Annotated in this window: 55 protein-coding genes, 1 tRNA gene and 2 pseudogenes (2 of these 58 only partly in view); 23 read left to right on the forward strand and 35 right to left on the reverse strand. The window is 64.2% G+C overall.

Annotated features, from left to right (window positions below):
* From AMYHA_RS22605 to AMYHA_RS22630, 6 genes are all read right to left on the reverse strand, one after another.
* Nucleotides 1-1,009: the 5' portion of a CpaF family protein gene (locus tag AMYHA_RS22605; protein ID WP_084037444.1), read on the reverse strand. The gene continues 452 nt to the left of window position 1, outside the view; the window shows 1,009 of its 1,461 coding nt (coding positions 1-1,009); the start codon lies at nucleotides 1,007-1,009; its stop codon lies off the left edge, out of view.
* Nucleotides 1,006-1,836, reverse strand: coding sequence for a hypothetical protein (locus AMYHA_RS22610; protein ID WP_051400201.1), 831 nt, complete (start codon nucleotides 1,834-1,836; stop codon nucleotides 1,006-1,008). Before AMYHA_RS22610 ends, AMYHA_RS22605 begins: the two co-directional genes overlap by 4 nt.
* 18 nt (nucleotides 1,837-1,854) lie before the next feature.
* Entirely contained in the window at nucleotides 1,855-2,526 is a 672-nt protein-coding gene (locus tag AMYHA_RS22615) for a CpaB family protein (protein ID WP_034274368.1), read from the reverse strand.
* 86 nt (nucleotides 2,527-2,612) lie between these two features.
* The gene (locus AMYHA_RS28070) at nucleotides 2,613-3,614 is read right to left on the reverse strand and encodes a hypothetical protein (protein ID WP_231104863.1); all 1,002 of its coding nucleotides are present in this window, start codon (nucleotides 3,612-3,614) and stop codon (nucleotides 2,613-2,615) included.
* On the reverse strand, nucleotides 3,614-4,078 hold the full coding sequence (locus tag AMYHA_RS22625; RefSeq protein ID WP_157362331.1) for a hypothetical protein: 465 nt from the start codon (nucleotides 4,076-4,078) through the stop codon (nucleotides 3,614-3,616). Before AMYHA_RS22625 ends, AMYHA_RS28070 begins: the two co-directional genes overlap by 1 nt.
* A gap of 650 nt (nucleotides 4,079-4,728) precedes the next feature.
* Nucleotides 4,729-5,289, reverse strand: coding sequence for a 2OG-Fe(II) oxygenase (locus tag AMYHA_RS22630; protein ID WP_034274373.1), 561 nt, complete (start codon nucleotides 5,287-5,289; stop codon nucleotides 4,729-4,731).
* 305 nt (nucleotides 5,290-5,594) lie between these two features.
* Here AMYHA_RS22630 and AMYHA_RS22635 point away from each other — a divergent pair, with 305 nt between their 5' ends.
* The gene (locus AMYHA_RS22635) at nucleotides 5,595-6,125 is read left to right on the forward strand and encodes a hypothetical protein (protein WP_157362333.1); all 531 of its coding nucleotides are present in this window, start codon (nucleotides 5,595-5,597) and stop codon (nucleotides 6,123-6,125) included.
* A gap of 31 nt (nucleotides 6,126-6,156) precedes the next feature.
* Here the strand turns inward: AMYHA_RS22635 and AMYHA_RS22640 are convergent, their stop codons facing one another.
* From AMYHA_RS22640 to AMYHA_RS22675, 8 genes are all read right to left on the reverse strand, one after another.
* Nucleotides 6,157-6,840, reverse strand: coding sequence for a hypothetical protein (locus AMYHA_RS22640; protein ID WP_034274378.1), 684 nt, complete (start codon nucleotides 6,838-6,840; stop codon nucleotides 6,157-6,159).
* Nucleotides 6,833-8,266 carry a methyltransferase gene (locus AMYHA_RS22645; RefSeq protein WP_034274381.1) on the reverse strand — a complete coding sequence of 478 codons (1,434 nt, stop codon included), beginning with the start codon at nucleotides 8,264-8,266 and terminating at the stop codon, nucleotides 6,833-6,835. The genes AMYHA_RS22640 and AMYHA_RS22645 overlap by 8 nt, the downstream gene beginning before the upstream one ends.
* Nucleotides 8,263-8,967 carry a hypothetical protein gene (locus tag AMYHA_RS22650; RefSeq protein WP_051400203.1) on the reverse strand — a complete coding sequence of 235 codons (705 nt, stop codon included), beginning with the start codon at nucleotides 8,965-8,967 and terminating at the stop codon, nucleotides 8,263-8,265. Before AMYHA_RS22650 ends, AMYHA_RS22645 begins: the two co-directional genes overlap by 4 nt.
* Before the next feature lie 5 nt (nucleotides 8,968-8,972).
* On the reverse strand, nucleotides 8,973-10,223 hold the full coding sequence (locus AMYHA_RS22655; protein WP_034274384.1) for a YcaO-like family protein: 1,251 nt from the start codon (nucleotides 10,221-10,223) through the stop codon (nucleotides 8,973-8,975).
* Nucleotides 10,220-10,867 carry a TfuA-like protein gene (locus tag AMYHA_RS26055; protein WP_157362335.1) on the reverse strand — a complete coding sequence of 216 codons (648 nt, stop codon included), beginning with the start codon at nucleotides 10,865-10,867 and terminating at the stop codon, nucleotides 10,220-10,222. The genes AMYHA_RS22655 and AMYHA_RS26055 overlap by 4 nt, the downstream gene beginning before the upstream one ends.
* 15 nt (nucleotides 10,868-10,882) lie before the next feature.
* Complete coding sequence (locus tag AMYHA_RS26060; protein WP_051400205.1) at nucleotides 10,883-11,620, reverse strand: phytanoyl-CoA dioxygenase family protein; 738 nt, start codon at nucleotides 11,618-11,620, stop codon at nucleotides 10,883-10,885.
* The gene (locus AMYHA_RS22670; protein ID WP_034274387.1) at nucleotides 11,601-12,332 is read right to left on the reverse strand and encodes an SAM-dependent methyltransferase; all 732 of its coding nucleotides are present in this window, start codon (nucleotides 12,330-12,332) and stop codon (nucleotides 11,601-11,603) included. Before AMYHA_RS22670 ends, AMYHA_RS26060 begins: the two co-directional genes overlap by 20 nt.
* An 87-nt stretch (nucleotides 12,333-12,419) precedes the next feature.
* On the reverse strand, nucleotides 12,420-12,701 hold the full coding sequence (locus tag AMYHA_RS22675; protein ID WP_051400206.1) for an Os1348 family NHLP clan protein: 282 nt from the start codon (nucleotides 12,699-12,701) through the stop codon (nucleotides 12,420-12,422).
* A gap of 253 nt (nucleotides 12,702-12,954) precedes the next feature.
* Here AMYHA_RS22675 and aspS point away from each other — a divergent pair, with 253 nt between their 5' ends.
* On the forward strand, nucleotides 12,955-14,730 hold the full coding sequence (aspS, locus tag AMYHA_RS22680) for an aspartate--tRNA ligase (protein WP_034274389.1): 1,776 nt from the start codon (nucleotides 12,955-12,957) through the stop codon (nucleotides 14,728-14,730).
* Between the two features lie 83 nt (nucleotides 14,731-14,813).
* Here the strand turns inward: aspS and AMYHA_RS22685 are convergent, their stop codons facing one another.
* Together AMYHA_RS22685 and AMYHA_RS22690 are read right to left on the reverse strand one after the other, a co-directional pair.
* Entirely contained in the window at nucleotides 14,814-15,470 is a 657-nt protein-coding gene (locus AMYHA_RS22685) for a prepilin peptidase (protein ID WP_051400207.1), read from the reverse strand.
* Between the two features lie 102 nt (nucleotides 15,471-15,572).
* Entirely contained in the window at nucleotides 15,573-16,121 is a 549-nt protein-coding gene (locus AMYHA_RS22690) for a winged helix-turn-helix transcriptional regulator (RefSeq protein WP_051400208.1), read from the reverse strand.
* Nucleotides 16,122-16,310: 189 nt separating this feature from the next.
* Here AMYHA_RS22690 and AMYHA_RS22695 point away from each other — a divergent pair, with 189 nt between their 5' ends.
* The 4 genes from AMYHA_RS22695 to AMYHA_RS22710 are packed head-to-tail and all read left to right on the forward strand — an operon-like array spanning nucleotide 16,311 to nucleotide 19,702.
* Nucleotides 16,311-16,778: a helix-turn-helix domain-containing protein gene (locus AMYHA_RS22695; protein ID WP_034274391.1), complete on the forward strand. Its 468-nt coding sequence runs from the start codon at nucleotides 16,311-16,313 to the stop codon at nucleotides 16,776-16,778.
* A 49-nt stretch (nucleotides 16,779-16,827) separates the two neighbouring features.
* The gene (locus AMYHA_RS22700) at nucleotides 16,828-17,367 is read left to right on the forward strand and encodes a hypothetical protein (protein ID WP_034274394.1); all 540 of its coding nucleotides are present in this window, start codon (nucleotides 16,828-16,830) and stop codon (nucleotides 17,365-17,367) included.
* A gap of 14 nt (nucleotides 17,368-17,381) precedes the next feature.
* On the forward strand, nucleotides 17,382-18,515 hold the full coding sequence (locus AMYHA_RS22705; protein WP_231104864.1) for an MAB_1171c family putative transporter: 1,134 nt from the start codon (nucleotides 17,382-17,384) through the stop codon (nucleotides 18,513-18,515).
* Nucleotides 18,512-19,702, forward strand: coding sequence for an FAD-dependent oxidoreductase (locus AMYHA_RS22710; RefSeq protein ID WP_034274400.1), 1,191 nt, complete (start codon nucleotides 18,512-18,514; stop codon nucleotides 19,700-19,702). Before AMYHA_RS22705 ends, AMYHA_RS22710 begins: the two co-directional genes overlap by 4 nt.
* A 423-nt stretch (nucleotides 19,703-20,125) precedes the next feature.
* On the opposite strand, the gene AMYHA_RS22720 is transcribed toward AMYHA_RS22710, so the two are convergent.
* Together AMYHA_RS22720 and AMYHA_RS22725 are read right to left on the reverse strand one after the other, a co-directional pair.
* Entirely contained in the window at nucleotides 20,126-20,566 is a 441-nt protein-coding gene (locus tag AMYHA_RS22720; RefSeq protein ID WP_034274406.1) for an NUDIX hydrolase, read from the reverse strand.
* Between the two features lie 121 nt (nucleotides 20,567-20,687).
* Nucleotides 20,688-21,269: a hypothetical protein gene (locus AMYHA_RS22725; RefSeq protein ID WP_034274408.1), complete on the reverse strand. Its 582-nt coding sequence runs from the start codon at nucleotides 21,267-21,269 to the stop codon at nucleotides 20,688-20,690.
* 816 nt (nucleotides 21,270-22,085) lie between these two features.
* Between AMYHA_RS22725 and AMYHA_RS22735 the strand changes: the two genes are divergently transcribed.
* A complete protein-coding gene (locus AMYHA_RS22735) occupies nucleotides 22,086-22,946 on the forward strand; it encodes a helix-turn-helix domain-containing protein (RefSeq protein WP_169732971.1) in 861 nt (286 codons plus the stop codon).
* Complete coding sequence (locus tag AMYHA_RS22740) at nucleotides 22,943-23,176, forward strand: DUF397 domain-containing protein (protein WP_034274415.1); 234 nt, start codon at nucleotides 22,943-22,945, stop codon at nucleotides 23,174-23,176. The genes AMYHA_RS22735 and AMYHA_RS22740 overlap by 4 nt, the downstream gene beginning before the upstream one ends.
* A gap of 302 nt (nucleotides 23,177-23,478) precedes the next feature.
* Here the strand turns inward: AMYHA_RS22740 and AMYHA_RS22745 are convergent, their stop codons facing one another.
* The 4 genes from AMYHA_RS22745 to AMYHA_RS27470 form a co-directional block, all read right to left on the reverse strand.
* Complete coding sequence (locus AMYHA_RS22745) at nucleotides 23,479-24,021, reverse strand: NUDIX domain-containing protein (protein WP_231104865.1); 543 nt, start codon at nucleotides 24,019-24,021, stop codon at nucleotides 23,479-23,481.
* Entirely contained in the window at nucleotides 23,993-24,259 is a 267-nt protein-coding gene (locus AMYHA_RS27225) for a hypothetical protein (RefSeq protein WP_157362339.1), read from the reverse strand. The genes AMYHA_RS22745 and AMYHA_RS27225 overlap by 29 nt, the downstream gene beginning before the upstream one ends.
* A 361-nt stretch (nucleotides 24,260-24,620) precedes the next feature.
* Nucleotides 24,621-26,348, reverse strand: coding sequence for an ATP-binding protein (locus AMYHA_RS22755; protein ID WP_034274421.1), 1,728 nt, complete (start codon nucleotides 26,346-26,348; stop codon nucleotides 24,621-24,623).
* Between the two features lie 82 nt (nucleotides 26,349-26,430).
* Nucleotides 26,431-26,955 carry a helix-turn-helix domain-containing protein gene (locus AMYHA_RS27470; RefSeq protein ID WP_169732972.1) on the reverse strand — a complete coding sequence of 175 codons (525 nt, stop codon included), beginning with the start codon at nucleotides 26,953-26,955 and terminating at the stop codon, nucleotides 26,431-26,433.
* A 766-nt stretch (nucleotides 26,956-27,721) separates the two neighbouring features.
* Between AMYHA_RS27470 and AMYHA_RS28245 the strand changes: the two genes are divergently transcribed.
* The 5 genes from AMYHA_RS28245 to AMYHA_RS22775 are packed head-to-tail and all read left to right on the forward strand — an operon-like array spanning nucleotide 27,722 to nucleotide 34,789.
* Nucleotides 27,722-29,932, forward strand: a complete 2,211-nt coding sequence (locus tag AMYHA_RS28245; RefSeq protein ID WP_034274424.1) for a sigma factor-like helix-turn-helix DNA-binding protein — start codon at nucleotides 27,722-27,724, stop codon at nucleotides 29,930-29,932.
* On the forward strand, nucleotides 29,929-32,061 hold the full coding sequence (locus tag AMYHA_RS22765; protein WP_034274426.1) for a DEAD/DEAH box helicase family protein: 2,133 nt from the start codon (nucleotides 29,929-29,931) through the stop codon (nucleotides 32,059-32,061). The genes AMYHA_RS28245 and AMYHA_RS22765 overlap by 4 nt, the downstream gene beginning before the upstream one ends.
* A gap of 42 nt (nucleotides 32,062-32,103) precedes the next feature.
* Nucleotides 32,104-32,268 carry a hypothetical protein gene (locus AMYHA_RS27230; protein ID WP_157362341.1) on the forward strand — a complete coding sequence of 55 codons (165 nt, stop codon included), beginning with the start codon at nucleotides 32,104-32,106 and terminating at the stop codon, nucleotides 32,266-32,268.
* Nucleotides 32,265-34,322 carry an AAA family ATPase gene (locus AMYHA_RS22770; RefSeq protein ID WP_034274428.1) on the forward strand — a complete coding sequence of 686 codons (2,058 nt, stop codon included), beginning with the start codon at nucleotides 32,265-32,267 and terminating at the stop codon, nucleotides 34,320-34,322. Before AMYHA_RS27230 ends, AMYHA_RS22770 begins: the two co-directional genes overlap by 4 nt.
* A complete protein-coding gene (locus AMYHA_RS22775; RefSeq protein WP_034274430.1) occupies nucleotides 34,319-34,789 on the forward strand; it encodes a hypothetical protein in 471 nt (156 codons plus the stop codon). The genes AMYHA_RS22770 and AMYHA_RS22775 overlap by 4 nt, the downstream gene beginning before the upstream one ends.
* A gap of 105 nt (nucleotides 34,790-34,894) precedes the next feature.
* Here the strand turns inward: AMYHA_RS22775 and AMYHA_RS22780 are convergent, their stop codons facing one another.
* From AMYHA_RS22780 to dndB, 5 genes are read right to left on the reverse strand one after another with little or no spacing between them, the layout of a single operon-like run.
* The gene (locus tag AMYHA_RS22780; protein WP_034274433.1) at nucleotides 34,895-36,310 is read right to left on the reverse strand and encodes a DNA phosphorothioation-associated putative methyltransferase; all 1,416 of its coding nucleotides are present in this window, start codon (nucleotides 36,308-36,310) and stop codon (nucleotides 34,895-34,897) included.
* Nucleotides 36,307-36,705 (reverse strand): DNA sulfur modification protein DndE, encoded by a 399-nt coding sequence (dndE, locus tag AMYHA_RS22785; protein WP_034274436.1) that lies wholly within the window; start codon nucleotides 36,703-36,705, stop codon nucleotides 36,307-36,309. The genes AMYHA_RS22780 and dndE overlap by 4 nt, the downstream gene beginning before the upstream one ends.
* 10 nt (nucleotides 36,706-36,715) lie before the next feature.
* Nucleotides 36,716-38,713, reverse strand: a complete 1,998-nt coding sequence (gene dndD / locus AMYHA_RS22790) for a DNA sulfur modification protein DndD (protein WP_034274438.1) — start codon at nucleotides 38,711-38,713, stop codon at nucleotides 36,716-36,718.
* On the reverse strand, nucleotides 38,710-40,233 hold the full coding sequence (gene dndC / locus AMYHA_RS22795) for a DNA phosphorothioation system sulfurtransferase DndC (protein ID WP_051400212.1): 1,524 nt from the start codon (nucleotides 40,231-40,233) through the stop codon (nucleotides 38,710-38,712). Before dndC ends, dndD begins: the two co-directional genes overlap by 4 nt.
* The gene (gene dndB, locus AMYHA_RS22800) at nucleotides 40,230-41,381 is read right to left on the reverse strand and encodes a DNA sulfur modification protein DndB (RefSeq protein WP_084037447.1); all 1,152 of its coding nucleotides are present in this window, start codon (nucleotides 41,379-41,381) and stop codon (nucleotides 40,230-40,232) included. The genes dndC and dndB overlap by 4 nt, the downstream gene beginning before the upstream one ends.
* Nucleotides 41,382-41,506: 125 nt before the next feature.
* On the opposite strand from dndB, the gene dndA reads away from it, so the two are divergent.
* Nucleotides 41,507-42,697, forward strand: a complete 1,191-nt coding sequence (gene dndA, locus AMYHA_RS22805) for a cysteine desulfurase DndA (protein WP_034274441.1) — start codon at nucleotides 41,507-41,509, stop codon at nucleotides 42,695-42,697.
* 21 nt (nucleotides 42,698-42,718) lie between these two features.
* Here the strand turns inward: dndA and AMYHA_RS26625 are convergent.
* Nucleotides 42,719-42,889: pseudogene (locus AMYHA_RS26625) on the reverse strand (transposase); the annotation flags it as partial.
* Between AMYHA_RS26625 and AMYHA_RS27665 the strand changes: the two are divergent.
* A complete protein-coding gene (locus tag AMYHA_RS27665; RefSeq protein ID WP_034274444.1) occupies nucleotides 42,837-43,064 on the forward strand; it encodes a hypothetical protein in 228 nt (75 codons plus the stop codon). The pseudogene AMYHA_RS26625 and the gene AMYHA_RS27665 overlap by 53 nt on opposite strands.
* A 625-nt stretch (nucleotides 43,065-43,689) precedes the next feature.
* On the opposite strand, the pseudogene AMYHA_RS28460 reads toward AMYHA_RS27665, so the two are convergent.
* The 3 genes and pseudogenes from AMYHA_RS28460 to AMYHA_RS22830 all read right to left on the reverse strand — a co-directional run bounded on the left by AMYHA_RS28460 (nucleotide 43,690) and on the right by AMYHA_RS22830 (nucleotide 45,726).
* Nucleotides 43,690-44,381 (reverse strand): annotated as a pseudogene (locus AMYHA_RS28460) (DUF6994 family protein).
* Between the two features lie 27 nt (nucleotides 44,382-44,408).
* Nucleotides 44,409-44,735 (reverse strand): hypothetical protein, encoded by a 327-nt coding sequence (locus AMYHA_RS22825; protein WP_034274446.1) that lies wholly within the window; start codon nucleotides 44,733-44,735, stop codon nucleotides 44,409-44,411.
* A 784-nt stretch (nucleotides 44,736-45,519) separates the two neighbouring features.
* Entirely contained in the window at nucleotides 45,520-45,726 is a 207-nt protein-coding gene (locus AMYHA_RS22830; protein ID WP_034274448.1) for a hypothetical protein, read from the reverse strand.
* A gap of 74 nt (nucleotides 45,727-45,800) precedes the next feature.
* Between AMYHA_RS22830 and AMYHA_RS22835 the strand changes: the two genes are divergently transcribed.
* Entirely contained in the window at nucleotides 45,801-46,910 is a 1,110-nt protein-coding gene (locus tag AMYHA_RS22835) for a hypothetical protein (protein WP_051400215.1), read from the forward strand.
* A 593-nt stretch (nucleotides 46,911-47,503) separates the two neighbouring features.
* Here AMYHA_RS22835 and AMYHA_RS22840 read toward each other — a convergent pair.
* On the reverse strand, nucleotides 47,504-48,238 hold the full coding sequence (locus AMYHA_RS22840; protein ID WP_034274451.1) for a hypothetical protein: 735 nt from the start codon (nucleotides 48,236-48,238) through the stop codon (nucleotides 47,504-47,506).
* A gap of 162 nt (nucleotides 48,239-48,400) precedes the next feature.
* Here AMYHA_RS22840 and AMYHA_RS22845 point away from each other — a divergent pair, with 162 nt between their 5' ends.
* Nucleotides 48,401-49,378, forward strand: coding sequence for a hypothetical protein (locus AMYHA_RS22845; RefSeq protein WP_196776950.1), 978 nt, complete (start codon nucleotides 48,401-48,403; stop codon nucleotides 49,376-49,378).
* A gap of 3 nt (nucleotides 49,379-49,381) precedes the next feature.
* On the opposite strand, the gene AMYHA_RS22850 is transcribed toward AMYHA_RS22845, so the two are convergent.
* Nucleotides 49,382-50,476 (reverse strand): hypothetical protein, encoded by a 1,095-nt coding sequence (locus AMYHA_RS22850; RefSeq protein WP_157362343.1) that lies wholly within the window; start codon nucleotides 50,474-50,476, stop codon nucleotides 49,382-49,384.
* A gap of 1,473 nt (nucleotides 50,477-51,949) precedes the next feature.
* Here AMYHA_RS22850 and AMYHA_RS27235 point away from each other — a divergent pair.
* The 4 genes from AMYHA_RS27235 to AMYHA_RS22870 all read left to right on the forward strand — a co-directional run bounded on the left by AMYHA_RS27235 (nucleotide 51,950) and on the right by AMYHA_RS22870 (nucleotide 53,498).
* Nucleotides 51,950-52,276: a hypothetical protein gene (locus AMYHA_RS27235; protein WP_157362345.1), complete on the forward strand. Its 327-nt coding sequence runs from the start codon at nucleotides 51,950-51,952 to the stop codon at nucleotides 52,274-52,276.
* Complete coding sequence (locus AMYHA_RS28085; RefSeq protein ID WP_231104866.1) at nucleotides 52,266-52,604, forward strand: hypothetical protein; 339 nt, start codon at nucleotides 52,266-52,268, stop codon at nucleotides 52,602-52,604. The genes AMYHA_RS27235 and AMYHA_RS28085 overlap by 11 nt, the downstream gene beginning before the upstream one ends.
* A 120-nt stretch (nucleotides 52,605-52,724) precedes the next feature.
* The gene (locus AMYHA_RS28090; protein ID WP_231104867.1) at nucleotides 52,725-53,105 is read left to right on the forward strand and encodes an SDR family NAD(P)-dependent oxidoreductase; all 381 of its coding nucleotides are present in this window, start codon (nucleotides 52,725-52,727) and stop codon (nucleotides 53,103-53,105) included.
* A gap of 326 nt (nucleotides 53,106-53,431) precedes the next feature.
* A tRNA-Ala gene (locus tag AMYHA_RS22870) sits at nucleotides 53,432-53,498 on the forward strand.
* A 365-nt stretch (nucleotides 53,499-53,863) separates the two neighbouring features.
* Here the strand turns inward: AMYHA_RS22870 and AMYHA_RS26075 are convergent.
* Nucleotides 53,864-54,484, reverse strand: a complete 621-nt coding sequence (locus tag AMYHA_RS26075) for a hypothetical protein (RefSeq protein ID WP_051400217.1) — start codon at nucleotides 54,482-54,484, stop codon at nucleotides 53,864-53,866.
* A 59-nt stretch (nucleotides 54,485-54,543) separates the two neighbouring features.
* A complete protein-coding gene (locus tag AMYHA_RS22880; RefSeq protein ID WP_051400218.1) occupies nucleotides 54,544-55,041 on the reverse strand; it encodes an SGNH/GDSL hydrolase family protein in 498 nt (165 codons plus the stop codon).
* A 250-nt stretch (nucleotides 55,042-55,291) separates the two neighbouring features.
* Between AMYHA_RS22880 and AMYHA_RS22885 the strand changes: the two genes are divergently transcribed.
* Together AMYHA_RS22885 and AMYHA_RS22890 are read left to right on the forward strand one after the other, a co-directional pair.
* Entirely contained in the window at nucleotides 55,292-56,200 is a 909-nt protein-coding gene (locus AMYHA_RS22885) for a bile acid:sodium symporter family protein (protein WP_034274460.1), read from the forward strand.
* Nucleotides 56,200-56,643, forward strand: partial view of a PucR family transcriptional regulator gene (locus AMYHA_RS22890; RefSeq protein WP_051400219.1) — the start only. It continues 825 nt past the right edge of the window; only the first 444 of its 1,269 coding nucleotides appear in the window; it begins with the start codon at nucleotides 56,200-56,202; its stop codon lies beyond the right edge, outside the window. The genes AMYHA_RS22885 and AMYHA_RS22890 overlap by 1 nt, the downstream gene beginning before the upstream one ends.

Consider the following 56,643-nt stretch of genomic DNA (forward strand, 5'->3'; position numbering starts at 1 on the left):
CGATCACGCGTTTCGGGGAGTGCCGCAGCGCCTGCTTCAGCTGGTCGTCCAGAGTGATCTCGCCGACTCCCTCGGCGTTGGCCAGCCGCGACTCCATCGCGGTCACCGGCTCCAACCCGGTGTTGAGGTGCAGGCCGAGTTCATACTCGTCTTCCACTGTGATCACATGTTCCCCGGCGGGGATCTCCAGGCACAGCACCCGCAGTAGGGTCGTCTTGCCCGCTCCCGGGCCACCGGTGACGAGGATGTTGCAGCCCGCCCGCACGGCGGCCGACAACAACTCGGCCAGCGTCTCATCGACCGTGTCCATCGCCACCAGATCGGCCAGCCGGATACCGCCAAGGCGGTGGCGGCGGATCGCGACCGTCGGCCACGGCACGATCTCGCACAACGCGGCCAGCCGCGACCCCAACGGGCCACCAGCCGGGAGCCGTAGGTTCCCGATCGGATGTGCCGGGGAGAACTCGCGAGCAGTCTGGCCCATCCGTGCGAAGATCCCCGCCAGCATCTCCACCAGAACGGCATCGGAGTCGGCGACCGGATATGGCCAGCGCTGCATGCTGCCATCAGCCAACTCGAGGAACACCCGGTCATGCCCGTGGACGTGGATGTTCTCCACGTCGTCGCGCTCCAACAGCTCCTCCAGGGCGCCCAGCCCTGCCAGCGACGCGGCCACCGCCCGCACCAGCGCCTGCTCCGCCTCGACTGACGGGGGCGGAACACCCGCCTCAGCCTGCCGACGGACCCAGTCGGCGACTTCCTGCGCGACGTAATGCTCGGTGCGGCGGCGTTCCTCCGTGGCGGACAGCGACGTACCCGCCTGTTCGTCGGCACGGGTCGCGCGCTCCACCCGCACCGCCACCGCACCTCGAATCTCGGCCACCACGCGCGGGTCCGGCATCCCCGCATCGGACCCGTTCTGACCGTTGCTGTTGCCGTTGCGGTGTGCGCCGTTGCCACCCGCAGGCTGGGTGGGCGCGAAGGCGCGGTCGCTCCATGGACGCGTCATCGAAGCATCTCCTTCGGCGTGGGCACGTCCGCGCGTGCGGGCGCCGCGTCCAGCGGCGCTGGTGGGGGCCGCAGATTCAGCGTGGTCTGTAGATGCGCAGCGGCGCTACGCGCCGCCACCACCAGCGGTGCGCGCGACAGCGGTTCACCGGCGCGGTCCCCGTCGGCGAACACCGCCGCGGTGCGCGCATCGTGCGGCAGCTCCACTGCCACGGGGAGACCCAGGGCGCGGCGGACGTCACGGGCACCCACCGTGCTGCTCGCCACCGCCGCCATGGCCAGCGTGCCCGGCTCGACACGACTCGACAGGACCGGCAGCAGCGGGCGGGTCGCCACTACCTGCCGCGGTACGGGCCGCACACCCACCAGCACCCGGTCAGCGATCGCGAACAAGGGTCGCGGTGTAGCCGGACTGTGCCTTCCGACATCGATCAGCACGTCCCACCCGCCAGTGGCCGAGGCGTCGCCCAACGCTTGGGCCACGCGCCGCCAGCCGCCGTCGCCGACCGAGGTGTGCTGGGCGGGTCCGGACAGCCCCGCGAGTAGGCGCGCGTGAGGCGCGACGGGAACCTGCTGCACATGCGGCGCAAGCAGCGCGGCCTCCCCGACCGAGGCGTGGCGGGTGTCGGTCGCGAAGCTCAGCACACCGCGGCCGGTGTCGAGGCGGTTGTCGAACAGCCAATGCCCCAACCAGCCCGCGGCGAGATCCCCACCGGCGGGGTCGCAGTCGGCCAGCAGCACGCGGCGCGGCCACGCGTACGCCAACGCCGCCAGCGACGCCGACACCCCGGGCGAGCATTTCGCCGACACCATCACGATCACCGCCACCGGTCTCGCACCTCCTGTTCAGCGGTCCGGACCACGCAGAACCAGCAGCACCCTGCCCGCCGCCGCCGAGGTGGCCCGCTGCCCCAACTCGCTCGGCACCACGACATCCACCACGACCACGCCCTGGGCATCCGGTGCTCCCGTGGCCAGCACCCGGGCGTCGAACCCCGCCCCCACGTCGGCTCCTTCCCCGGCACCAGCGGTGTGGCCGTCGGCCACGGGCACGACACGCACCACCTCGCCCGGTCGCACGCCCCGCGCCGGGACCCCGCCCGGCTCGACCCGCAGCCCGACCAGCAACTCCCCAGGTCCGGGAACACCCTGCTCGCGAACATGACCAGGAGCCAGCAGCCCACCCGCCGGGATCGGCTCGGCCGCCGTCCGTCCCACCACCGCGGCGTGCTCGCTCGCCGGGATGACATGCCCCGTGTTCTCGGTCGCGACCAGCGCGCGCCCCAAGTCGGCGTCGGTGATCACCGCGCCCCACGCGATGTCGCGAGCGGCGAGCAGCACTTCGACCCGCTCATCGGCCGCCGACACCAGTGCGTAGCTGCCCAGCCCGCCCCCGGCTACCAACACGACGGCGAGCAGGACCAGCCACCACCGGCGGTGCCGCGGCACCCGCGGGGCACGGACCCGACTGGCAGCTTCGTCACGCTCGGTCGGCGAAAAGGGCACAGCACTACCCACGAAAGACCACCGTCCTCATTGGTCTCACGACACAGAAGCCGTTACTGAAGCCCTCGTCAGGGGCGGTTATCCGGGAATCGAAAGGGTCAGCTCGAGCGCAGCGACTGCGCCTCGGCCACCACGAACGACTCGCTGGCGCGGGAGATCATGTCCGGCAGCTCACCCCCCTCACCGCTCGCGCCGGTCGAGCCTCGCCAGCTCACCGACCACCTGATCGCGTACTCGGCCGTGGTCTCACCGTCCGGCATCGACTCGCTGGAGCGCGTGAACCGGAGCCCGCAGTCCGGGCTGGCCGCGTGCATCCCGTACGAGCGGTCATACGGCGTTCCCGGACCGGCACAGGTCACCGATTGACCCATGCCCGAGGTGAACCGCATCGACGTCGGGCGGGCGGTCACCTCAGCCCACACCGGCCCCACCTGGACACGCTCAGTGCGTTCCTCCCACACGCCAGGATCGGTCCAGACCCACGTGTTCTCATTCACCAAGGTCGCATCGCGGCCGTCAGCCAGTTCGACCTTCGGCGACATCCCGGGCGACGGCAACGGCAGCACGAGCTGCCGACGCGCCCGCTCAGCCAGCTCCACAGGACTCGGCAGCGCCACCGCACTCGTGCCACCCGTGCCGCTGCCCGCGCCATCGCCCACGATCCAGCCAGTACTGCCATCCGAGCAGCGCATGATGAAGACCTCGGACTCGTCTCCGCCACGGCTGCCCATGAACAGGTCCGGGAAGTACTGACGCATCTCCTCCGGACTCGACGACACCTGCGCGAACCCCGCGCCACTCGCACGCTCCACCCGACACGTCGGACCAGAACCGCTCCCCGACCCGTTTCCCACTCGGGCGGCACCCGAACTCGGGCCACCCGTCACCACGTCGCCGACGCCGGTCGAGTGCTTGCCGTACTCCGCATCCAGATGGACTCGCGGTGGCTCGATCTCGCCGCTGTACGGGTCGCCAGGCATGACAGTGACTTGGCCGGATTCGTCCGGGTCATGCGGATCGGCTGAAACGGGCATCACGTTCCACGTCGTCGCCAAGACGAGGAACAGTCCGGTGATTCCTACTCGCGCGTCGTTCCGCATCAGCACTCACCACCTGGGTACGTGATCTCGGCGACCTTCCACTTACCGTCATCCGGATCGCGCTTCATCCGCGCCCGTGTGGGATTTCGCTCGATCCCTGCGGTTTCCTTCTCGCCGGTCTTCGCGTCCGCCAGACCGGTGTCGGACGTGTCTTGGCAGTCAATGATCGTGGCCTTGTCGCCATTGATGTCCACATCGGAAACCCGAGTGGTGACCTCGCCGTAGGTCGTCTTGCCGTCCGCGCGGTTGAACCGAGCGCCCTGCAGTGTTCTCGACAGCTGCGGGTCGACCGCCACTGCTGCCATCACGTCGTCCCACGTCGATTCCGGGCGTTCCCGCAGTGACGAGTGGTGCTGCCAGAACCGCTCGTACGCCTGTATAACCACGCCGCGTTCATCGTTCAGTGATGCGGTGGTACGCGGCGCGGTCGTGGCAGGGTTGCCTTGCCCATCGCTGTTGGCCACAGACTCACATGCAGCAGTCGTGACGGCCACACCGAACATCACGACCGTGAGCAACCCAGCCCTTGTGCCAACCCGCATAGGTCCGCCTCCCAACGCATGACCGCGCCCGTCGCGCCGAGCACTATGACGCTCCGACGCTGGTGTCACGGTCGCTGACCTGGCGTCTTCCCGCCGGTGGCGGTTGGACGATGTCCACACCAAGCCAACTAGTGACTGTGATCACATCTACTCCGGGTGGCCTACGGACTTCAAAGTGCGTACGAGCCAGCGATCGAGGAGTTCACCCGAACGGATGTCCCGACGGCACTGCCGCACACTTTGAGGTCTTGGCGACAAACTGCTGGCTACCAGGTCCCGCTTCGCACGACAGCGTCTCGTTCTTCAGGCTTTGCAAACTCGATCCGCCGCAGGAAGAGTTGGAGGCTCCGCTTCGGGAAGCTGCAGACGAGCTTGCTGGCCTCGAACCGACCTGCTGGCTCTGCGGGAGGAGTTGCGCGTATTCGCCAGACCCCACGACGCTCGTCTCGCTCCACTGCGACCTGTAGTGCACGGCAATCGCGTGGCATGGTCGCTCGTTGCCCTGCCCACGATGCGTAGACTGTGAACGGATGCTCGGGCGCTGACCATGATTAGCTGTATGGTGGCCAGTCTCACCCCGCGCGATAGAAGTTCGTGACGATGGTCGTTCTCCGCCCCGCGGTGAGTGGTTCGACAGAGTGGACTTGCCTGCCGCCGATCACGACGAGCTTGTCGCTCGCGGGCTGTATCCGTGCGCGGACGGTTCCCGAATCATCGTGAAGCACGAGTGCGCCGCCTACTGCGTTCTCGACCTGGGCGTAGTAGAGCGTTGTCACGATCGGGCTTGGTCCGCCTTCGCCGTCGCGGTGCGGCATCTGCGTGGGCGGCTCGTCGGGGTTGCCGTCCATGCGTACCGGGAACACCTGCGGGACGAGGTCCTCGGGCGGCGGGAGCGTGGCGGGCAGTGCGGCGGTGACCTCGTCGTAGACGACGCTCGCGACAAGTACCGAGAGCTGCCTCATGGCGGGTTGCCGATGCATGTCGGACTTGGCCAGCTGCCACATCCTGCCAGATGTCGTGCGGCCGAGCGCATCCGAGCGCTGCCATGCGAGGTCAGGCGATCCGAGCAGTTGCAGGACATCTCCTCGACGCTTCGCGCCCAGGAAGTCCGCAACTTGGTGCAGTGCCTTCATCAGTACTTCCGGTGGTCGAGGTGTGGCGCGATGTGATCGTGCGGTGCTCTAGGGTCGCGGCTGTGGGTCGTTACTTTCTGGTCGCCGACAGCCATGGCTGGCATCACCCGGTACACCGGACCGACATGAAGTTCGACTGTGAGCGGGCAGCCGCCGACGGTCAGCTCATGCGGTGGACCTCCTCGATGCGCACTGACCAGCATGCAGTCCTTGTGAGGCAATGGATGCTTTCCGAGGATGATCGTCCACGGTCTGACGAATGGGTTCCGGCCGAATGGCTCCTGCGGGTGTGGCAGAGCCCCGCGATGGCTGCAGTGGAGGCCAGCCGTGTCGGGTTGGGCATCCGCTTGTTCGAGCTGGACGCGAAGCCGGTGCTGTTGGCGCGGTCGATACCGGTCGTCATCCCGGAGCTGGGTCTCGCTGGCGTTGACGAGTTCCGCGTCGCCCGGGAGGTGCCTCAGTGGTGGCTGCTGGGTCCGTGTGGACGCGAGGTGCGTGCGCTGCTGAAGCAGTTTCAAGCTCTGGCCGCCGAGCACGGGCAAGAACCGGTGACCGTCGATGACGGCACTGACAGTCTGCGCAAGCAGGTGCTGGACGTTGTCGACGCGACCGCGCGCGTCGGTGCGTACGGCATCGTGAGAGCCGTCATCGGGGAGCTTGACGGCGCTGACGAGTCGTATCGCCAACTCGCGCTTGGTGCGGCGCTGGGATTCGTCGTAAAAGACGTGTGGCCGGAGGCGTCCCGGCTGTACCGGGCTTGGGTTGAGCAATTCGGCTTGCCCGACATCGCGGCCGTTGTTGACGAAGGTGGCCTTCCGTATCAGAGCGGGCCGTGAGCACTCGGCTGGCGAGCGCGCGAGATGCGGGTCAGCCATCGACTATGAGCCGCCCATCGCGGTGAGTGACGGTTACTCCGGAAAGCGCCGCAAGCAGTGCCGCATGTTCTTCGCGTAGTTCGGGTGCGCTGCGCCCGGATGTGCGTCGGAGCGCCGACACGAGCACCTCGGCGCCGAACATGCCGAGGCCCACCCGGAACGGCTTCGCCTGGTGATGGGCGACCCTGGCGACGCAGTCGAGAATCCGCTCGTGCTGCTCGCCGAGGAGGTTGGCCCGGATGGTGTTGTGCAAGGTATCCGCGCCGGTTCGTGCCTGACGTCCGTCGTCGGCCGGTAGGTGCGCGACCATCTCGGGTAGCGCCTCTCGCGCATCGGCCAGCACGTCCGACCAGATTGAAATGCCACTGTTCCAGAGCGTTTCGCTGGCGAGGGTGAGCGAGCGTAGCGCCGTAAAGGCCGCCATGAGGCTGGTCATCGCGGTGAGCCGCGCCATCGCGTCCCCCGGCTCGTTCTGCAGGACCGCGTGGATGACCGCGTGCGCCTGGGTCAGTCTGGACCGGGTCTGGTCATCGGCGGTGATGATGTTGCTGTCTGTCCAGGTGACCGTGATCGGCTGGCCACCAGGGTTCCAGAGCGCGTACAGGGCGTCGCGGATGCTAAGTGTCCGTTCGAAGTCGGCGTCGTCGGACAGCGGAGAGCCATGTCCGTCAGTCATCGGTTTCTGTCCTCCTGACGAGGAGCCCGAGTTCGTAGAGCCGTTTGGCCATCGTTGTCAGCACCTCCGCGCCCACCGCCGAAGACGGCGGCGGCACCTGGTTGGCGACGAGGTCCAGCAGGCGTGGGCCGACCTCCACCTCGAATTGAATGCCACGCGTCGAGCGCAAGACCTGTTCGCGAGTGACGACGCCATGTTCGCGAACCGCGCTGATGGACGCGATTTCATGGTCAGAATGAAGGCGGAGATCTTCAGCAGCCGGTTGTCCATGTCGGTCGGCGTCCAGCGCGCGCATTAGGTCGCGCAGCTGCCCCCGGTCGAGTTGCTGCCCAGCGAGGGACACGCGCTCAGACCGGAACACCGCCTGCGGCGCGTAGGCCGGAGTGAGCACCACGATGCCGTAGGCGAGTTCGCGCACGTCGTGGCGACGATAGAAGTCGAGCCATGTCCGTACCGTCCGCTCAAGCGCCGCTTCGTCGGCATAGTGGGCATTCCAACGCACGGCATTGTCCAGCGGCGTTCGCCGCGCGTAGATCAACGCCAGCCCGTCGCATCGCGCTCGGTGTGCGATGGCGCGCGGTTCCCGTGCAGGATCGGTCGGATCGCTAACTGCCCAGCTGGTCAGGCACACGAGGAGCCCACCTGTCGCCAGGAGTCTTGGGGCTTCAGCCAGGACGCGGGTGCCGACGTGATCCGATCCCGGTGGCCCGTCGCGGTAGAGTACCGACGTCTCGGGGGAGACCAGGTATGGCGGGTTGCTGACGATGAGGTCGAACGGCTTCTCCTCGTCGAGCCCGCTGGTGACGTCGGCGACGGTGAATTCGACGTTCGTCACGCCGTTGAGAGCGGCGTTGAACTCGGCGAACGTTACGGCACGGGGAGAGACGTCCACGCCGAGCGCGGTATCGGAGTGGGCAGCGAGTTGGAGAGCGTGTGCTCCCGCGCCGGTACCGATGTCGAGGCTCCTGCTCACAGCCGTTCGGGGGATGGCGCGTGCGAGCACATGGGTCGGGCCGTGCGGGCTCTCGACGACATCGCTGGTCACATGTTGGGAGTCTTCGTTGTGCAGGTCGCTTGCAAGAAACAGATCGTCGAAGGGCGTCAGTCTGACCAGTGGTGAGAGCCGGTCCGTCGACTGCGTGGCGAGGCTCGCGTCTACTAGCAAGCTCACCAGCTCTTCAGGGAAGGAACCATCGATGTCCGTCGGCTGGCCAAGTAGTAGCAGCTGAGCGAGGGACCGCAGCGAGCCGGGCGCGTTCGCTGAAATCCGCGCCGCACTCGGTGCATGACCAACGGGAGGCCATGCCGACGAGTCTGGAACCGCGAGGAGGTCACGCAGGTCGGCTTCTTTGTAGCCAGACTTCCGCAGTACGGCGGGCAGGCGCCCGATGTCCGTGGTTATCCGAGGCGTAGGGCGCGTCGTCATGCTGACTCGTCGCCCTCGCGCGGCAGGACGTCGAGGCTTTGGCTCTGTTGCGGGGAAACCAGATGGAACCAGCCAAGAATTTGACCTTTGTGGACCTCGACGGTGGACCCGTTGCGGGGTGCGCGTGCGATTACATTCAGCGCTGCCACGCCGTAGGTGGTTCCGTCGATATCCTTGCTCCGGGCGGGAACGAAGTACTCCAACCCGGACATGATGTCCAAGTCTGCAGGCGCCACGCCCGCGTCGTCCACGAGTTGCCGATTCGGGAGCGGCCCCTGGTAGAGGAAGTGCCCGCGCGGGAAGAACACAACGATGCCTGTGCTGATCTTCACGTATTCCGAGCCCGCGATCCAGCTCGCGACGAAACCGGATTCGGTGCCGTGCCAACTATCGCCTCCCACGCGGACCGCGCCGTAGGCGCTGGTGTCGTCGCGGAAGTCCCGCCACTTGCGGGCAGGGTCCTCGCGTTGCAGCGTGACTCGGCCGGGTGCCCTGACGACATGCCCGAATCGGGAGATCACCTGCACCGGGCCGCAGTCGGACGGGCGGACTTCACGACCGGAGACGGTGAATGCGCGTTGTAGTTCGGTGCCGGCCAGCCTCTGTTCGCCGGAAGCGCGTCGCCCGTATGCGACGTCGAGGGGTTCCGGTGGGTATGCACCGGCTTCCTTGGACTTGACGTTGTCGAAGGCCCAGTACATGAATGTCAGCCCCTCCCCACCTGTTCACGCAGGCGTGGCCCGAGGCTCGACCAGCCGCCGGTGACATGCCAGGTTTCTGCATCCGGGACAACGACCCGCACGACGGAGATGCCTGGCCAGGCGGGGAAGGCCACGTAAGCGACATCAGGTAGTCCTGCTTGCTCGCAGCGTGCGAGCAAGCCGTCCAAACCAGGCTCGACGTCCTGTTCGGAGTATGAGACTGCGCGGGCGCCCGGTGTGGCAAGCCAGTGGCCGGTTGGTGCCTCGTCCAGTCGTTGTTTCTCCACTTCGTGCCGGTCTTCACGCGCGCCCTGGAGGTCCGTGGCGCGAGTCTGCGCGAGTTCCAGGAGGGCGCTGTCGAGAGCGCTCGCGCTGCTCGTTCGGACGGCGTACCCGGCGCAGCCGAGATGCCGGGTCAGGTCGGCCTGTTGCACGGCGGCCACGCCGAAGGCAGGTAGCTCAAAGTCGTTGGGCAGCAGCTTCACGACCAGATCCAGCCCAGCTGCCTCGTACCGCTTCGCGATCTCCTGTGCCGAACCGGGCAGGCTGTCGTGCTGGATGGTCAGCGCGAGGTCGACGTTGTCCTCGTAGCCGCCGAGCACCGAGGTCGAGAGTCCGAACCGCTTCGCTATCGCGGTCAGGTAGCGGTAACCGAGGTGAGAGGCGCGGACCTCGGCGCATGAGACGACGTCGCGTTCGATGACTTCGGCCAGTCCGTGGATGAGGGCATCGTCGAGGTCGAAGGACGCGGCAAGGCCGTTCGATGTGGACAGCATGAAGGGGCTCGCCGGTGCCTCGGCAGGACGGCGTCCGTTGAAGCACAGATCCGCCGGCACCATGACTCTGCCCGGCGTGCCCGTGAGTTTCGTGGCCTCGACCCACGCCTGCGGATCGTCGGTGCGAACGCTGTCGCGGCGTCGATACGTGAACCGGTCCGGACTCCAGACCTCGTGGGTGCGTTCCAGCGACACGAGCGTGTCGGTTACCCACGGTGTGCCAGATGACCAGAGCGCTCCGCTGCGTTCCAGGCATTCCATGATCGCAGTGACACGAGCCTGTTCCTGGCTGCGGCCTTTACCGCTGTAGACCCAAATGACATCCGTGGTCGCGGGCTTGACTGCGCTGGCGGTCGGCACGCCTGGGGTGTCCAGGCCGGTGGTGTCTGCCAGACGGCTGATGCCGAAGTCGTCGAGCCTCGCCACGAGATCCTGCTCCCAGACGTGCCACTGCTCCTCGGTCGGTTGGGCGCCTGTCATCGCGCCCCCGGGGATGCGGTCAAGCGGCCAATGAGCGTTTCGGCATCGTGGCGCTTGACGTCGGTGGCCAGCAGCTGCTCCACGGCTACCGGCTTCAAGCCGACATCGATGGCCAGCTCGTGGCAGCGACGGCGTGTCCGTTGGGCGAAATGCAGGTCACGCAGCCGGGCCAGAAGCATCTTGGCCTGATGGTCAGTCGTGTAGCCCGAAACAACGAGTTGGTCGAGTCCGAATCGGATGTTGGCCATGAACAGCGCTGTGGCCTCGCCGGTGCGCGGGTCGAGTGGCGCGACCAGTTCGTCGTCGTAGGTGATCGTGCCGTCGACGATCCGTTCGTAGACCCAACCGTGGCCGCACATGCCGTGGTGACGCAGCTCGGCGGCGCGCAGCGCGCCGAGGCTGGAGCAGCCCCACACTTCGTATCCACGCTCGATCAGGTCGAACACCTCGGTTGGCGAGGGTGGATGCCGTTGGATCATGTAGCCGTCGACGAGCACGATCCGGGTGCCGGGCGGTTGGTCGAGCTCAGCCAGGTCACCGCGCCCGGCGGGTGGGCACCAGATGACATCGCCCTGAACCTGACGTCGCACCGACGCGGATAGCGACGGGCCGACGAAAATGACGGCCCGAGATTCCAAAGTCACTAGCTCGCGTCCGTTCTACAGCTCAAGCGGGTCGATCTTCTGCCGGTAGGGCGAGCGCCGGAAGTTCAGTGCGAACGCCGCGCGTGGTTTCGCGCTTTCCATCGGACCGGAGCGGTGCACGGCATACGAGTGGTGCACGACCGCTCCGCCAGCGGGGACCGGCGCGGAGACGAACGACAAGGCGGAGGCGTCCACCAGCTCAGCGCCGAAGTTCTGCACCTCGGAGGCACGGTGCTTAAGCAGGTCACCCGGTTCGGGCTGCGAGGTGGCGTATTGCAGGACCCCATCCTCCTCGGTGACGTCGGTCAGAGCGATCCAGAAGGTCACCGCGAGTTCGTCCCCGAAGTGGTCGCGGTAGAAGATCTGGTCCTGGTGCGGTGGCGTGGCCTCCGACCGCGCCTCGGGTTTGGCGAAGTACTCGGTCAGGAACGGGACGCACCGCGACTCCAGCAGGACCTCCGCCGCTCGCACCAGGCTGGGAACGCGGGTCAGATCGAAGAGTAGGTCGCTGTGGCGGTCCAGGTAGTGCATACTCAGCACCCGGCCATCTGTGTCTCGCGAGATCACCGTGCCCTCGGCGTGCTCGGACAAGTCCGCCGACAGGCGGTCAGCCTCGCCCCGCAGGGCCGTGAGGAGGGCGGGCTCGGCGAATCGGTCGAGCACTCTGTGGCCCGCCGCGAACACGGACTTGCGGATATCGCCAAGCTCGGCCGCGTTGGGCAGGTAGAGGTCGTCAGTCTTTGGCTGGAACATAGAGCGTCGGCCTCCTCCAGAGTTCCAGATCCGCCGTTGCCAGCTCGCTCAGCGCCACCTCGGTGATTGAACTTGCCTCCAAGACGTGGGCGGACGACCACACGACTTGTACCCGATGGTCGGCGCCGTACAGCGGAGCGAGCAGGTCAATCAGCGGGCGCAGGGCCTGACGGTCGGGATCGCGGTCGATGACCGCGCGATTCAATGTGGAGGCGAGCTGGAACAACAGCAGCGGTACCTGCGGGTTGGGCGACCATCCTGCCTTGAGCAGCGTCGTCGTGTCGAAGATCTGCACCCCGTAGCCGTAGTCGATCTGGAGATCGCACAGCAGCGTGTCGAACGAGCTTACGGCCGGTAGCACCGACACCCGCAGGCCGTGCTGCTCCGCCAGTTCCAGCGTGTACTCGGTCGCGCTGACCAGGAACAACGGGTGGCCGTGAACCAGGAACGCGACAGGCGCGTCTTCCAACGCGGCGTCTACCAGACGCTGAGAGATTTGACGATACACATCGTCGCGCACGCTCTGACCGTCGTAGAGCGGCGCGAGATCTTCGACCTCGGGGCAGTGCTCGCGAACGGCGTCCAGCACGCCGTCGTCCGCGTGGAGCACAAACACCCGCCGACACGCGCGTAGTGCCTGCGCTGTCTCGACCGTGAGGTGAAGCGCCCCTTTGATCCCGCTTCCCAGCAAGTAGATGGAGGTCGTACGCAAACCCGGTGGCCCCTAGTTCCAGAAGTTTGGACATGACGACCCGGTAGAGCGCGAACGGGTCGCACCCCACCGGGCCATAAGAGCAGGTCAGACGGCGGGCTCGACGTCCTCGCCAGTCCAGAACTTGTTGCCGTTGTCCATCAGGAAAGCCCGGAAACGACGAACGTCGACCCCCCACTCTTCCAACGCGACGCGCCGCATGGTGCTCAACGCCGTCTTCTCGTCGTCGGTCAAGTCCGAGTCCTCGAGCGCGGCCTCAGGGTCCGCGAGCAGCTGCTCACGGAACGCGATGTCATCAGCGGCGCGCGCCAGGATTGCCTCCACGCGCTGTTTGGCGTTGTCGTCGAGCTGTGGAACAGACGAAGTCACGGCATACCTCCGAGTGTGCGGGGTCTTCCCAGTACCAAGATCACCGTATCGAGGGCATCGCGACCGCTATAGGTGCAGATGGGTGGCATCGGCACTACAAACAGTGAGGTTAGCGACGGGTGACTCGCGACGAGCCTGGCCCGGCTGCATGGGCTCACGACGCGCGTCGGGCACCACGGTACCCTCAGGAAGCCCCTATAACGGTTCTGGCCGTCGCTGACGGCTGCGCTCAACCCAACGATCTGGATGGACGATGCACCGGTACCGGTCTCACACCTGCGGCGAGCTACGCGCAACGGACGTCAACACAGACGTCCGCCTGTCGGGATGGCTGCACAATCGGCGAGATCTCGGTGGCGTTCTGTTCATCGACCTACGCGACAACTCCGGCGTCGTGCAGCTCGTCGTGCGGTCCGACTCGCCGGCCTACGAGGCCCTGGGCAGTCTGCCGAAGGAGACAGTGCTGCGCGCCGACGGGCGAGTCCTGCGCCGTCTCGCGGAAAACGTCAATCCGGAGATTCCCACGGGCGAGATCGAGGTCCAGGTCGGCGAGATCGAGGTCCTGGGCAGCGCGGATCCGCTCCCGTTCAGCGTCTTCCCGGAGGAACACGTCGGTGAGGAGACCCGGCTCACCTACCGCTTCCTCGACCTGCGTCGTCAGCGGATGCACAACAACATCCTGTTGCGCTCTGCGGTAATCCGGAGTATTCGCGACAAGATGAACGCTCGGGGGTTCCTGGAGCTTCAGACGCCGATCCTGTCCGCGACCAGCCCCGAAGGCGCACGTGACTTCCTCGTGCCCTCCCGGTTGCACCCGGGCAAGTTCTACGCGCTGCCGCAGGCGCCACAGCAGTTCAAGCAACTGCTCATGGTCTCGGGCTTCGACCGCTACTTCCAGATCGCCCCGTGCTTCCGCGACGAAGACAGCCGCGCTGACCGCTCGCCCGGCGAGTTCTACCAGCTCGATGTCGAGATGAGCTTCGCCGAGCAGGAAGACGTCTTCCAGACCATCGAACAGGTCTTCGCCGAGCTGTTCGCCGAGTTCGCACCCAACAGCGAGACCACCTCGCCGTTCCCGCGCATCAGCTACCGCGACGCCATGCTGCGCTACGGCACGGACAAGCCGGACCTGCGAGCCAAGCTCGAACTCGTCGATGTCTCCGGCATCTTTGCCGACAGCGAATTCCGTGCATTCGCGGGCAAGCACGTCCGCGCGTTGCCCATACCGAACTGTGGCGACCAGCCGCGATCCTTCTTCGACCAGATGGGCGACTTCGCCGTCGAACACGGCGCCAAGGGCTTGGCATGGGTACGGATCGATGAACAGGGCAAGTTCACCGGCCCTATCGCGAAGTTCCTGACCGAGAACGACACTCAGCAGCTCGTCGCCGAGGTCAAGGGCGAGCCCGGGACCGCGATCTTCTTCGGCGCAGGGGACGAAGACGACGTCGCCAAGATCATGAGCGAAGTGCGCGTCGAAGCAGCCAAGCGCGCTGGCCTGTTCGAGGACAACGCCTTCCGCTTCTGCTGGATCGTCGACTTCCCCATGTACGAGAAGGCTGACGACGGCACCGTCGACTTCAGCCACAATCCCTTCTCGATGCCGCAAGGCGGACTCGACGCACTCCGCACCCAAACACCTCTCGACATCCTCGCCTGGCAGTACGACATCGTCTGCAACGGTATCGAGCTGTCGTCAGGTGCCGTCCGGAACCACAGTCCCGAGATCATGTACGAAGCGTTCAGGATCGCCGGGTACAACAAGGAACAGGTCGACGCACAGTTCGGCGGCATGATCCGGGCATTCCACTACGGCGCGCCGCCGCACGCAGGTATCGCACCCGGCGTCGACCGCATCGTCATGCTCCTCGCCGACGAGCCGAACATCCGCGAGACGATCGCGTTCCCGCTCAACGGCAACGCCCAGGATCTCCTCATGGGCGCTCCATCAGTCGTCGAAGAAGCGCGGTTGAAGGAGCTGAACCTCAGCCTTCGCAAGCCACCAGCCAAGGACGGCCCCGCAAGCTGACCGGAAGCGGTTGGTGGTGTGGCACTACTGCTCCACCACCAACCGATCGTCCACCGGATCACGCGCTCGATCTCACCGGCTTCTCAGCCGGACAGCAGAATGCCCGCCAGAGCTCCCGCGATCAGAGTGGGACCAGCCGGGTAGCTCGCTGCAACGCTCTTTCGTGCGATCAGCACCGCGAGACCTGCCAGCGCGGTCAGCCCCGTTGCCAATGCGAGCCCGAGTACCAGGCTTGTCCAGCCGAACCAGCCGAGGTGCATGGCGAGCGCGCCGTACAGGGCGGTGTCGCCGCCACCGGTGTGTGACGGGGCAAGGAGCTGCACAACGAGCATCACCAGGAAGACCGCAGCACCGGCCAGCAGTGCGTGCCCGAGGCTTGCCCAGCTGCCCTCGACCGCCGCGACCGTCGCGAACACGAGTGCGCCGCCCATGGTCGTCAGCGCCGTGATGCGGTGCGGCAGTCGTCGGCATCGCAGGTCCACGACGGCGAGCACGATGCACGTCGCCGACAGCCAACACCACGCCGCCAGCGTCGGGCTTTCACCGAACCGGTAGGCGAACGTTCCGAACAACCCGCCGGTCACGAGTGACACGACGGCGGCTTGGCTGGCTGAGGACTCGCCGCCGTGCCACCACCCCGCTGCCAGCACGGGTGCCTCACGCACTGTGCGTTCGGCCCACGCGGCGAGTGCCGGTCCGAGTGCTACGCCGATCGCTGCGGCCAGCAACGTCACGGCCACGGCTCTGCTCCGGACGCCAAGGTCGGTCCCGACCGGGACGTTTCGATCGAGTTCGCCTTCCTGGCTCTCGGAGCGCGCACGGCGACTGCCTACGTCAACGGATCAGGCAGCGGTGCCACCGTGGTGGCGCCGGTGGGCCTTGGCTCGTGCGATGAGGTCGGAGTTCCTTCGTGCCCAGTCGACGAGCGGGAGCCCGACTTCGTAGGACTCGGCGAAGCTGGGATTGAGCGCGTACCACACGGACGGTGGTACGCCGCCGGACGACTCTGATCGCGTGATCAGGCCTTCGCCGACCATTCGCTTGAGGGTGCGGGTGAGGATGCTCTCGTGAAGCACTGGCGTCTTGTCGGTCCAGCCTGCCGCGATCGAATAGGAACGGACCTTCTCCAGGATGTCGTTGTACCGCAGCGGGCCGTCCCAGAGCGCGGCGACGATGGCCGGTCCCCACTTGTCGCTCCACAGGTACTTGATGTCGTACAGCTCGCGTAGGCAGTCCTCCATCGTGCCGAGCGTCGTCGTGGCTGGCCCACTGCCGGCCGCACGGTCGGCGTCGGTGTCGAGATCTGCGTTGCTCTGCCTCTGCCCGTGGTGGGAGTTGTTCGACGTCATGGAGCCCCCCAAGCAGGTCGTGGCCGCGGCGGTGTCACCCATTCGCGGACCGTCCTTCACGTCGTCGTTCGCGTCGATGTGGACCGACCGGGTAGCGGCGGATTCACACCAGTTGATATCTGATCCGTCCGAGTTTAAACTCACACGTAGTCGATTTTCAACTGACGAGAAGCTCCTCATTCAACTTGGCGTTCCCATGGGTAACAGAGCCTGGGGCTGCGGGAGGTCGTGATGGCGCAACAGGCGCCGGATGGCCGGAGCTTGGCCGACAAGCTCAACCACTTGTTCGCGACAAGGCTGCGCGCGGACGGCAAGGAACACAGCAACGAGCAGGTAGCAGCGGCCATCCGGGACAGCGGGGTGGTGAAGACGATCTCGCAGAGCTACATCTGGCAGCTGCGCAAGGGCACCAAGGACAACCCGACCTATCGGCATCTGAAGGGTCTGGCCGACTTCTTCGACGTGCCCGTCAGCTACTTCTTCGATGACGAGGTCACCGATCGCATCGACGAGAAGCTTGCCGCGATGCAGGAGGAGCGTCGCCGCATGGTCGGCCTCGCCGACAGCGGCGAGGCCCAGGTGATGGCGATGCGCGCAGGCGAGTTGTCACCGCAGGGCAGGCGGCAGGTGATGGATCTGCTCGACGTGGTCTACCGGCTCGAGCAGGCCGAACGTGGTGCGGGATCGGACGAGTCGTGATTACTCTAGAGGGTCACTGCGATCGCATTCCGTAAGGAGGGCGAGTGAGTTGGAGGAACGGCAGCTCAGGCGACGATGCCGGCGCTTGCTCAACGACCTCGGCATCCAACCACCGCTTGATGTCACCGAACTGTGCCGCAGGGTGGGTGAGCTTCGGAGGCGACCGATCCGGTTGGTTCCGCACCCGATCCCGGTGCCAGGACCGTTCGGCGCCTGGATCGCCACCAAGACCGCCGACTACGTCCTCTACCAGCAGGAAACCACCAAATCCCACCAGGACCACATCATCCTGCACGAGCTGGGACACATCCTCGCGGGCCATCACGGCGACGACACCGACGACGGCCTGATGGACGCCCTCTACCCCGGCACCGAGCCGGCAGCTCTGCGCGAGCAGTACCCAGACGCCATCCGCAGGGCGTTGCGGCGTACGTCCTACGACACCGAGCAAGAGCGCGAAGCCGAGACCGTGGCCACCATCATCCTCGAATGGGCCTCCGTGCTCGACCGAGTGACCCCACCACGCTCACCCGACATCGCCGCCGACCGCATCGGTGTGGCACTCAACGATCGGCTCGGCTGGCTGTGACCACGCTTCAGATCGTGCAGGGCATCGCGGCGATCGCCGTGCTGGCGTGGCTGCTCCACCGCGTCCTGCGTAGACCCCGAGACGTGCGGCTACGCGCCATCAGCGTGCTCATCGCGGCGCTGGCGGGCGCCTACCCGTTCGGCGTCGCCGCCACCGAAGGCACCGACTTACTGGGGCTGGACCCGATGACCTCCCGTCTGATCCAGCACACCCTGCTGCTCATCGGGTCATACAGCCTGATTTGTTTCCTGCTGTACTCCGCGCACGAGAAACCGCACGCACGGACCCGCGCTTACCAGCACGCCCTGCCGCTCGTCTCCGCCCTGACGATCATGGTGACAGCAACCGTGATCATGCCCGACAGCCTGCGGACGGTGGCCGCGATACTGCCGGCGGGCAACCACCCCGAACCCACCGGCGAGCTGAGCATCGGACTGTTCTACACCACGGCCAACACCTACATGCTGTTCGCGTTCGGATCAGCCCTGGTCGTCTGCCACCGCTACGCACGCCGAGCCGAACCGCGACTGCGGCGCGCGCTCCACATCGCCTCAGTGGGCTTGGCCATGATCGTGCTCGCCACCGCGAGTTTCGTCGCCGCCAACGTCGCCCGCTGGGCGGGCGGCGTCATGCCACGCCCGATCCTGCTCGCCGGGATCACGCTGCTACTGCCGGGTGTGCTGCTCTTCCTCATCGGCGTGCTCTACCCCGCCGCAGCCACCAGACTCGCCACGCTGCGCGTGTGGTGGCAACACCGCAACGCATACCGGGACCTCGAACCATTGTGGACGGCCCTGCACCGGGAGTTCCCCGAAGACGAACTCCCCCGCGTCCCCACCAAATCCTGGAAAGACGCGCTGAGCCTGCGCGGCGTCCACCGCCGCTACTACCGACGCAGCATCGAATGCCGCGACGGGCTGGTCCGCATCAGCCCGTACATCGCCCAGCTTCGCCAGAACGGGCACCAGAACGCCCCACTGGCCGCACTACTGCGAGAGGCGCTGCGCTCCCACGCCGGCGGCGACACGGCACCGGACCACGCGACACCGGTCGCCATTCCCACCGCGCCTGGATTGGACGCCGACGTCGACGAGCTGATCGCGCTGTCACGTGAGCTTCGCGAGACCGACAACCAGGGAGGATCATGACGCACGCGCTGATCATCGGCGGCGGAATCGCAGGACCGGCCACAGCGATGGCGCTACACAAGGCCGGAATCGACGCCACCATCTACGAGACGTACCCGACCGGCGCCGACGACGTAGGCGCGTTCCTCAACATCATGCCCAACGGCATCAACGCGCTACGCGCCATCGACGCCGACAAGCCGGTCATGGACAACTCATTCCCCGCCGACCGCGTCGAATTCGTCTCCGGCACCGGCAAACAACTCGGCACCGCCCCCATCACCGGCGACGCACGCACCATCAAACGCGCCGAGCTGTACCGGGTCCTGCACGACGAAGCCCAACGACGCGGCATCCGCATCGAGCACGGCAAACAACTCACCGACGCGACCAGCACCAGCGATGACGTCACCGCGACCTTCGCCGACAGCAGCCAGGCCACGGGCGACCTCCTGGTCGGCGCCGACGGCATCCACTCCACCACCCGACGCGTCATCAACCCGGCCGCACCCGCGCCCCGCTACCTCGGGATGGTCACCGTCTGCGGCTACACCCACGACAGCCCGGACACCACCCCGAGTGGCACCTACCGCATGGTCTACGGCCGGAAAGCCTTCTTCGGATACACCACCGCACCCGACGGAGAGACCTGGTGGTTCGCCACCATCCCCAGCGCCGAACCAACCCGCGCGGAACTCTCCGCCACGACCTCCGACCAGTGGCGCGAGCATGTCCTCAGCCTGCTCACCCGCGACCGCGCACCGGTTGTCGACGTCATCGACTCCACCAAAGACGGCATCATCGGCAGCGGGGCCTACGACATCCCCCACCTACCGACCTGGCATACCCAACGAGCGATCGTCATCGGCGATGCCGCCCACGCCGCCTCACCCAGCGCCGGTCACGGCGCCTCACTCGCCATCGAAGACAGCGTCATCCTCGCCCGATGCCTGCGCGACCTCCCCGACCCCAGCGAGGCGTTCCACACCTTCCAGCAGCTCCGCCGCGAACGAGTCGAACGACTCGTCACCACCAGCGCGAAAATGACCGGGCGCGCCATCCCCGGACCAGTACAACGCCGGATCCGAGACCTCATCCTCCCCATCCTGCTCCGCAAAGGACCCCGCAATACCTCCGCCTGGCTCACCCAGCACCACATCGACTGGAACTCGCGCATCACGTCGGGCGTGTCTGGGTCGGCGGGTTAGCGCGGTGCCGCCGCCGCGCTCACTATGGGGGACACACGGTAGTGCGGACACGTTCCGCGTCAGTGACCGTCAACGGCTGAGGTGAGCCGCCGGCCCGCGGCGGCTCGTACCAGCGATGTGGCGCGGACTCGGCGTGCGGAGGCGGGAGCTGCCGGAGCGCTTCGAGTGCCGGGATCACGTGCCCGAAGTAGTGCCACACCACCGATCGTGGCCACCAGATTGAGGCGCTTTCGTCGTAGGGTATCCGGGCAGCTTCGGTGCGATCGGCACCGCGCACATGGGCTACATCGATGTAGCGGCCGAGCCGGCGCGACAACACAATGACGTGCGGGTTGTCCGTCCCTCCGAGCACGAACGCGGTGAACCCGTCCTTCCTGGCCCACAGCAATAGCTCCGCCGCTTGGGGCGGGTCGAGGAGCGTTCTCACGGCTCCTCCAGCTGGGGCCACCATGGATTCTGGGGAGACAACCCACCCGTAGCCATGCCTCGTCTGAGGATGTTCGGCCGTAAGTCGAGCGTCGCGAGCGAGTTCTCCTCGACCCACCGGATCGCGCCTTGGCGTGGATGTATGGCGCTTGGGTCGGCGATAGTGACATCGAAAAGGAACGCGAGTTCGAGACCGTGCTCCCCGTTGACATCGGGCGTGGCGTACTCGATGACGGAGCAGAAGTCGGCGGCGGCCACCGTCGTATCGAGTTGGTCATAGACCGCCTGGCGCAGCGCGTGCTCGACGGGGTCGTGGACAACTCCGCCCGGCAGCGTGTAACCACTCATCCGGGAGTCCTCGACCACGAGGAGCTTGTTGTCGTGACTGATGATGGCGTACACATTCACCACATGGCGTGATCGTTCCAGTGTGGGCATCTACAGCCTCCGGTAGGCGGGTGGAAGGAAACTCGATGCGGCGTCCCATGACCCCGGGTCGTAGTCCGCCCGCCGACGTTGAGCGGTTTCTCGGATGCGCATGGAACGACAACCCCGCGGATCAGTCCGAAGTAGCTTGGTGTGTGCGCGTGTCTGCATCGAGTGCTACGGCTGCACGGCGGGCGAGCGAGATCACTACCGAGTGATCCGGTAACGACGGACGAGGACCGCCGGGCGCAAAGAGCCAACGCACCTGCGCATGTGGTCGACCCGGGATCGGCAACGCGACCGGAGTCCCGTGCGACAGCAGGCGCACGCGCGCTCGCTCCAGATTGGCGGGCAGGACCGCCGTAGCTGGGCGCGGCAAGGTGAGGATCGTCAGCCCCCTGGATGCGCCGGAAACGAGGACTGCGGCGGGTTGCATGATCGCTACCAGGCCATGTGCGACCGCGTTGCCGAGGTGCTCGGGCATGACAATCGCGTCCAGCACCTCGCCCGTGGTCACGACAACACGCTCGGCGCGGGTGTCGATGTGTGTTGGCCAGCCGAAGCGTTCCTCGTAGGCGGTGCGCGCGTTCGCCAACGCCTGCATGTCACGCCGCGAGTCTTGGTGCCGTGCGTTGAGATGCGGAGTCGTGGTCGTATGACGGCCAGATCGGACCTGCGCCGCAGGGCTGATCGCGGCAGTCGTGTGCTGTGTCATCGGGGGGCTCCAACCGAAAGATGGTCGCTGGATCAATGGGGCGGAATGTGGGCTTTGTCGACTCGGTCGATTCATCGAGGACAACACGTTCCCGTCGAGCCGGGACTCGTGGATGCGGTGACGGGCGTGGTCGTTCCGGGACTTGCAGATCGTCGGGCGCGGTGTCGTGGTCTTGCCGGTCGAGTCGCACCACAGCGTCCCGCAACGCCGCACGGAGTTGGCCCACCCGCAGCGGCGATAGCCACACGCCAGTCTGGCCGGGAACGCCCAGAAAGACAGCATCCTCATCCAGCTCGACACGAACGTCGACGCGACGCCCGTCGTCGCTCCGGCCACGGACCGACCGTCGCCACCTGCCAGCTCGGCGATTCCGGGTACCGAGCCACACCGCCCAGCTGGCGCGGCGGTTGTGCTTACCCACGGCGCCCACCTCGGGCGGGCCTGTGGACACCTGGTGGGCAGGGAATGGTCGGGGCAGCCCCCTGCCCACCAGGCAGATCATGTGTGACGACCGCTTGGCCGGATGTCGTCGGCGGCGAGCTTGTCAAGCGCGATCGATCGCCAGCGCTGCCGTCATGTCTCGCATCGTGGAAATGTTCTGCTTCGATGCGCATGAAGCCTCCCTAACGGCCGACGCAGGACGCGGTTTGCCGACCAGATGTTCGTGGTCTAGCGTCTTCATTCGTCACTATGTGACGCATCACTGTGACACGTTACATTGTGATATGTCACTTCACAAGTTCGCGCAGGAATTACCCCTGGCTTGGTGCGTGCTCGGCACGCAGGGCCGACGACAGGAACGGGAGGCACAAGATCGTGACGACGTCCAGCCCCACTGTGCTGAGGTGGTGGATCGCGCTCGAGCTGCGCAAGTTGCGCGAGCAAGCTGGGATCAGCAGGCAACAAGTCGCCGAACGGCTGGTCTGCGCGGTCAGCAAGGTGACCCACATCGAGATCGCGCGAAACCTGCCGAAGGCGTCGGAGCTGCGTGAGATGCTCGGCCTTTATGGCGCATCGGACCGCGAAGAGCGGTTCGTCGACCTACTCAAAGCCGCACGCAGTGGCTCGGACTGGTGGACGCCGTTCGCCGGGGCCGCGCCCAAGTGGTTCGACCTCTTCCTCGGGCTGGAATCGAGCGCGACCCAGATCGAGAGTTACGAAGCCCTCGTCGTACCGGGCCTGTTCCAAACAGCCGACTACGCCGAAGCGGTGATCCGCCAAGGCAGACCTGAGATCGCCGAGCACGAGATCAGCAGGCGTGTCGAGCTACGACTCGCTCGGCAAGAGCTGTTTCAACGCGAGACCGAGCCGCCGACGGTGTGGTCGGTCATCGACGAGTCAGTGCTGTATCGCACCGCCAAGAACAAGAAGGTCATGCGTGAACAGCTCGAGCACCTTGCCAAGCTTGCCGACCAGCCCACCGTAACGATCCAGGTTCTTCCGATGAACGTTGGCCCTCACGCCGGCATCAACGGTCCGTTCATCATGCTGCACTTCTCCGACCTGCTCGGCGACCCGACGGTCGCCTACACCGACGGCCTTATCCAGGGGACCTACTACGAGGAGGCTGACGACGTCCGCGAGTATCGCAACGCCCTCACCCATCTCCAGATCGCAGCCTGCAAGCCGGTAGAATCCAAACAGATGATCCTCCAGCGTGCCCAGGAGCTTACGTGACCGAACAGACTCCCTCTGCGGCCCTTCGCCAAGCGACAACGTGGCAGAAGTCGTCGTACTCGCAGGGAGCGAGCGACTGCGTCGAGATCACGACTGATGTGCCCGGTTGGGTGGGCGTGCGCGACTCCAAGCTCGGCGGCTCGAGCCCCGTGCTGGCCTTCTCCCAGGGCGAGTGGAATGCGTTCATCGCTGGCGCGAAGGCCGGAGAGTTCGACGGTCAGCATTCGTGAGAGCGGCTGGAGCCGCTGCTGACGCAACTCGTCGAAGAGTCGGACATCCCCGGTCTCGTCGGTGAGGCTCCGGACGGGCCGATCAACCTACTTGTGCCGCTGGTCGTGAGGTTGTGGATGACTACTGCGCCGCACATTCCGGCGTGGGGATGTTCTGGATGCCGATGGGCGGGCCATCGTCAGAGGTTGAAGTGCTTTCGGTGTTCGCACCGACGTCGCGCTGTCGTGTGACGATCAATGCTTGGTTGTACCCCGGGCCCCTGACCTTCGATCCCTGTGCTGGCGTTGATGGTGGTGTGTGATCACTGTGGCCTCCAAGGCACCCACACCGGTCCGGTTGCCGTGGGTGTTCGAATGACATGCCGCAAGTCCGCGGGGAGGAGCTTGGCGTCTTCGAGATCGGCGAGGGGGATCCAGGCGATTTCAATGTGGGTTTCGCGGCTGGCGAGAGTAGCGTCGGCGACGGTGACGTCGAAGACGAGGTTGACCTCGTGGCGGGCGACGGCGTCATCGTCGGTATAGGTGTGTTCGACGATGCCGAGCAGGGGGCCGAGCTCGGCGTCGACGCCGAGCTCTTCGCCGAGTTCGCGACGCAGAGCCTGTTCTACGGGCTCGCCGGGTTCGACGTGGCCGCCAGGCAGGAAGACCGAGTTGGTGCCGTGAGCATGTGCCACCAGCAGCATCTCGTCGACCCGGATGACGGCGCGGGCGATCACCTCGGTCAGGGCGGGTGCCATGATCGATCGGCTGGCCTGCCCGCCTGGTGGGATAGAAGGTGCCTGATCGCGAGAAGGGTGAGTTGGGCGATTGGACTCGCTATGGTCGCCGGGATTCAGGTAGCGCATCGCACCGTGGTAACCAGGTACGGGCGGCTTCAATGGTGGCGTCCTGGGCCATTCGCAGCAGCACTGTGGCTCTTTGCGTATGCGTGGACTGCTCGCTGTCGAGCCGGGGTGCGTTCTTGTTGAGGTCGTCTTCGATACTGGCAACTTCGGCCAAGACGCGCCCGAGGACCGCGATGACCTTGTCGAGACGGGTCGCCGAGTTGCTGCCCAGGGTGATCGTAGGCGGCAGCTCAGCCACCTCGGCTCCAACTTCCCAATCCGCTCAGCCTGGTCCCACGACGAGGGCAGCGAGCTCCTCATAGGACGGACCACGATCGGCAGGCACCACACCATGATCAACGACCAGAAGAGAAGATCAACTAGCCACGTCGACCGAGACCTGACCAGTTACCAAGCGGCGCCGTAGCAGCTGCCGATCCAGCCATATGGGGAGGTGCCGGTCGTGCGCCTTGTTCGCACCGCTCACACCCATAATCAAGGGCTTCTTCTGCGGTGACCTCGTGGGCATTGCCTCCTCCCGAGCATGTTCAAGGCGACTTTACGACACCTTCGGCGAATCTGGGTGGCAAGTCGCGTTAGGACTCGCCACCCAGCCGCTATCACACGACGTCCTTGACCTTGTTCATGAGGGAGTCCAGGAACATGCCCCAGAAGTCACGCAACTCGCCGTACTGGTCAGCGGGATGTTCGTGCATGGACTCGGCCTTACCATAGGCGATGAGCAACAGGGTCAACGTCTCGACGGTACGCCGGGCTGTCCGGACCGTCTGCTCGTTGTGTCGAGTTCCGGGTTCGCTCTCAGCGATCTCCTTGAGCGGCTCCCAAGTCTCACGGTAGAAGCGGTGTCGGGTGTTGAGACGGATGATCACCTTACCGTCGACATGTTGGATGTCAACGAATTGTTTTCCGGGGAAATTCACAGACTCGATGGCAAATGGAAGCTCCTTAAGTCGCGTCAAGTACTCGTCGCGTTCATCCTTTGGTGCGTCGTCACCAAGCACATCGTCGGCGAGGTCTGCGAAAGCACGCTCGGGCTCGACATCTGACCTGGCGCGGGACTTGGGCATGGTTCGATTCGCCTCGGCCGCGGCTTGCGTAACAGCACCGTGCTCACCAGTCTTCTGATTGGACTTCCGCCGGGCCTCTGCCCAGTTTGCCTCCAGCTTCGCGCGAGCTTCCGGAACCGCCTTGCCCAGAAGATTGCGGATCTTGTCGCGCAGCTGATCGTGTGGCTCCGCGCCGCGTTTCACGTTCCGTACACCGAAGTAGTCATCGAGCTCGGGGGTAAACGATACCTCAACTCCGATGAAGCGGTCGGGATCTTGAACTCCACGCGGAAAAATGCGCGGCACGTTGGTATAGCTAATCTCTCGGTCACGGCGTAGGAAGCTGATCGCACCCTGGTTTTCTGGGACGCGAAGCTTCTTTGCGAGCGCATCGCCGCCGATACCGCGCTTGCGTGTCACAGATGAGGGGTACAGCGTAACGGTTAGCCAGGCGGTGTGGCCTTCGACGTCGACAGCTTCGCGCATGATCGTTTCTGCCCTGAACTCCAGCGGCTGCGGCTTCCAAGGCGCTTCCTTCCCCTCACCGGAGGTGTAATATTCTCTCAGCGCTTCCTCCGACCAGGTGCCGCTCATCTGCATGAGTGGGTCGTGCGGAAGCAACGTACGGCCGTTGACTTCGATCACGATGCCGTCGTTGAGAAACACTCGGAAGGTGCGGGACAACTCCTTCTCGACCTCTAGTCGGAGCGTGTCAAAGTCTTTCGCCCGTCGACCGTGCTCAAGGCGATCGACCTTGGACCACACAACCAAGGTGCCCGATCCGTCCGGAAGCAGGTCACTTATGTCTCGCGGCACAGCCACTTCGCTGGGAGGAAAGATTTGAACCAACTCGCCGGCGGACTCGGCTTGAATCGCTTCGTCGAGGTCGAAATAGACGTGCAACCACGGATCGGCCCCATCCTGACGGGACCAAACGTCGACACGCCTGCCGTAGTTGAGCGCGGCCAGCTTCGCGCCGACCCCAAACTTGCCGATGGTGTCGGTGCGGCCATAACGTGTGGAAAACCCGATCTGAGGGTAGTGATGGAGGACATCCGGCGTCATACCTTCACCGTCGTCTGCGAAGGCAATCTGATGAACGTGTCGCTTCTTGCGCCGGTCCGTGCCCTCGTCCATGCGGATGCGGATAGAATTGCTCGCGGCTTCCAATGAATTGTCGATCACCTCCCCAAAAGCGGCAGGCACGCTGTAGCCGGACTCTCGAAGCGACTGGAGGGCCTGGCCGGTGAGAATGATAGGCACGTCAGAGGCGGTAGTCATGATCGGAGTTCCTTTCACTTTTGGATGCTTTGAAGGGGAATTGACCGTGTGATGGAGGAGATGGTCTCGGAGAGATACACCCTCACCCTGCGTCCGCAAGATTGCGGACATCGCAGAGTAGTGCGCGCAAGCGCCGAATTGCGCGGTAGCCCGACGCCCGTGAGATATTGACTGCTTTGCTCGCTTCGGCGACCGTGTCGCCGGCGAGGAGGCGTTGCACGAATCGCGGGCCAAATGGACCGAGAGTGCTTGCGCGCTGGATGGCCAGCGTGCAAAAGTCATTGCCGTCAATGGACGACGGTTCGCCGCTCAACTTCAGGTCAATCGCGTCCTGACCATCCGACGTTCCGACTACGCGCAGGTGGGTAGATGCGTAACGGCGCAAAGCGTTCCGTTCACGAACCCTACCGCGTGCAAGGACGTGTGCGCCGTTGCGCAAGGCGTTCCGCACAAGGTGCTGAGGTTCGGCGTCATCACGTGTCTCACTGAGGCAAAGGCTGATCGCGTGCTCGGTGGTCTTCTCCTCGTCTGAGCCGGGCTTACATCGCGTGATCCGCCGCTGCAAATCCTCGATCGCCGCCCAGCGGACAGACATTGTGGTGCCCATGGTGGCCTTTCCGGTGCCCGGCAACCCCTTTAGCTGCCAGACCCTTGTTGGTGTTGTTCACCAGGTCTCGTTTTCGCCGCACTAGCCCGAGGGTCCGGTGCGGCATGACCGCAGTGATCTGCTCGAAGGCTACCACCTAGTCGAGACAGAGTGACCTGTCTCGACCGGTCCGCGCCGCCTTCAACCTCTATGGCACCGCCGGCTACGAAGCCGTCTCAGCTAGCCGAAGCCGGGCAATGCGTCGTCCCCGCGGCCCTCTCGGATCTCGAGCACCCGACGGCGCCACCTCGGCAAAGGACGTAGACAACCTGGCGAGCTTGCACTAGGAATCCGCCAGGGCCCGAACGCTGTCAAACCCTACGGGCATCGATCTCAGCACGGCAGTGCCAGTTACGACTGGTAACTAACGCAGCGCACTCCGGATATGCCACCGGGTCCGCCGCTGCAACTTCGTGCGCATTGCTCTGCGGTATCGAACTGGTCGCTTTCCGTAACGGCCTGTCGGTGTCGGTCGATACCGTGAACGTATGGAAGGACTCGGAGCGCCGACTGCGGGCACCTTGGATGCCTGGCGGACATATCATCCTGCGGGATATCGGAAGCCCCGGCGTGCGGATGGTGGACAGATGCGCGTCGGCTGGTTCAAGTCGGTCGCCGTCCCTGTCGCGACGTTCGGCTGGGTCAACAGCCTGAGGACCGATACGAGGGACTTGTCGGAGGTCACTGCTAAAGGTGTTGCACCGTTGTCGAGTGAGGGGCCGCCCGCATGACTGACGATCTTGAATCCAACGACCAGCCTCCGCGCAGGTGGCTTGATGCCTTCCCGTGGCTGCGGGGTGCTTCGTCCAAGCAGGCTGAAACGCCGTGGTGGGAGGGCGCCATCGACGACGCCGGGCCCGACGAACGGAAGCGGCGGCTCGCACAGATCTCAGAGTTGGCAATGCGCCGGCTCACACGGTGGACGGTTGGGCAGATCTATCCTGGCTTACCAGCTGATCTCATACTCGCCACCCTCGATCTACCAACGCGTGCGTTGAACGCCCTAGAGAGAGGTGGCTACCTTACCGCAGGACAGCTGACCGGCCTCACCCTTGACGAGATCATCGACTGGCGGCAGGTCGGGGTCGGCACCGTCGACGCTATTCTGCGTGCACTGGCGGACGTCTCAACGACCCTCCCCATACCGGCTATCGCGCATGCGACTGTGCCTGAACGAGCCCACGCCGGGTTCTCAAGCGAGGAATCCCACCAGCCGGAGTGGCTGGTTTCCCTGATTGACGACCTCTCCCAGGTCGCCGCGTGGCAGACCGCTATTGGACGTCCTGAAGAGCCTCTCCTGGGCTCATCGTTGCCGCCCGGAACCCCCGACGACGTGCTGAAGGCGCGCATTCGCCTCGGGGACCTGGCCGCAAACGACATTCTCGACGAGCGTGAGATCGAGATGGATGCCGCAGGACTGCTCGATAACGCCCTTCAAGCGTTGGATGAGCGTGCACTGCAGGTCATGGAGCAGCGCCTGTTCGCCGACGAGCCCGCCACCCTCGACCAGCTCGGCAAGCAGTTCGACGTGTCCCGTGAGCGGATCCGACAGATTGAGGGCAAGGCGCGGGCGGCCATGCTGGATGCAATCTCTGACGGTTTGCTCAACAAGGTGGCGTCAACTGCTCGCAACCTAATCGGTACCGTTCGCGCTCTCTCGGATTTGCTGCATCTCATGCCGGCGCTATCCCAAACCGTGAAAACCGTGGGTCAGCCAGCCTGGCGGGTGATCGATCGTCTGGATGACGCGTACGAGATCGAGGAAGGTTGGGGAGTCGTACCTACACTCAGCGCCGCTCAGGACTGGACATCGACGCAGCTGCGCGAGCGCGCTGATCGCTACGGCGTGGTGCGCCTCGATGAGCTCAATCTGGTCGAGACGAGTTCGGTCGAGCAGGCGGCGGAACTAACCAAGAAGTGGTTGTTGACGTGTGGCTACATCGTCGACGGAGCCTACGTTCTTACCCGGACGCAGTCCGTCGGAGACTATGCAGCATCCATCCTGTCTATCACAGGGTCGCCGATGAGCTCGCAGGAAATCGTCGACCGCTTCGCCTTCGAGCGCAGCACTGGCTCGTTGAAGAACGCTATGGGGAATGACGACCGCTTCGAGCGCGTGGATCGCGACCGTTGGGCCCTCACCGAATGGGGCATGGACGCGTACGCAGGCGTACGCTCAGTAATCCGGCGGGAAGTGGCAACGGCCGGCGGCAGGATTACACTGGACGCCCTGGTAGAGCGGGTCACTGGCAAGTACAGCGTTTCCGCCAGCAGCGTCATCACCTACGCCAGCGCACCGCCGTTCGACACTAGAGAAGGCATCGTACGGGTCGCTGAAGGCTCGGGCGAGGTTCGGAAGGCTCCTGAACGCACCAGCCGCCTCTTCAGCTGGGCCGACGCGTGGGCATACCGTGTCCGCGTCACGCATGATCACCTCCGCGGCAGCGGCTCAATGGCTCCAATGGCCATCGCGAGCATCCTTGACCTTCAGTACGGCGACAAGCGTCAGCTCGATTCCGACCTCGGTCCACAGTCAGTCAACTGGAGCGGCACTCAGCCTGCGTTCGGGACGATCCGCCGCTTCCTGCTGAAGGATGACGTAGCTGCGGACACCGACGTGTTCTTGGTGATCAGAGACGACAACACCTTCTCTGTCGAGATCGCCGACGAGCCGAGCGGGGACCCACTGGCGGACGCTCTGGCCCTGATTGGGGCGCCACGAGAGCTGGGTGCTGAGCGCGCCCGTCTGGCTTTCGCTGCTGCCATTAAGATGCCGACCGACTCGCCAGCAATCAGCATCATCGGCAAGTACCGTGAACGTGGCGACAGCGACATCGCAGACCTCTTGGTCAGCGTCCGCCACCATCTGGAGACCAGTGAACCGACGGAACTGACCACTCCGACCGCCAACGTTGACGACATCCTGGACCTGTTGTGACATCAGAACCTAGCGGACTTCGCCACCTACCCTTCGCGGATCGCTACCGCAGCGACCGCGAGGATGTTGTGCAGAGCTTCTACATGCAGGCATTCTCGGTCGCGACAAGTTATAGCCGCGCGGTCGGCTACTTCACGTCAACCAGTTTGGCTCTGTTCGCCCGGGGCATTGAATCGTTCGCCGAGCGAGGCGGCACGATGCGCTTGATCGCCTCCCCGTACCTCAACGAAGACGACATCATTGACATCGAACGCGGTTACGACGTCCGAGCCGTTATCGCGCGGGCGACCGAGCGAGTTCTCGAAGCCGAAGAGCGCGAACCGGTGTTGGATGGGCTTGGCGTCGTGGGGCGCCTCATCGCCAAAGGGCGGCTGGACATCAAGCTCGCGTTTGTCGAACAAGGAGGTCGAGTCGGCGTCTATCACGAAAAGCTCGGGATCTTCCGAGATTCCTTAGGTGATCTCGTCGGGTTCACCGGCAGCAGTAACGAAACTCTAGGTGGGTTAGCTGCCAACTTCGAGTCAGTTGAGGTGTACCGCGGGTGGGTACCTGGAGACGGTGTGCGCGCACTTCGTTTGGAGCAGGACTTCGAGGAACTCTGGGCTAACCAAACCCCGAAGCTGAGTGTTGAGGAGTTCCCCGATGTTGCTCACGAGCGCCTCATCAAACTCGGAGAGGAACGCGAGGCTCCGTTGCCGCGTCAAGACGACGCCCTCGAACCGGCGCCGATAGTTACGAGTGAACCCACCCAACTTGTCATCCCGAGATGGCTGACTGTGCGCCGTTACCAGCGCGAAGCGGTGGAAGAGTGGCTACGCCAGCGAGGTCGCGGCATCCTTAAGATGGCCACAGGAACTGGCAAGACCAAGACCGCCATGATTGCCGCCGCACAGCTCGCGCGGGTGCTTCGGCAGCGAGAAGAGCCCCTCGTCCTCCTCATCCTTGCTCCGCTACAACACCTCGTGGACCAGTGGATAGTCGAGGTGGAAGACTTCGGCGTTCGCCCGATCCCTGTCTACGAGTCGAGCCAGAAATGGCTGCCGCTGGTTGAAGAGCAGCTCCACGAGGCGCGGCTCGGCCAACGCGCCATCGTCGCGATCGTCGCGACGAATGCATCCTTCGCCGGAGAAAAATTCCAGTCCATACTCTCGCGGATCTCGCAGCCGCTGATGGTGATCGCTGACGAGGCACACAACCTAGGGTCGTCTACGTTCCGATCCGCCCTGCCGTCAAACGCCACCTACCGACTGGCACTGTCAGCTACCCCGGAACGCTGGTTCGACGACGAGGGCACTGATGCCCTGGTCAGCTACTTCGGACCTACCGTCTTCGAACTCGCGCTCAGCGATGCCATCCAGCGGGGCGCGCTGTGCCGGTACACCTACACGCCACGGCTGGTCGAACTGAACGCCGCCGAGACGAGCTTCTACGTCGAGCTCTCAACACAGATCGCAGCCCGCATGGCCGCAGGCGACGACCTCACAAATGCCGATCCCACGTCGCCGCTCGGCTTCCTGCTCCGGCAACGCGCAGGCGTTCTTGGCCACGCCGACGGCAAACTGGCGATACTGCGTGACGACCTGGAAACACGCTCAGACTCGTGGTTCCAGCTTGTTTACTGCGCCGAAGGAACCCGTCCGTCGCCGCCCGGCGAACCGCGTGGACCGAACCAGCTCCGCGACGTCATGCACGTCGTCGGAAACGAACTGCACCTCGCCGCACACTCCTACGTCTCCGAGACTCCTCGTTCTCAGCGCAAGATGCTCCTACGCCGTTTCGGAACCGGCGATGATCTCCGCGTGCTCGTGGCGATGCGATGCCTCGATGAGGGCGTCGACATTCCCGATGCTCGCACTGGCTATCTCCTCGCAAGCAGCAGCAATCCACGCCAGTTCATCCAGCGCCGTGGACGACTACTGAGACAGGCTGAGGGCAAGGAGCGCGCAGAGATCCTCGACTACCTTGCCGTACCGCCTGCGGGGACCCCGATCAACTTTGAGATCGAGCGCAACCTACTGGCGCGGGAACTCGAAAGGGCAAACGAGTTTGGCAAGTTGTCAGAGAACTATGAGGCGACCCTTGAGGTATTGCGGCCGCTCAAGCAGAGGTTCCAACTGACCCACCTGTAGTGATAGCGGTGGAGATACGAACGCGATGGAAGGAAGCAGCAAGTGACTAGCACAGACCGCACCGAGGAGCAGGTGGTACAGGAGCTGAACGAGGCGGAACGCGCACTCCTCAAACGCGTGCTAGAGCTCGAACGCGCCAAACTCCACGTCAGCGCATACGACGCGACTGATGATCTGCTTGCAGCGGTGAAGGAGATTATCCCATGAAGCTGCACTCGATTACCCTGAACAACTTCCGCCAGTTTAAAGGCGAGCAACGGTTCAACCTGCGCTCGGACACGTTAAGGCCGGTCACTCTGCTCTTCGGCGCCAACGGTTCCGGCAAGACCACGTTTCTGAACGCCTTCACCTGGGCGCTATACGGAACGCTCTCCGACGACGTTGAGGAGCAGCAACGGCTAGTGACCGATAGCGTCTGGCGTTCAACACCCATCGGAGGTTCAGTCGAGGTCAGCGTCGAGGTGGTCTTCGACCACGACGGTCAGGACTACCGCGCCCTCCGACGGGCCAGCATGCACAAGGAGTCCGACCAGCAATCACCGGTCTCCCCCGACCTCCAACTGTGGACGACGAAGCCGGATGGGGAGTCAGAGACCGTGCATGCGCCCCAAGAGAAGATCCACACGATACTACCTCGGAGCATCAGTCGCCTGTTCTTCTTCAACGGTGAACGCATCGAAAACCTCGTCAAGAAAGGTGCCTATAGCGAGGTTCAGCAAGACATTAAGGTACTGCTCGACCTGGAGCAGGTCGAACGGGCGCTCGCCCATCTCCCCAAGGTGGACCGCAAGCTGACCGCGGACATACGCAAGCATGGCGGCCAGAAAGCGAGCGAGATCCAACACACCATCGACGAACTGCACGAGCGCGAAACCACGCTCAGGGACGAACTGAAAGTCTTGGAAGGTGACCTCGCAACGCTGCACGAAGAGCGCGAAATGGTAACCGAGGAGCTCCGCCAGCATGCGGCCGCGGCTCCGATACAGCGGCAACGGGACGACGTTGCCGAGCAGCTTGCCGAGACCCGTCGTTCGTTGGAGACCGACCTCAAGGAACGTGCCAACCTCATCGCTACACGGGGCTTCCTCGCGTTCACCGAGGAGCTTGGCGAATCCGCCGGCACCATGGCGGAGTCCTTGTATCAGAAGGGTGCGCTACCGGCACCACTCAAGCGCGAGTTCGTCGACCAACTTCTTGAAGATGGTGCTTGCATCTGCGGCACGCCACTCGTTGAACGCTCCGCTCAGTGGGACAACGTCACAAATTGGCGCCAGCGCGCAGGTCTGCAGGCAGTCGAGACCGCGTGGCAGAAACTGAACGGACAGATCGCTCCGATGGCCGCAGCGCGGACGGACCTACGAGACTCGCTAGGTCAGGTCATGAAACGCATCGGCGATCGGCGCAATCTTGTCGCGCACCTCGAAGAGACAATGTCCGAGCTTGACGGCAGGTTACGCGACAGCCGTCAGGGGGACGTCCAAGCGCTTGAATCCAAGCGCATCGACCTCGAAAATCGCCACGGCGAGAAGCAGCGCCGTATCGGAGTGGTGAGCACTGACCTGCAACAAATCACCAGGGACATCGAGCAGAAGAACAGGGAGCGCAAGAACGCAGAAGTTACCGACAGCCTAGCCGCTAAGGCACGCGAACGCTCCGACATGGTGCAAAACGTCCGGCGAGCGCTGGGAGAGATTCTGGATATTCGATCCGAGCGAATGCGACAGCGTCTCGACACCGAACTAAAGTCGATCTACAAAAGCATTACTTACAAGAACTACGTCCCGACGCTCAGCGAAGGATTTGAGCTCTCCCTCCACACTGAAATCGATGACGTGCAGCTCCCGGTAGGCAAGTCGACAGGCGAGAACCAGATACTCAGCCTCAGTTTCGTCGCCGCGGTTTCGAAACTCGCCCGCGAGATTCGAAAGGAGCGTCGGGCCGAGGGTGAAGCGTCCGAGGAGGCAGGCACGTACCCCATCGTGATGGACGCGGCGTTTGGCTCACTCGATCACAACTATCAAGAGGCAGTATCCCGGGCGCTAGCCCAGATGGCACCTCAACTCGTCGTGCTTGTCAGCAAGAGCCAGGGACTCGGCAGGGTCGTAACCGAACTCAACCCGTACGTCAGCCACCTCGGCGCGATCGAAGCCCACACAAGCCTGCCCAACACACCGAACGAAGACATCGAGCTGCGTGGTCAGGCATATCCCTACATCCGCCATTCCGAGACCGACTACTCCCTGCTAAAGGAGATTAAGTGACGACCGCGACAGCAGACGTTCGCATTCGCCGTCCACGACACCACGAGCAGCTCACGCTCGAGCTGCAAGAAGCCGGCTTCCCCTATTTCCGCGACATCCTGACCTTCGCCGCAGCAGTCGGGTTCCGGTTCTCTCGCCGCACCGGCTTCACTGAAGCGGCGGGCGACCCAATCCGCTACGAGACACTGACCGTTCCGCCGTTCAGCGAGACACTGATCAACGCAATCGCCGTCAACGTGATCAGCGACGATCCGGAAATCATGGACGCCGGGCGCATCGAAGAACGCGTGAAGATCTTCGAGGAATATGCAAATGGCGGGCTAGAGTACATCCAGGAGCAGGTCAACGTCCGACATCAACCAGCGGCACTCGTAGTGGTCGATATGGTCTCAGAGGCGCTCAGCGATTCCGGGGGCGCGCGTGCGGCATCCGTCGATGAACTGCTCGGCGGCGCAAGCTGGGCCTGAGCCTCAACACGCGTCAAACCCCTGAAAACCTCGACGCATCAGGAACTTCGCGGGGCGCACGGCGTGCGACCGCACGTTGCAGCGCTGATGACTTCCTCCTCCAGCCTAGGAACGACGGCGCGATTCGCACACGGAACGCCATCCCTCCAAGGTGCCGATGAGTTCCGGGTGCTCGTATAGACCGGCACGGACCTCTCGATCGGTGATAGCGGAAAGCCGGTCGCGGCGGGGGTCGTCGGGGGCGAGAAACTCTTCGGTTCGGTGGAGTATCGGCGGGTTGGGCGAGTGGCGATAGTCGCGGAGGTCGGCTTGCCGCGTGCGGAGGTTGACCGTGAGCGCGGTGGCGAGGGTGGGGTGTGGGCGGTCGCCGAAGCCGGGATAGCTGAGGTAGGAGACGATTGGTTTGTCCCGATGCAGCTTGATGACGTCAGTGTTGGGCACGGTTCCGACCAGTGTTCGCGCGCACCCGTCGAGAACGCGCAGCACTGGCGGCAAGTGTTGGAGAGCGTCAGTGTGTACGTACAGGGCGCTTGGGGTTTGCTTGCCGGCGGGGCTGGTGCAGGTGGCGAGGTCGACGGTGTCGGCGTCGCCAGCGGAGAGCAGGAGCTTGTCAGCAGCGGCGCAGCCTGCCTTGTACGAGCGGAAGAACTCGCGTACGTCGTACCGGAGGGACTCGGGGAGGTGGCTGAACCGGGGGCGGCCATCAAAGCGAGCGAGTGCGAGGTAGCCGAGCACATCTGCAGCGTGCCGTTTACGGAGACGTTCCCAGTGTTCGGTGCCAGTGACGGTGGAGATGATGCTGAACGCGCGGGCAAGGCTGCCGAACTTGCGCCGCAACGATTCGGCTGAAGGTAGTTCGGTGCCTCGTGGCAGGCGTCCGCGATTCGTGAGGAAGTCGACGAGAGGCTCGAGTGTGTGGTGATGCTGCTCGTAAAGCCGTTCGCAGATCCATGGCTCGGGAGGTGCGATGCTTCGCCGTACGCGGTTGGCGAGTAGTTCGTGTGCGTGGGCAGGGTCTCGGAATACGTAGATGATGCCGGGGGCAGCGGGGACCGTGGCCCCGTCGATGGTGGCTTCGATCCAGGTGCGTAGTTCATCCTGGGTATAGAACTTCTGGAAGGTGCCGGTACTCGTTATTATGCCGTCACCACGGGGCCGTCCTCGTAGTCCGCGAGCGTCCCACGTGAGCCGGGCGGACACGACAAGGAGTTCGCGCGTGACATGCCACGCTCGGCGGAGGGCCTCGACGCGTTCGCTGGCGTTCTCAATGACGTTCAGGACGTAGCCGAGGTTTACTACGTCGGAGGCGGCCGGTTCTTCGTCCGGACGGTGAGTCGGATCCCAGCCGGCGCAGGTGATGCCCAGGGCCTCGAGCCGGAGGAGGTCGTCGCCGCGACCACAACCGTAGTCGAACAGTGTGTTTTCCGAGGTGAGCAGACCGTCGTTGAGGACGGTCGCGATAGGTCGCGAGAGCGCTGCGCGGCTCAGAGCTGTCCGATGCCGCGGTATCGGGGAGATCACGCGGCGTCGGCGTCGCCCTGTTCCATGGTGGTGGCGACGAGGTCGGTGATGTCGCGGAGATTCGTGTCGCCGGCAAGGTAGCCGATGCCGCGATGGAGGTGCAGACGGAACTGCTGAGCAAGCGTGGTGTCGTCCAGCGAGAGGCCGTCGGCGTGGCATCGATGCCGAAGCAGCGCCCAGTACACGTGTCGATGCTCGCCGGCGAACGTGCGCCAGGTCATTTCGACCGTGCTGTCGGTAGGGATCCTCGCGGCGGGCGGCGGTGCAGGTTCGGCGAGTGAACGGCAGAACGCCCATCGGCAGAGCACGTTCCAGTGGGCGATTCCGGTGCGTCGCTTGAGGGTGACGAGTTGGTCGCGGGCTTGTTGGCTGAGTCGGATGGTCTCGAGCGCCATGGCTGATGTCCTAGTTCCGAGTGGTAGGTGCGGGCCAAAAGTAGCCGGCCTCAGCTGTGGTGCTGCCGCTGTCGGCATCGTATTCGAGGCAATAGGCGTGGCCGACGTACTGGTGAAGGGCTTCCCAGGCGTTGCGGTCGATTTCTTGGTCAGTAGACAGCAAGATCACTTGATGGCTTGCTTGCGGGAAGTATCGGCTGATGAGGTGTCGCCGATGGGCGCTATCAAGCCGGCCGAGCGGGGTGTCGATCACCACCGGCAACGGTTTCCCAGACGCTTGGCCAAGGCCCCAGAGCAGTGACACCGCCAGCAGTTGCCGTTCACCGGCCGATAGCTGTTGCGGAAGGATCGTGTCACCAGTTCGGCCGTGCAGGGAGACGTCAAACGTCTCGGGGTCGATCTGTAGGTCGGTGATTAGTCGGTCCTTGCGTAGAAGTCGCCCAAGCGACTCGGTGACGAGACCCTGGATGCGGCTGAGGTTGCGCCGGGTAGCCTCCGTGCGCAGTGCGCTGAGGGTGCCCCGGACACGTTCAGCGTGATCGATGATGCGGTTGGTGTCGTCATACTCCGCGATTTCTTCAGCTGCCTTCTCGAGCAGGTTGTGGACTCGCCGCTGCGCTTCGGCGGTGCTTCGTTCCGCATCAGCGACCGCAGCCTCGGCCCGCTCGGCGTTCATCCTTGCATCGGTGAGTTCGGTGATGGCGGCATCGCGGGCGTCCCGGAGATCTTCCAGCGCTCGCTCGTTCGGGACTGCTGCCAGGGTGCGGGTGACGTCCTCTAGTTCATTGATGCGTGCGGCGCGTTCGTCGATTGTGCGAGCGATGTGGTTGGCCGTGTTGTCCAGCTCGTGCTCTAGCAGCCGTCGGAGTTCGGCGGCTGCGTCGGCGTCGAGCTCGGTGATTTGCTCGACGTGGCTAGCTGTGGCGCGTTGTTCGCGTTCGTTGGCAAGAAACTGTTCGAGGTCGTCGACCGTTTGCTTCTTGACACGACGATCGCGCAGCGTAGCGACTATCTGGGCATCACGCTCGTCAAGGACGTCGGCCACAAGTTGATGTCGCTGTGCGGCGATCTCGTGAGTCGCGTGCTCGGAGACTTTGGCGAGCTGATCGCGGACGAGGAGCAGTGGTGCCTCCCCTGATGCGATGTCGATGAGCTGGTTGTTGGTTTCGTCAAGTGTCTTGGCCAGGTGCTGCCGCCTGGTTTCCAATTCGTTGCGTTGTTCGAGTAGCTGGCCGCCTTCGAGTCGGTATTGATCCTCGACCGTCTGGAGCTTGTGTTCGGCCCGGTCCGCTTGGGTGCGCGCGGCAGCGGCCTGCTGTTTCGCTTGGGTTTCGGTGCTACGAGCCTCGTCCACACGGCGCTTCGCGCCGTCCAGCAGCTTCTGAACTGCCGGTGGGGCTTGGTTGGCGCGGTGGTTGCGTTCCAAGACCGTGAGGTCGGTAGACAGCCGGTCGACCAGGTCAAGCCCGAGAAGCGATCCGATGGCTGCGCGCAGCGTGTCTCTGGCATTGTCTAGCTCGGCGAGTGTTTCGATCTTCTCCCCGTCGAAGAAGAACAGCTCGGCTACACCGCGAGGAATAAAGGCTTCGACGCGCTCGCCCCACCGGTCAGACAACGAGCTGTCCCGGGCACCGTCAACGATGACGTCAAGTTGCTCGCGCACAGATGATCGGGACTCTCTCCAGGAGCGTACGATCCGGTAGTTGCGCTGAGTGCCTTCCTGGTAGACGTGGAATGCCAACTCCACGGCAGCACCTTCGCTGGGCGGAGCGCCCTGGTGGATGAGCCGTCGCAGGTAAGCCTGGTAGCTGCTGTTGCGGCGAGCGGCTGTTCGGGCCAGGGGTCCGAACAGTGCTAGGTGGAGCGCGTCCATGAATGTGGTCTTGCCGGCGCCGTTGAGCGCTCCGACAAGCACAACGGGTTTGCTCCGGTCGGGTGGAGTGAGAGCGAAAGCGTGGCGTCCGCCGAAGACGCCAACGTTGTGGAGAACTAGTTCGTCAAGAATCATGTGGTGTCTTCGCCCTCAGTGGTTGTAGCGCGCGCGTATTCAAGGTCCAGATCCATTTCCAGCTCACGCGCGAGCTTGCTGGGGGCTTCTTGGCGAGAGCGAACACGAGCGGCGGCGTCGTCGGCATCGGTGTAGAAGCCGCGACGGAGTGAGCGCTCAAGTGCGTCGAACAGCCCAGCGCGGCGTGTCATGGCGCGGTGGCGCTGTTCAACGTCGAGCAGTTCGCGGACGAGTTCAAAGTGGAGCGTGTCGCCACCCGCTAGCTCCCGCAGGAGTTCTACGTCTTGCGCACCCAACGGCAGGTGGTTGTCTATCGGCTTACCAGGATAGGGCTCGCCCAATGCACGCTCATAGATCCCCGGCAGATTATCCTCGAACTCGTGCTTCTCCACGACCCAGATGCGCCGGATTTCTTCCAACTCCTCAAGAGTGATGAGGTCAATCCGACCCACGTTGGTGGGGCCGTTCTCGCGGATCCACTGTTGCGCTTCAAGGAGCTTGGTCAACCAGCGCTCACGCCATTGCTGCTTATAGGGGCCATGGATCGGTTCGTCGTGGAATAGCTGCACGGTGCCGTTCATTCGGCGGAAGTCGCGCTGCTCCTTGTCACGGAAGTTGTCGAGCTCGTTGCGCAACTCCAGCAGTGGCAGCATCCATTCCTTCTCCTCGTCGTTCTGGATCATCGCCGACATCGACTTATCCTTCTCGACGAGCGTGCAGACCCAGCAGCCGAATCGGCTGTCCCCGCAGCTGGGCGTACTGGTGTCTACCACTAGCGGGCATTCACCGTCGGACGAAGCGCCCTGATACATCGTGAGCAGTTCCTTGTTGGAGTAACCCCACGGGTTGGGACGTTGCATCAGGAACAACCAGACATCGTCGTTGGTCCAGTCCTCGATGGGTGAGTAGACCAGTGAGTTGGGCAGGCTGGCGTTCGGACTCAGCCGGTCGCGCACCCGCTTACCTTCCAAGGACGACATGCGGCGGGAGCGACCAGAACTCTCGGCCTTGCGCGTGCCCAGCACCAAGATGGCTTCGCCGTGCTTGCGCACGACACGACGAATGAAGTGGTTCGATGGCTTGATCTTCAACCGCTCGGTGCACCACCGGAACTTCGGACGGGGTGCCGGATAGCCACGTCCGATGAGGTTGACCCAGAAGGTGTCTGACACCTTCGGTGTGAGGCGATGGGGCTTAATCGGTAGCTTCTGTTCGTGAGCTGTCTTGCCAAGTTCTTCAAGCGAGTGCGTGACCCAGGCGGCGACAACGGGATTCTCGACGAGTGTGTCGGTGGAAATCACATGAACCGGTTTGATCAGCTGCTCTTCATCGAGGCCCTGTAGCGCCATCCACACAAGTTGCAGCGTGGCGGTCGAGTCCTTGCCGCCGCTGTAGCCGACGACCCAGGGAATCTTGTCGGCCAGATAGAGCTCCTGGACCTCCCGCGTGAGGCGATCCAGTGTGGCGGCGAAGCCGTCCTCGGCGAACGCCGAGTTTCTCGCGGGCTTGGTGGCTGTCATGTGTCTCCTCGCATGTACGCGTCTTCGATTCGTTGCTCTTCGGGCCCGAGGGACATCCCAAGCGCGTGCCGAATGACGTTCGTCGTCAACACCACATTTGTGCTGGACTTCGATACACGGCCGCCAATCAGGGCGCGACCTTCCCACAGAGCGGTGTTCGATCGCGACCAGTCGATCTCCTTCAAGCCAGCCAGGGACTTCAACCAGTCCCGCGGTTTGCGGCTCTCTCGAAGGAGGGTATTACCAGTCCGGCCGAGTGCATGCAGGACGATGCCGTGGCTGTGCAGGAAGTCCCGCCGTATGTCGCCGGCGGTCACCTTCCGGTCATACACCTGCTGCCACTCGGGAAACAGATCGAAGACCGCATTCCAGTACGCGATGGCGATGTCAGCCGCTTCTTCGGACTCCAACCCATCGAGCCCTTCCAGCAATGTCTTGGTCGCCGTATATAGCGCCGACAGCGTGAAGAGTTTCCGCGACCGCGGTGATAGGTTACTCTTCTCCATCTCAACGAGGTTCTGCCACCGCGGCGATCGATAGACAACCAACCGCGCGATCTGCGCAGCGTCTTCCCGCTGGTCGTACAGGATCGTCAGAGATCGGGCTGGACGGATCGCATACCGATTGAGGTCGGTGAACATCTGCTGGCAACGCTCCAACCCCACGTCGAGGAACAGCACCACCGGGATGCTCTCGTCTCCGATCTCAGGGTTCTCCCGCAGTGCTTGCTCGATTGCCGCTCGCCGATGCTGGCCATCGTTGATCACGAACCGTGCGGACATCGGGATCGTGAGCAGCCCGATGCGACCCTCTGGTCCCTCAGTTGCGAGCGCCTCGAAGTGGATCTCGGCGTCCACCGAAGCGGTAAGCGCAGAGAACACGTAGCCATCCGGGTTGTCCAGGATGTAGCGGGCGATCTCGGGGACCCGTGCCCGATTCAGGGTGCGCTGTGCGCGCAGCGTCGGCTGTAGCTCTTCCTCATCGAACAGGAACAACCTGGGTATCAGGCGCAGCGGGAACATCGTCACGTAGAACTCGCGCCGCGCCTGGACGCCTCGAATCGCCGGGAAGGAGTACTCATAAGCCGGAGCTCGACGCGCCGCCGGCGCGGCATCTGAGGTCGACTCTTGCACCTGTGTGGTCGTCATGCTGACGTCTTCCCTCCCCTCCGGCGACATGTCAAGCATTTAAGCGTACGTATGGAAAAATTTAACGTACACGCCTGCTAGCGGGTCCGTACGGGCCAACCCTACAACGCGTACACTACCGTGGCATGACCGCACCAACCCAGTCGACACGCCTGACCGCCGACCGCCAGCCCAGTGGCACCCGCCGTGCGGTCTACCTGGACTGCAACGCCACTGCCCCACTCGACGAACGCGTGCTGACCGAGGTCCACCACTACTTCGCCCAGGAATTCGGCAACGCCGGCAGCCGAACCCACGACTACGGACAACAAGCGAAGGACCGCGTGATCCGCGCCCGCGAGCAAGTCGCCAGCATCGTCGCATCGACCCCCGACGAAATCGTCTTCACCAGTGGCGCGACAGAGAGCAACAATCTAGCGCTCCTGGGCCTCGCCCCGCACGGCGAGAAGATCAACCGCCGCCACATCATTAGCACCCAGATCGAACACAAGGCGGTCCTCGAACCTCTGGAGACACTCAGCGAACGCGGCTTCGATGTCACACTCGTACCGCCGACCCAGGGCGGATGGGTCGACCCGGACGCCATCCAAGCGGCCCTCCGCCCCGACACGCTGGCTGTATCGATCATGCAGGTCAACAACGAGACCGGCATCCGCCAGCCCATCGAGGAAATCGCAGCCATCCTCGCCGATCACGATGCCTACCTCCACGTGGACGCTGCGCAAGGATTCGGCAAGGACATCGCCCCCCTGCAAAGCCCACGAATCGACTTGGCCAGCATCTCGGGCCACAAGATCTACGGACCCAAAGGCATCGGCGCCCTTCTCACCCGCCGCCGCGGCTACAAACGCCCCCCTCTAACTCCTCTCCTCTACGGCGGAGGCCAAGAACGAGGACTCCGCCCCGGCACACTGCCAGTGGCGCTCATCGCCGGACTCGGTACCGCAGCACAGCTTGCCAACGACGAGAACACAGATCGAGCAGAAGCTTGCACGCTGTTCAAGCGAGACGTACTCGCAACATTGGAGTCGCTGAACGCAACCATCCATGGCGACGCCGACCGCACCGTCCCCCACGCCATCAATGTATCCATCCCCGACCTCGACTCCGAAGCCGTCATGCTCGCGCTCAAAGGGCTACTCGCGATCTCCAACGGCTCAGCCTGCACGTCACAGCGATACGAGCCCAGCCACGTCCTCAAAGCAATGCAGCTACCTGACGAGCAGATCCAAGGTGCCCTCCGGCTGTCATGGAGCCACCTGACACCACCCGTTGACTGGGACGAGGTGCGGTCACGGATTCACGCCATTCGCTAAGAGCACGTCTGGAAACCGAGTTCACTGGTTGCCGGTGCGGGCGAGTCTGCGGGACATGGTCATGATCATGGCGATGTGGATCACGGCTTCGTGGTGTTCGGGCAGGGTTTCGTAGTCGCGGACGCAGCGGCGGTGTTTGGTGATCCATCCGAAGGTTCTCTCGACGACCCAGCGGCGGGGTAGGACGAGGAATCTAGCCGGCGCCCTGTTCGCCGCCGAGGCCCTGTTGTGGACGCAGGCGATCTATCAGGTCGGTGTGGGCTTGTCCGCCGTGTTGGTCAACACGCAGGTCGTGATGGTGCCGCTGCTGGCGGTAGTCATTGACCGCGAGCCGCTCAGTCGCCGGTTCCTGGTGATCCTGCGGTGATCATTGCGGGCACGCTTCTGACCGGCGGTGTTTTCGAGATCGGAGTGACCGGCTCGGATCCGGTGGCTGGCACTGTGCATACGGTTCTGGCCGCATAGTGCTACTCGGGGTTCTTGTGACCTGACCGAAGAGCAGGAGCTGGCGGCGATCCAGAGCCTGGTGCCGCTCTTGGTGGAGTTGTTCGAGGTTCCGACACACCTCGGCGAGACTCTCGCCGGGGGAGGAGAGCGATGACTGACCACAACGAGATTCGCGTGGTCACGCGCCTCCGAGCTGCTCTCGGCGACTGGTTGGTCGCCGTCATCGCGGCGCGAGAAGGCAGCGCCGAGGTACAGGCTTGGGCGACTGCGCAAGTTGCTCCAAGGCGGTGGTCCCTCTACCGACTGCGGACGGCGTCCGAGATCCTCGACATCCTCGAACCGCTGGACTCTCACGCGGTGATCCAGGTGTGGTTCAAGGGTATGAACCATGAGCTCGACGAACAGAGCCCCGCTGGATCTCCCTCCGGGAGGGAGACCCGGCCGAGGTGCTGGCAGCTGCACGGGCGTTCGCGGCGCACGGTTGAGCCCGCACAGGCCGTCTCGCGAACATCAGGTCCTGGCCCCCATGGCCAGGGGCTGCCCTCTCAGTTTGTTTGCGCGTAGGCCGCAATGCGGGCGTTCCGCGCGCGGATGAACTCCATGCTGAGTTCCATGTAGCGGCGATAGGTCGCCAAATCCTGTGGCACTGAAGGCATGGCGAAGTTGTTGAACGGTATCGCGAAGCGAACCCGCTCTCCATCGAGCAGATCCTGGAGAAGGAAGAAATCGATGAACCCACCGAACGTCGCGAACAGAGCGAAGAAGTCATCGTACCTCGCGAGGACGTCGCTGAGCGGGCTCCTCTCGCGTGCGAAGTGACGGCGGATGCACTCGACCGTCAGATCGAAGCGATCGGCGATCCGAGGGTGGAAACCGCGAGCGGCGTTGATGGTCTGTTTGTTGTCGATCCTGTTGCCGGGCCAGATCATCATGCCTCCGATCGTGTAGCCGAGGTTCCAGAACGCCTCGTGTTCGCCTTCATCGAGCATTGCGACAATGGCCGCCGCCTTGTGAGGGAACGAGGGGACGACGGCGTCACTGCTGAGCCAGAACTGCCCCGGTGCGAGCTGTGGACGAGGTAGTTCTCCGGCCTGCCGTCCTCGAGGTCGAAGCGTGTCCCGTCCGGAAGCTCCTTGCTCCAGAGGGCCCGGTGGTAGCGGTGCAGCGTGTCGCTATAGCTGTCGGGGTCCCTGCCTGCAGGCGTATCAGTCTGGAAGTCGTACCTTGTCTCGATCACGTGACCCCTCAGGCGCGAGCGACCTTTCTAGCCGCACATGTCGCAAACTCCGGTACCGAGAGGGACGGCCGTGAAGCAGTTGGGGCAGATCGGCCCCAGTTTGCCGCTTCGACCCGTCGAGCCGCCCTCGGTCCACTCCTTTGCCGTGGCGAGATGCTCGGGGCAGTAGATGCGCAGATGTCCCTTCGGCTGGCCGGCGTGCCGGTGCTTGATGACGGTCAGCTGGTCAGCTGGCAAGACCGTCCCGCACTCCGAGCACTTACGCTGGTCCGAGCCGGCGGTCATCCGGGAGGGGAAGATCTCGCCGAGGATCCGTGGGGCCTCATACTCAATCAGGTCTCGCTCGTCGGTCACGGTTGATGCCCTTCCACTCGCGCTTGGCCCAGCATGCCGGAGCAGCTGGTCGCCATGCTCACCCGATACCTCGAAGCAACGCCCTGAACGAAAAGGGAACCCAAAACGGACACCGACTCGGCCCAGCGCGGTTGGCCGCTACCACGGGCGATAGCGTCTTAGATGGGCTGTACGCAAAGTGTCTCACCGAGGCGTGCTTATCCGATGCGCACTCGGTGATGTCCGGGGCCTTAATCGAGTACCCCCGCGCCGTCGCCGACGAACAAGACCGGACCGCCCAAGCGCCATTGACTGCGCGAGCTCGGCGTAGCCGACGATCGCTACCTCGACCATGACCTCACCGAGCATCGTCCCCAATTGTGTGGATTCGAGCCCTCTCAGGGGCAACGCATCACCTTCGAATGCCCTTGATCCCGCAGGTCAGCGCCTATACTCGACCACTGCGCGAACCGTCATCTCGGGTCCTGAGACGAGCACGGAGCGGTTCGCATGCTGACACGTTAGTGCTCACCCACTGGCCGCTACCGGACCGGAGTCTGCCTTGCGGCTGCCCCAGTAGCTCCCATTAGGCCCACTCCGAGCAAAACCCTCTGATCACGACGCCGTCGCAGATCAGAGGGTCTTTGTGTGCGCGGTATTGATCTTCGGTGATCATCTCTGGTCGCTAGGTGGGCTGTTCCTGGAGGACTCGATCTTGCTGAACGAACCCCGTAAACCCGAACCGAACTGCCAGTTTGGGTGCGTGCACCGCAGTGCGACGCAGTGGTGTGCGCTCGACGACAAATCAAGCGATCTGCCACCAGGGCGTTCGCGTCTGCCCACCGCCGCGCGATACCGATCGCACAGCCTGCCTCCAACGCCGTTCGAGCGAGCGCAACAGTCGCCCTTCCACCTCGGGCGCAACATGGCTGTAGATCTCCGCGACCCGATCATCAATGTGATGCCCCGAGCGCACCGCCTGCGCAGTCTCCGGAATGCCGTCAGCGATCATCCACCTGCTTGGAAACGGCGTCACGGGTCGTAACCTATGTACGTGCACGTTTCCTATCAGCTTGACGGGCCGCTGTGAGCCGGCTCAACTATGCGCTTGCCGACGTCGATGCAGCCATCACTGCCGCGGTCGAGAGGGCGCTGATGCCGCCGGCGATGCTCGCGCTGTATTCCCGGTGGTGGCAGCTCGAGACATGGTTACGGCAGTTGGTTTACGTCGAGCTTCGTGCTCGGGATGGTGCAGAGTGGGAAGGCAACCTTGATGCTGGGACCCAGAAACGTCTTAAGCAGGACCGCCGTCATCCGTACATGGCGTCCCCAGACTGGGAGGATCCACTTGCATATCTTGACGCTGGCAAGCTGTTCGAGCTGATCGAGGAGAACTGGGACCTCTTCGGTCCGACGCTCCTTGAGCAGAACGTCTGGAGCGGCCGCCGCGCCGAACTACTCAAGATCCGTCATCGCATTGGTCATCTTCGCCGCCCTCACCAGGACGATATAGGGCGATTGGAGCAGACTCTTCGAGACCTTGAAGGTGGCGCTTTCCGGGCGTTCAGCTCCTACAATCACCTTCGCGACCCGGATACTGTCGACCCGTCCGATCCGGTCGTTAACGACTGGCTTCGCGGCAACCATCCGGACGCCGAGCGATTGATCAAGCACGCGCAGAGCCAGTACGACACTCACTTCCGCCTTCGGTACAGCGTGCGCCCTTGGGCCGATTCGGTAGCGCCGGGACAACGTCTCTCGGGACAGCCCGGAGTGCTGTGGCATGTCACTCTGAACCAGATGGGGCGCTACACCCACGTCGATGAACTCTGGCGCGATTACTGCATGAACGAGCGTGCCCGGGAGCTACTGGTCCACCTTCTAATACCAGACGAGGTGACGGTCAGAGCAACATTTGCGGCCGTTGACGATCCTGATGAGATTTCAGAAGTCATCGGTCGGATCTTAGACTCTGTTATTGCGACTTCCAGCTGGCACCTTCCGGAGCGAAGCCGCCTTGACATCATGTACGACCCACTCGATGACCTGCCCCCGCTGGATCCGCGAGTGCAGATTAAGACAGGCTGGACATTCGTCGACGAGTACACACGGCCTGACTCGATCTTCCGAGCTTCACCGTATCCACTCAATCCCTCGCCGCCTGCAGCCGGGACCATGGCAGAAGGGTCTGTCTGATTGCCGTGTATATGGTCCCGACACGCCGAGCGCGCGTCGGCTCTACACCGAGAAATGACCTCAAGATTCGTTAGCCATCTGCCTCGGCGGGCGCCCGGCGGAGCTGCTCGTAAGTCTTTGGATCCACCAGGGCAGGTCAGCTAGACGATCCAGCGCTTCGTCGGGTTTGTGCGGCACCAGTGGCCTCGGGCGGCAGGCGTGCAGGTGTGAGTTCCGCAGGCACGTCACAGTGACGGCACCATGACTTGACTCGCACCCGCATGATTCTAGTCAGGACCAAAGTACACCGACGCGATCATCGGTCAGACATCTCGGATTCATACTGGTGCTTGCGCCAATATCTTCGTCGATCGACTGTGCGGTGAGCCAGGGATGTGACGATCATGCAACCGATCGTTCGCTGACGAGGCGAGCTCCGCCCGCGTCAGTAGTTGTCTGCGCGCAAGGACATCATTGAGCCAGCCCAGGATCGGACATTCAATTAGCGAGGTTGTTCGCTTAAATGGAGCTCGCAGCGCTGCCAAATCGGATATGCCTGGCGCAGCCCGGGCCAAACTTCGCCTCAACAAGTCGTCCCGTGGTGGGCAGGGCAGTTATTTGGCCGCGACCTCTTCGCGCAGTATATCGACGATCTCGTCGCGGAACCGAGGCTTAACGCGATGCTTGATGCCGGATGTCATCTCGCGGATGAACTTGGAGATGGTCTCAGCGTGCCGAAAGCTGCCGCCCGCAGCGAAGTAGGCCCGTAGCCAGTCGCTCTCATCAAGACGGTAACCGGAGCGTGTGAACGCACGCAGCAGTTGGACTACGGCATCCTTCCCTCGCCCCGAGCCGAGCCCGTTGTACTCCTCGTTGACCATCAGGTCGGCAGCAGCTACCTGCAGCGGATCAGGAGCAGGTAACGCGGCTCCGGTGTGCAGGTCAACCGCGCCCTGCGCATCCAGCCAGGTCCGAATGATGTCCCCGGGTGACCAAATCAGGACGAACACACGGCCCAGCGTCCCAGCGACGATGACCTCGCGAAGCGCCTCACAGTCGCGCTCCTCGTACGGATGCAGCACGACAACCGCGACGTCCGCAACTCGATCGCCTGCCAGGCCTCGGAGTTCCCTGATGTTTCCGACGTGGTGGTTGACGTTCCCCTGAGCGAGGTACCTGGCCACCTCAACGTCGGCGCTGCCATCGTTATCGTTGAACTTCTTCACGTCCGCGACGGCGAAGAGAGATGGCTGCGCGCCGAGCCAGTCACGAATGCGCGCGCTACTCGGTGCCATCGCGGTACCGTTCTGACCCCAGTCTTCCCGGACCATGTAGGCGAGTTCGGTCATGAAGAGATTGTGACAGTAGGCACCGACATTGCTGCTGCAGCCGCAACGGAGAGCCCGCTAGTTCGTGAAGTGCTCCGACATCCGGCGGCGACCGAGCCCACGTGATCGCCGATGCAAACGCTCACCTAAGCCCAGTAAGCTCCAGCGTCATCGGACAATCTCGTGCACGGTCAGCCGAGTCTAAGATCCGATGCGGGCCTCGAGTCACGGGAGAGAGCCATGGACGTCGGAGACGAGCAGATCTACCGTCAGCGCGACTTCGCGCCGTCCGAACGCGTCCGAATCGTCGGCATAGACCAGCGCAAGAAGTCAGTGCGCTACGACATCGAGTTCCTGGACGGCGACAAGACAGGAACCGTCGAGAACATCCCTGCTAGCAGGCTCCGTGGGCCATGGGCGAACGTGCACGAGTTCGACACGCATATGGCGCTCTGGGAGCGGTTCTGCGAGCAGGCGATGGACGACCATGAAGAGGCTGCAGTGGAGCACGTCTTCTTGCTCCTCATCCCGGACAGCGTCGCCGAGCTGTCGTGGGATATGAAGATTTGGACGACGCGCGTCACTGACCACGATGAGCTCGGAAAGCTCATCGGTATACCTGTTGCGGACGTCCTGGAGAACGTGGACTGGTTCTCCGAAGATGGCAAGACGGTGATCTCACCGGAGGGCACTCTACGGATCGCCGAATACGCATGCCGTATCAACCCGTTGCCCGTCCTCGATCATGTCATCAAGGATGAGAAGGAGTACCGGGAACGCAGCAAGCGTGGCCGGAACACGACCACGTACGACAATCGGCCGACGACGACATCACCGGAGTGGGAGTACTCCTGGTACTTGGAGCATGGACGTCCAGTTCACGAGATGCTCCGCGCGTGGTGCGGGCACCGGGCGGTCTCGTTGCAGGAACGTCTCGAAGCGGCCGAAGCGGAGGTGCGGCGGCTCGATGAACTCCTTGCCCGGGTCATCGACGAACTCAAGTCTCACAGCCACTCGTTTGTCGCCGACGTCATCGAGCGGGCGCACGTTGACGAGCGGATCACGCCGCAGAATCTCCGGCCGGTCGTCGACCGGCCCCTGAAACCGTCAGAGATCCCAGTACGTTACGAACGTGCACCGCGGCGGTGGGGACGCTGGTGACGGTCACGGCCGCCACGTGCCGTGCCGACCCATGAACGGCTTCAAGTCTTCGTTCGACGGTTCGGGTGGGGTCGGGGCGACCGCGCGGGCGGGCAGCGGATTGATCCGCTCGGCCTGCGCGTCGATCGCGTCGGCCCATTCGAGAGCCAGTAGGCACTGCGCGCTGTCGAGGTCCTTCGCCTCCAGACGGATGGCGTCCGCGTACTTCCGCAGCTCGGACGCACGCCGCCACGCTTGAGCCTGGTCGAGCATCTCATTCAGGAGGAAGCGGTCACGGTATGCCTCACCGGCTCGTTCCCTAGCCTTGTCCCATTCGTGGCGCCGTCGCTCCAGCTCCAACAACCGCGCTTCCTCCCGACGTTGTGTTTCCGCCCGAGCGGCGACGCTCGCCGCCAGCCGAAAGAGGATCTCTTCCACGATGCGCGGGAGCACCTGTTCCAGTCGCTGCTGCTCGGTGTCGCGCCATGAATCCGCCCAGAGCGTCCCGAACCGCCCCTCCAGCGTGATCGTCAAGTTCTCGTCTGGGACATCGTCGAAATCCGGGAAGAGGTAACCGAGGCGAGCACGCTTAAGCTCTCGCGCTGTCGGTTCGTGCCGCACCTGTATTGTGCCCTGCTCGAACCAAAGCCGGACCTCGTCAGGTTTGATGGCAAACACCAGCACGTCGTGGTGGAGGTCATGCCGCGATCGTTCGCGGCCCACGCGTGCTCCGAGCTCCGCCTTGACCGAGATCCCTTCGGACTCCCCGCCGCGTACGAGCGCATCCACCAGCCGTAGCGCCCGTTGGCGCGGCGCGCCATCGACCTGGAAGGCCTCGCTGTCATCAAGCTGCTGCGCAGCACCCGAACATTCGGCAGCCTTGGAATCTCGGGTGCGCAGTGCGAGCCGATGCCAATCGGGCACACGCTCCAGCCAGGCTCGACCGCCACGAGTTTCGCCATCGACATCGGGACGAAATGCGATCCGTTTCCCTTCCGGTACGCGACCATCACGTTCGGCGTCGTGCACTCGGCGTCGGAGTAGCCCGATCTTCTCCGTCGGGATCGCCACGCCTGCAGTGCCGGCGTCCGCGAGTTCGCCGACGAAGCGCTCCGTCACACCCGGCTTAAGCCGCATCGTTCTCGGACGCGTAGACGCCGATCCCTTCCCTGCAGCAACCTCATCGCGCGAAGGCTTTGCCTTCGCAGTGGGTCGGACTTGCACTGTGCGCTTGTTCGAAGGTTCAGCGTCCCGTTGGTAGGTGCCGTGTTCGAGATAGTAGACACCGGCTGGCTCGATGGTAGCCACCCACGAAGGGCCATGGCCCTGTACATGAATCAGACCGCGATGCTGGAGCGCACGAGCCGTGACCCGATGCGACCAACCCTCGTAAACACCACTCGGACAGCCGTCCCGCACCCAAGCAAGCACCCCAAGCTGGGTGGGATTCAGCGAAGCATCACGCGAAACCATGAAGCAATCATGCCGGACCACCTTCCAATCGCCATGCACACGAGCCGACTGCCTAATGCGATCCGTGACGGCGCCCCAGCTTATGGTCCAGCCGGACACAAGCCCGACTGGTAGATCGCGGTTGTCAGCAGACACAGAGAAGGCGGAGGTGAAGAAAATTCGCAAAAACGCCAGTTCGATGGGAGCAAATTGAGAGCAGCGAGCCGAGCGGCGCGAAATGGGCTGTTTAGTTGGGCCTCACTAACCGCGCGGACGGCGCATGGGTTCGGGACCAAGCGGCTCGAGCAGCCCGCATATTCGGCGTCGGTATTCGATTTCGACGAGCGGCTTTGTCCAGGATGCTCGTCGGCTCGCACGGAAGCGAACCAGGGATTCCACACGGCGCCGGGCAACCAGTGCAAACGCCTCGGCGGTTGGCGACGAACGTCAAGCCGCCTAGAGTAGAGGTCTCGCCACGAACGGGAGGGACGACGCATGGGCTGGCGGACGCGCGCGTTCCTGGACGGCGCTGGTGCAATCATGGATCTGTCTGGCAGCCGGTTCCATATCAAGCGCACCCGGTCGGTCGCGCATTTGCGGCAACGTGCGGGAACGCTGACTTTCAGAGCTGGCTTACCGCAGCATCATGGCGCAGAGCCCGGGAGTTCAGTGCCGCTTCGCGAAGCGGCTCAGTCGGTTGACGCTGACATCAATGTCTCGTCCGTCAACGTGGCGCTGAACCGTCTGCTGGACTCTGGGGACGCGCCGACGGCAGACCTACTGCACCGAGTCTACGAGTCCCTCAGCCATATCCGCCGCCAAACAGGCGGCTGGCAAGAACTAGAAGGCGGAAACTGGGATGTCCTGATCTCTTTTCTGGAGACGACGGATAACGTCCACGGAGTACTATCCGACTCTCTTCGCTCACGCGATCGATGGGATCAGCTTAGGCGCGCGTACCGAAAGTACCTCCAGGACTCTCGAGACTCCACGCCGGATCCCGCTATCTGGACAACCCAGAGTCGGACTCGGTGGAGCTTTCAGCAGACGGAGTTCAAATCCGAGTATGTGCACGACAAGTCGGCTGGGTGGCTTGTGCACATACCCAGCCTCAGCGGCCGGTTGCGAACCCTGAACCGCATGGAGCTACCAGACCAGCTAGATGAGAGCCGACGGAAGTTCCTGTTTGAAGTCGCAAGCCTGGCTGGTCGCGGCATTCAAGTTCCGACTAAGGCCGTTGGCGTCGAGACCGCCCGACAGATCAGCCTGATACTCGCGCGTTGCACGGCCTCTGCTACGTCAGAGGTAGACGAGGCCATTAGCCGGTTTCGCAGCGACCCTTCTTCGTATGAGAGCGCGCTGCTTGTCGTGAACATGAATCGCCTCTGCCTGCACGAGATTAATGAACTGCTGGTCGGCGTCCACATCGAATCGCCGCCAACGGAGGTGGACCACCGTGACCACTAGCCAGGATGTCGCAGGCCAGTTACCCCAAGATCCTGTGGCACCTGCTCTCACCAAGCCGACACCGCCCCACCTTGATCCGCATGTGCCGCCGCAGGAACGGCACGTCATGATGTGCGACCGTCAGGAGCTCCTTCTGTCGTGGGCAGGGCTTGTTGCCGCACTCTTGGTGACTGCCGCACTAATCGCTGTGTCAACTGTTGTGATTCTCGCTGGTCATGGATGGGAGGGCACAGTCATCGCCAGCGTCGATGTCGTCGGCCTCGCGGCGGTGTTTATCGCTTCCGGTCGGCGCGGCGGACCGAACCCAAGTGCCGATACCGCGCAATAGTTGTGACGTCGCAATGCTGCACTTCACCGGCGCTCGACGCCCAGGTCCACCCCGTCGCCGCCAACTGGCCATCGAAGACGGCTTCCACCGTCTCGTCGCCGCTCACACCGGCGAGTTCGGGTGCCTCTACCTGCTCGTTCTCAACGCCGGCGTCGGAGCGTCCGGCACCATCGCCGAGCTGCCGATGAAGACTGTCGGCCTCGTGCACAATGTCAACTTCCGCGCCCCGTACCTGCTGGTCCGCGAGCTCCTGCCGCTGCTACGCAAAACTGCGATGGAGGGCCGCAACGCGGCGCCAAGATCGTCCCCCTGTCGTCCATCACCGGTGTCGCAAGCGAAGCCCAGCTGGCCGCTTACGCCGCCAGCAAGGCCGCGCTCATCTCTCTTTGCGAAACCCTCAACCTCGAAGAATCCGGCAACGGCGTCTCCGCCACCGCCGTCTCCCCCGGATACGTCGACACCGACATGGCTACCTGGAAGGAAGACCAGATCTCGCGCTGACATGCTGCCCGCCAGCGACATCTCCGAACTCGTCCGCGCTGTCAGCCGCCTGTCCGCCAACGCCGTCGTCCCGAACATCGTGCTGTCCCGATGCGGCGGCCAGCTCTGGCGCGCCTGACGCAGCGGCGTGAACGCCAAGTGATGCTGACCGGATTGCGGCTGGGCACTCCAGCCACCTCCCGCTCCTGTCCGATTCGCCCAGAAAACACTGCGGCAGGTGGAGCAGAACTGGAGCGCAGCTACGTTCGCAACTGCGCTCAACAGCGGTAGACTGCACCATACGGCAGCGTACGGCATCGCATGATCTTGCGGGTCGACGTTTCCGCAGGTCAAAGGCATGATCGGTCCACACTGGCAGTGTGGGGGTCACGGGTTCGAGTCCCGTCAGCTCCACCCCTGAAGATGTTGGAAGAAGCAACCCACGACCAGCGGAAACGCGGTTGTGGGTTGATCTTGCTCCAAGGTCCATAGTGGACTTTATGCACCCGAACTGGAGCAAAACTGGAACAGCGCTGCCGACGACGCGAAATGTGGTCACAGCGCCGCTCCACCAGATATGTCCGTTTCACATAGTTTATCGGTGCGTAGCCAGCTGGCGCCGCTCGAGGCGCAGCCCGGTTCATCGCGGTGACGTCTCACCGCAGCACGGTGAAGGTGTATCTGGGCCGGCCGCCGAGGTTGCCGATGGCCGCCGGGTCGCCGACGCTTCCAGCAACGGGTCCACCCGGCCCAGTCGGATCGCATCCGGTCCTCTCGGATCAGCTCAGAAAGGGCGGGTTGAAGACGCACGGGATCGGCCGCGCGTTCGCCGGATCCAGCGCGTTCAGCGTCAGTTGCGCGGCAACCCGGCTCGTGGCTATCGAGACGTGGTCGCTCAAGTCCTTGGCGCAGTAGTCGGACACCCGGTGGTTGCTGGCGTTCGGCGCCTGCTGCCTGCCGCTGGAGTTGGGCAGCACGACCTCCTCGAGGAACCCCTGGATGTTGGTGTAGACCACGCCGGGCACCGTCGAGGTGCCGCCCGCGTTGAGCTTGACGAAGAACTCCGAGCCGCGCCCGAAGTCCTTGCACGCCTGGCAGACAGACCCGAGGAGCCAGCCCAGCCCCGGCGGCAGGCTGTTCGCCAGCCGGGTCAGCAGGCCGTGCAGCAGGATCACCGGCTCCGGATGCGCCTCGCTCGGTTCGCAGCGCCAGTCGTTGGCGCCGAGCGGTGCTGTGTTGGGGTCGAGCCCCGAGAACGGGTCTGCGAAGAACCCGCCGGCCAGCGACCACGTGACCGGGAACTCCGGTGCTTCCTCGGCCGCGGCCGACGGCACGCCCAGCGCCCCTCCAGCAGCGACGAACGCCGCTCCGATGACCCGTCCACGTTCCTCCCATGTCAATCCCTCTCCACGGCGGCCTGGCGGCCATTGCCTCTGTCCGCCAGGCCGGTCAACTGCTCTTACTGGTCAGTTCCGGCGATCGCGGCCGCGATCGTGGCGCCGGCGGCCGCCATTCCCTTCGCGTTGGGGTGGTAAGGCGCGGCGGCGGAGGTCGGCACCAGGCCTTCCATCCACTTCTCGCCGTAGCTCGCGCAGGCCCCGTGGGCCGCGCTGGGCGTGCGGATGTCGACGAAGCGCGCGCCGTGCGCGGCGGCCTGATCGGCGAGCATCGCGTGCAGCCTGTCCCAGGTGGCCTGCAGATAGTCGGCGTCGACGCCCCAGATCGGGTCCTTGCCGAAGCAGCCACCCGGCTGGAAGTAGGTGGCATAGCTGACGACGAAGATCTCGGCGTCCGGGGTCAACGGCCCCGCGGCCGAGGAGTCGCCGAGCGCGACGTACTTGAGGGTCTCCCCCGCTTCCGCCGCCGCCGCCGGCGGGCCGGCTACCAGGCCGATCGTCGCGGTCATGATCATCGCCGCGGCCGCGGCGAGTGCCCGTCGGCTGAGCCCGATCCTCATCTGCTGTTCTCCACCCGTGTGATCCCGGTAAACGATTCCCTGATGATGCGTCACCACGCCCGGGTGCCGGTATAGGACAGCTCCTCAGATCCGAGCCGCGGGATTGGTATGCGTGACAAGGGGCGGCTGAGCTGGCTCAGCGCAGCAAATGCGGGCGCGCGATTTGTGCTCGGTGACAATGACAGCCGCCCCTGTGCCACCGACACTTCTTGCAGCTCGGCCTAGTCCCGCCACCGAAGGAGAGCCGAACATGCAGGGAAATCCGCTCATAGACCTCGGCCTGCCGATCGCGCTGTTCCTGATCATGATAGGCATCGGTCTGTCGCTGACCTCGCGCGACTTTGTTCGAGAAGCCAAAGATCCGCGAGGCGCCCTCCTCGGTTCGATTGGCCAGATCGTGTTGATGCCCGCCCTGGCGTTCCTGATCGCGCTGGCGCTGTCCCTGCCCCCGGCGATCGCGGTCGGACTGGTGATCATCGCGGCGTGTCCGGGCGGCACGACGTCCAACCTGATCGCCTATCTGGCGCGGGCGAACGTCGCCTTGTCGATCGTGCTCACCGTGCTGGCCAGCCTGGCCACCATCGTCACCCTGCCGATCGCCGCCAACCTCGCGCTGAAATGGCAGCCGGCCGCGTCGGACGTGCCGATCGAGGTGCCCGTGCTGCGCACCATCGCGCTGCTGATCGGGATCGTGCTGGCGCCCGTCGTGATCGGGATGGTCATCCGCGCCCGGTGGCCCGAGCGCGCGGCGGCGCTGGAGAAGGCCGTGTCGCTGTTCGGCGGCCTGGTGCTGGCCGTGCTGATCGTGGGTATCGCCGCGTCACTGGGCGACCAACTGTGGGGCTTCCTCAAGGCCGCCGGTCCGGCCACCATCCTGCTCAACGTGGGCGGCCTCGCCCTCGGCTTCGGCATGCTGACGCTGGCGCGCCTCCCGTTCGCCACCGCCCTGACCGGCGGCATCGAGATGGGCATCAAGAACGCCACCCTCGGCATCCTGATCGCGGTCAACGTGATCGGCATCGATGAGATGGCGGTTCCGTCGGGCATCTACGGCCTGCTGATGTACGCCTCCGCGGTCGCCGTGGTGCTCTACGGCCGCAAGCGGACTCCGGTGAGCACCCCCGGATCTCCGGAGCCGGAGAAGGTGGCCGAGAGCTGATGGCGGCACCGGTCACGGGCGACCGGGCGCTGTGGATCGGCGGCCGGCCCCTGCACGAGCGGCTGTCCGCCGAGCTCCCAGCGCTGGTCAAGTCGGTGCTGCGGGAACTGGTCTCCCGGATCCCCGCCTACCGGCATCTTCCGGCAGAGGAACTCTCCGGGGACATCAGCCGCGTCATCCGGCAGAACCTGCAGTCATTCATCAGCGTGCTGCGTTCGCGGTCCCTGCCCGCCGAGACGGATCTCGCGTTCCTGCGGGAGTCCGCCGCCCGCCGCGCCGATGAGGGCATCCCCATCGACATCGTGCTGACCGCGTACCACGTCGGCGTCCAAGTGATCTGGAACGCGCTCGCGCCGCAGGTGGAGGCCGCGGACGTGCCCGTCGTGATGGAGGTCAACACGCTGATGCTGCGCTACCTGGAACTCGTCACCCCGACCGTGGCG

Origin of the sequence: Haloechinothrix halophila YIM 93223, assembly GCF_000504245.1 — a bacterium.
GTDB classification, from domain to species: domain Bacteria; phylum Actinomycetota; class Actinomycetes; order Mycobacteriales; family Pseudonocardiaceae; genus Haloechinothrix_A; species Haloechinothrix_A halophila.

Excerpts from the sequence above, each read along its gene's own strand:
- AMYHA_RS22710 (WP_034274400.1), top strand. The coding sequence starts at position 18,512 with ATGACGCACGCGCTGATCATCGGCGGCGGAATCGCAGGACCGGCCACA.
- AMYHA_RS22640 (WP_034274378.1), bottom strand. The coding sequence starts at position 6,840 with ATGACTGACGGACATGGCTCTCCGCTGTCCGACGACGCCGACTTCGAA.
- AMYHA_RS22650 (WP_051400203.1), bottom strand. The coding sequence starts at position 8,967 with ATGTACTGGGCCTTCGACAACGTCAAGTCCAAGGAAGCCGGTGCATAC.
- AMYHA_RS22690 (WP_051400208.1), bottom strand. The coding sequence starts at position 16,121 with ATGGGTGACACCGCCGCGGCCACGACCTGCTTGGGGGGCTCCATGACG.
- dndC (WP_051400212.1), bottom strand. The coding sequence starts at position 40,233 with ATGACAGCCACCAAGCCCGCGAGAAACTCGGCGTTCGCCGAGGACGGC.
- AMYHA_RS26060 (WP_051400205.1), bottom strand. The coding sequence starts at position 11,620 with ATGTTCCAGCCAAAGACTGACGACCTCTACCTGCCCAACGCGGCCGAG.
- aspS (WP_034274389.1), top strand. The coding sequence starts at position 12,955 with ATGCACCGGTACCGGTCTCACACCTGCGGCGAGCTACGCGCAACGGAC.
- AMYHA_RS22655 (WP_034274384.1), bottom strand. The coding sequence starts at position 10,223 with ATGACAGGCGCCCAACCGACCGAGGAGCAGTGGCACGTCTGGGAGCAG.
- dndB (WP_084037447.1), bottom strand. The coding sequence starts at position 41,381 with ATGACGACCACACAGGTGCAAGAGTCGACCTCAGATGCCGCGCCGGCG.
- AMYHA_RS22840 (WP_034274451.1), bottom strand. The coding sequence starts at position 48,238 with ATGACCGAACTCGCCTACATGGTCCGGGAAGACTGGGGTCAGAACGGT.
- dndA (WP_034274441.1), top strand. The coding sequence starts at position 41,507 with ATGACCGCACCAACCCAGTCGACACGCCTGACCGCCGACCGCCAGCCC.
- AMYHA_RS28070 (WP_231104863.1), bottom strand. The coding sequence starts at position 3,614 with ATGCGGAACGACGCGCGAGTAGGAATCACCGGACTGTTCCTCGTCTTG.
- AMYHA_RS28245 (WP_034274424.1), top strand. The coding sequence starts at position 27,722 with ATGACTGACGATCTTGAATCCAACGACCAGCCTCCGCGCAGGTGGCTT.
- AMYHA_RS27235 (WP_157362345.1), top strand. The coding sequence starts at position 51,950 with ATGGAGCTACCAGACCAGCTAGATGAGAGCCGACGGAAGTTCCTGTTT.
- AMYHA_RS22885 (WP_034274460.1), top strand. The coding sequence starts at position 55,292 with ATGCAGGGAAATCCGCTCATAGACCTCGGCCTGCCGATCGCGCTGTTC.
- AMYHA_RS22830 (WP_034274448.1), bottom strand. The coding sequence starts at position 45,726 with ATGATCGCTGACGGCATTCCGGAGACTGCGCAGGCGGTGCGCTCGGGG.
- AMYHA_RS22725 (WP_034274408.1), bottom strand. The coding sequence starts at position 21,269 with ATGACACAGCACACGACTGCCGCGATCAGCCCTGCGGCGCAGGTCCGA.
- AMYHA_RS22695 (WP_034274391.1), top strand. The coding sequence starts at position 16,311 with ATGGCGCAACAGGCGCCGGATGGCCGGAGCTTGGCCGACAAGCTCAAC.
- AMYHA_RS22755 (WP_034274421.1), bottom strand. The coding sequence starts at position 26,348 with ATGACTACCGCCTCTGACGTGCCTATCATTCTCACCGGCCAGGCCCTC.
- AMYHA_RS22645 (WP_034274381.1), bottom strand. The coding sequence starts at position 8,266 with ATGACGACGCGCCCTACGCCTCGGATAACCACGGACATCGGGCGCCTG.
- AMYHA_RS22770 (WP_034274428.1), top strand. The coding sequence starts at position 32,265 with ATGAAGCTGCACTCGATTACCCTGAACAACTTCCGCCAGTTTAAAGGC.
- AMYHA_RS22720 (WP_034274406.1), bottom strand. The coding sequence starts at position 20,566 with ATGCCCACACTGGAACGATCACGCCATGTGGTGAATGTGTACGCCATC.
- dndE (WP_034274436.1), bottom strand. The coding sequence starts at position 36,705 with ATGGCGCTCGAGACCATCCGACTCAGCCAACAAGCCCGCGACCAACTC.
- AMYHA_RS22880 (WP_051400218.1), bottom strand. The coding sequence starts at position 55,041 with ATGAGGATCGGGCTCAGCCGACGGGCACTCGCCGCGGCCGCGGCGATG.
- AMYHA_RS22635 (WP_157362333.1), top strand. The coding sequence starts at position 5,595 with ATGGCTGCAGTGGAGGCCAGCCGTGTCGGGTTGGGCATCCGCTTGTTC.
- AMYHA_RS22745 (WP_231104865.1), bottom strand. The coding sequence starts at position 24,021 with ATGCGCTACCTGAATCCCGGCGACCATAGCGAGTCCAATCGCCCAACT.
- AMYHA_RS27470 (WP_169732972.1), bottom strand. The coding sequence starts at position 26,955 with ATGGGCACCACAATGTCTGTCCGCTGGGCGGCGATCGAGGATTTGCAG.
- dndD (WP_034274438.1), bottom strand. The coding sequence starts at position 38,713 with ATGATTCTTGACGAACTAGTTCTCCACAACGTTGGCGTCTTCGGCGGA.
- AMYHA_RS22630 (WP_034274373.1), bottom strand. The coding sequence starts at position 5,289 with ATGAAGGCACTGCACCAAGTTGCGGACTTCCTGGGCGCGAAGCGTCGA.